General features: G+C 46.3%; 47 protein-coding genes and 3 tRNA genes (1 of these 50 cut by a window edge). 29 read left to right on the top strand and 21 right to left on the bottom strand.

The features are described from left to right. Nucleotides 1-509, top strand: partial view of a Ppx/GppA phosphatase family protein gene (locus AC3FZD_RS10460; protein ID WP_488740066.1) — the final stretch only. 1,129 nt of this gene lie to the left of the window's left edge; only the last 509 of its 1,638 coding nucleotides appear in the window; its start codon lies beyond the left edge, outside the window; the stop codon is at nucleotides 507-509. Here AC3FZD_RS10460 and AC3FZD_RS10455 read toward each other — a convergent pair. Next, the gene (locus tag AC3FZD_RS10455) at nucleotides 484-3,396 is read right to left on the bottom strand and encodes an EAL domain-containing protein (RefSeq protein ID WP_488740065.1); all 2,913 of its coding nucleotides are present in this window, start codon (nucleotides 3,394-3,396) and stop codon (nucleotides 484-486) included. The two genes, AC3FZD_RS10460 and AC3FZD_RS10455, sit on opposite strands and share 26 nt — an antisense overlap. Before the next feature lie 617 nt (nucleotides 3,397-4,013). Here AC3FZD_RS10455 and AC3FZD_RS10450 point away from each other — a divergent pair. After that, on the top strand, nucleotides 4,014-6,419 hold the full coding sequence (locus AC3FZD_RS10450) for a calcium-binding protein (protein ID WP_488740064.1): 2,406 nt from the start codon (nucleotides 4,014-4,016) through the stop codon (nucleotides 6,417-6,419). Between the two features lie 51 nt (nucleotides 6,420-6,470). Here AC3FZD_RS10450 and AC3FZD_RS10445 read toward each other — a convergent pair whose 3' ends face one another. Continuing rightward, nucleotides 6,471-7,706: a methionine gamma-lyase family protein gene (locus AC3FZD_RS10445; RefSeq protein ID WP_488740063.1), complete on the bottom strand. Its 1,236-nt coding sequence runs from the start codon at nucleotides 7,704-7,706 to the stop codon at nucleotides 6,471-6,473. A gap of 81 nt (nucleotides 7,707-7,787) precedes the next feature. On the opposite strand from AC3FZD_RS10445, the gene AC3FZD_RS10440 reads away from it, so the two are divergent. Further along, a complete protein-coding gene (locus AC3FZD_RS10440) occupies nucleotides 7,788-8,609 on the top strand; it encodes an acyl-CoA desaturase (protein ID WP_488740062.1) in 822 nt (273 codons plus the stop codon). A gap of 122 nt (nucleotides 8,610-8,731) precedes the next feature. Here the strand turns inward: AC3FZD_RS10440 and AC3FZD_RS10435 are convergent, their stop codons facing one another. From AC3FZD_RS10435 to AC3FZD_RS10425, 3 genes are all read right to left on the bottom strand, one after another. Further along, nucleotides 8,732-9,976, bottom strand: coding sequence for a glutamate-5-semialdehyde dehydrogenase (locus tag AC3FZD_RS10435; RefSeq protein ID WP_488740061.1), 1,245 nt, complete (start codon nucleotides 9,974-9,976; stop codon nucleotides 8,732-8,734). 20 nt (nucleotides 9,977-9,996) lie between these two features. Beyond that, on the bottom strand, nucleotides 9,997-10,416 hold the full coding sequence (locus tag AC3FZD_RS10430) for a hypothetical protein (RefSeq protein ID WP_488740060.1): 420 nt from the start codon (nucleotides 10,414-10,416) through the stop codon (nucleotides 9,997-9,999). A gap of 155 nt (nucleotides 10,417-10,571) precedes the next feature. Beyond that, a tRNA-Gly gene (locus tag AC3FZD_RS10425) sits at nucleotides 10,572-10,643 on the bottom strand. A 121-nt stretch (nucleotides 10,644-10,764) separates the two neighbouring features. Between AC3FZD_RS10425 and AC3FZD_RS10420 the strand changes: the two genes are divergently transcribed. Both AC3FZD_RS10420 and AC3FZD_RS10415 read left to right on the top strand, forming a co-directional pair. Beyond that, a complete protein-coding gene (locus tag AC3FZD_RS10420) occupies nucleotides 10,765-11,106 on the top strand; it encodes a nucleotidyltransferase domain-containing protein (protein ID WP_488740059.1) in 342 nt (113 codons plus the stop codon). Further along, nucleotides 11,103-11,645 (top strand): HEPN domain-containing protein, encoded by a 543-nt coding sequence (locus AC3FZD_RS10415; RefSeq protein ID WP_488740058.1) that lies wholly within the window; start codon nucleotides 11,103-11,105, stop codon nucleotides 11,643-11,645. Before AC3FZD_RS10420 ends, AC3FZD_RS10415 begins: the two co-directional genes overlap by 4 nt. A gap of 45 nt (nucleotides 11,646-11,690) precedes the next feature. On the opposite strand, the gene AC3FZD_RS10410 is transcribed toward AC3FZD_RS10415, so the two are convergent. Further along, nucleotides 11,691-13,538 (bottom strand): TolC family protein, encoded by a 1,848-nt coding sequence (locus tag AC3FZD_RS10410; protein WP_488740057.1) that lies wholly within the window; start codon nucleotides 13,536-13,538, stop codon nucleotides 11,691-11,693. A 218-nt stretch (nucleotides 13,539-13,756) separates the two neighbouring features. Here AC3FZD_RS10410 and AC3FZD_RS10405 point away from each other — a divergent pair, with 218 nt between their 5' ends. Continuing rightward, nucleotides 13,757-14,884 carry a DegT/DnrJ/EryC1/StrS family aminotransferase gene (locus tag AC3FZD_RS10405; protein ID WP_488740056.1) on the top strand — a complete coding sequence of 376 codons (1,128 nt, stop codon included), beginning with the start codon at nucleotides 13,757-13,759 and terminating at the stop codon, nucleotides 14,882-14,884. Here the strand turns inward: AC3FZD_RS10405 and AC3FZD_RS10400 are convergent. After that, nucleotides 14,879-15,091, bottom strand: coding sequence for a hypothetical protein (locus tag AC3FZD_RS10400; RefSeq protein ID WP_488740055.1), 213 nt, complete (start codon nucleotides 15,089-15,091; stop codon nucleotides 14,879-14,881). The genes AC3FZD_RS10405 and AC3FZD_RS10400 overlap by 6 nt on opposite strands. Before the next feature lie 80 nt (nucleotides 15,092-15,171). Here AC3FZD_RS10400 and AC3FZD_RS10395 point away from each other — a divergent pair, with 80 nt between their 5' ends. From AC3FZD_RS10395 to AC3FZD_RS10380, 4 genes are all read left to right on the top strand, one after another. Then, nucleotides 15,172-16,881 carry an ABC1 kinase family protein gene (locus AC3FZD_RS10395; protein WP_488740054.1) on the top strand — a complete coding sequence of 570 codons (1,710 nt, stop codon included), beginning with the start codon at nucleotides 15,172-15,174 and terminating at the stop codon, nucleotides 16,879-16,881. Between the two features lie 161 nt (nucleotides 16,882-17,042). Beyond that, nucleotides 17,043-17,414, top strand: a complete 372-nt coding sequence (locus tag AC3FZD_RS10390) for a hypothetical protein (protein ID WP_488740053.1) — start codon at nucleotides 17,043-17,045, stop codon at nucleotides 17,412-17,414. A 496-nt stretch (nucleotides 17,415-17,910) separates the two neighbouring features. Continuing rightward, nucleotides 17,911-18,681 (top strand): hypothetical protein, encoded by a 771-nt coding sequence (locus AC3FZD_RS10385; RefSeq protein WP_488740052.1) that lies wholly within the window; start codon nucleotides 17,911-17,913, stop codon nucleotides 18,679-18,681. A gap of 108 nt (nucleotides 18,682-18,789) precedes the next feature. Then, nucleotides 18,790-19,479 (top strand): polysaccharide deacetylase family protein, encoded by a 690-nt coding sequence (locus tag AC3FZD_RS10380; RefSeq protein ID WP_488740051.1) that lies wholly within the window; start codon nucleotides 18,790-18,792, stop codon nucleotides 19,477-19,479. Between the two features lie 13 nt (nucleotides 19,480-19,492). Here the strand turns inward: AC3FZD_RS10380 and AC3FZD_RS10375 are convergent. Then, nucleotides 19,493-19,580, bottom strand: a tRNA-Ser gene (locus AC3FZD_RS10375). Between the two features lie 151 nt (nucleotides 19,581-19,731). Between AC3FZD_RS10375 and AC3FZD_RS10370 the strand changes: the two genes are divergently transcribed. Continuing rightward, the gene (locus AC3FZD_RS10370) at nucleotides 19,732-20,073 is read left to right on the top strand and encodes a hypothetical protein (RefSeq protein ID WP_488740050.1); all 342 of its coding nucleotides are present in this window, start codon (nucleotides 19,732-19,734) and stop codon (nucleotides 20,071-20,073) included. A 218-nt stretch (nucleotides 20,074-20,291) separates the two neighbouring features. Here the strand turns inward: AC3FZD_RS10370 and AC3FZD_RS10365 are convergent, their stop codons facing one another. Further along, entirely contained in the window at nucleotides 20,292-23,030 is a 2,739-nt protein-coding gene (locus AC3FZD_RS10365) for an adenylate/guanylate cyclase domain-containing protein (protein ID WP_488740049.1), read from the bottom strand. 155 nt (nucleotides 23,031-23,185) lie between these two features. On the opposite strand from AC3FZD_RS10365, the gene purB reads away from it, so the two are divergent. Next, the gene (gene purB, locus AC3FZD_RS10360; RefSeq protein ID WP_488740048.1) at nucleotides 23,186-24,481 is read left to right on the top strand and encodes an adenylosuccinate lyase; all 1,296 of its coding nucleotides are present in this window, start codon (nucleotides 23,186-23,188) and stop codon (nucleotides 24,479-24,481) included. On the opposite strand, the gene AC3FZD_RS10355 is transcribed toward purB, so the two are convergent. Together AC3FZD_RS10355 and AC3FZD_RS10350 are read right to left on the bottom strand one after the other, a co-directional pair. After that, nucleotides 24,463-25,314 (bottom strand): SH3 domain-containing protein, encoded by an 852-nt coding sequence (locus AC3FZD_RS10355; RefSeq protein WP_488740047.1) that lies wholly within the window; start codon nucleotides 25,312-25,314, stop codon nucleotides 24,463-24,465. The genes purB and AC3FZD_RS10355 overlap by 19 nt on opposite strands. Before the next feature lie 328 nt (nucleotides 25,315-25,642). Continuing rightward, nucleotides 25,643-26,515, bottom strand: coding sequence for an S-layer homology domain-containing protein (locus AC3FZD_RS10350; protein ID WP_488740046.1), 873 nt, complete (start codon nucleotides 26,513-26,515; stop codon nucleotides 25,643-25,645). Nucleotides 26,516-26,579: 64 nt separating this feature from the next. Between AC3FZD_RS10350 and AC3FZD_RS10345 the strand changes: the two genes are divergently transcribed. The 6 genes from AC3FZD_RS10345 (at nucleotide 26,580) to AC3FZD_RS10320 (ending at nucleotide 35,733) form a co-directional block, all read left to right on the top strand. Continuing rightward, nucleotides 26,580-27,056, top strand: coding sequence for a hypothetical protein (locus AC3FZD_RS10345; protein WP_488740045.1), 477 nt, complete (start codon nucleotides 26,580-26,582; stop codon nucleotides 27,054-27,056). 89 nt (nucleotides 27,057-27,145) lie between these two features. Then, on the top strand, nucleotides 27,146-30,733 hold the full coding sequence (locus tag AC3FZD_RS10340) for a helicase-related protein (protein ID WP_488740044.1): 3,588 nt from the start codon (nucleotides 27,146-27,148) through the stop codon (nucleotides 30,731-30,733). 159 nt (nucleotides 30,734-30,892) lie between these two features. Continuing rightward, nucleotides 30,893-31,489, top strand: a complete 597-nt coding sequence (locus AC3FZD_RS10335; RefSeq protein ID WP_488740043.1) for a Uma2 family endonuclease — start codon at nucleotides 30,893-30,895, stop codon at nucleotides 31,487-31,489. Between the two features lie 9 nt (nucleotides 31,490-31,498). Further along, entirely contained in the window at nucleotides 31,499-31,738 is a 240-nt protein-coding gene (locus tag AC3FZD_RS10330; RefSeq protein WP_488740042.1) for a transcriptional regulator, read from the top strand. Next, nucleotides 31,735-32,139 (top strand): type II toxin-antitoxin system VapC family toxin, encoded by a 405-nt coding sequence (locus tag AC3FZD_RS10325; RefSeq protein ID WP_488740041.1) that lies wholly within the window; start codon nucleotides 31,735-31,737, stop codon nucleotides 32,137-32,139. Before AC3FZD_RS10330 ends, AC3FZD_RS10325 begins: the two co-directional genes overlap by 4 nt. A 12-nt stretch (nucleotides 32,140-32,151) precedes the next feature. After that, nucleotides 32,152-35,733: an Eco57I restriction-modification methylase domain-containing protein gene (locus tag AC3FZD_RS10320; protein ID WP_488740040.1), complete on the top strand. Its 3,582-nt coding sequence runs from the start codon at nucleotides 32,152-32,154 to the stop codon at nucleotides 35,731-35,733. A gap of 247 nt (nucleotides 35,734-35,980) precedes the next feature. Here AC3FZD_RS10320 and AC3FZD_RS10315 read toward each other — a convergent pair whose 3' ends face one another. Then, a complete protein-coding gene (locus tag AC3FZD_RS10315) occupies nucleotides 35,981-36,760 on the bottom strand; it encodes a TIGR01548 family HAD-type hydrolase (RefSeq protein WP_488740039.1) in 780 nt (259 codons plus the stop codon). Between the two features lie 116 nt (nucleotides 36,761-36,876). Here AC3FZD_RS10315 and AC3FZD_RS10310 point away from each other — a divergent pair, with 116 nt between their 5' ends. Further along, nucleotides 36,877-37,176 carry a 30S ribosomal protein PSRP-3 gene (locus AC3FZD_RS10310; protein ID WP_488740038.1) on the top strand — a complete coding sequence of 100 codons (300 nt, stop codon included), beginning with the start codon at nucleotides 36,877-36,879 and terminating at the stop codon, nucleotides 37,174-37,176. Between the two features lie 177 nt (nucleotides 37,177-37,353). On the opposite strand, the gene atpC is transcribed toward AC3FZD_RS10310, so the two are convergent. Together atpC and atpD are read right to left on the bottom strand one after the other, a co-directional pair. After that, nucleotides 37,354-37,773: an ATP synthase F1 subunit epsilon gene (gene atpC, locus AC3FZD_RS10305; RefSeq protein ID WP_488740037.1), complete on the bottom strand. Its 420-nt coding sequence runs from the start codon at nucleotides 37,771-37,773 to the stop codon at nucleotides 37,354-37,356. 212 nt (nucleotides 37,774-37,985) lie between these two features. Continuing rightward, nucleotides 37,986-39,440 carry a F0F1 ATP synthase subunit beta gene (gene atpD / locus AC3FZD_RS10300; RefSeq protein ID WP_488740036.1) on the bottom strand — a complete coding sequence of 485 codons (1,455 nt, stop codon included), beginning with the start codon at nucleotides 39,438-39,440 and terminating at the stop codon, nucleotides 37,986-37,988. Between the two features lie 398 nt (nucleotides 39,441-39,838). On the opposite strand from atpD, the gene groES reads away from it, so the two are divergent. The 6 genes from groES (at nucleotide 39,839) to AC3FZD_RS10270 (ending at nucleotide 46,792) form a co-directional block, all read left to right on the top strand. After that, nucleotides 39,839-40,150 carry a co-chaperone GroES gene (gene groES, locus AC3FZD_RS10295; protein ID WP_283762784.1) on the top strand — a complete coding sequence of 104 codons (312 nt, stop codon included), beginning with the start codon at nucleotides 39,839-39,841 and terminating at the stop codon, nucleotides 40,148-40,150. A gap of 65 nt (nucleotides 40,151-40,215) precedes the next feature. Further along, on the top strand, nucleotides 40,216-41,847 hold the full coding sequence (gene groL, locus AC3FZD_RS10290) for a chaperonin GroEL (RefSeq protein ID WP_488740035.1): 1,632 nt from the start codon (nucleotides 40,216-40,218) through the stop codon (nucleotides 41,845-41,847). A 141-nt stretch (nucleotides 41,848-41,988) separates the two neighbouring features. Further along, on the top strand, nucleotides 41,989-43,653 hold the full coding sequence (gene nadB / locus AC3FZD_RS10285) for an L-aspartate oxidase (RefSeq protein WP_488740034.1): 1,665 nt from the start codon (nucleotides 41,989-41,991) through the stop codon (nucleotides 43,651-43,653). A gap of 49 nt (nucleotides 43,654-43,702) precedes the next feature. Then, nucleotides 43,703-44,443: a Uma2 family endonuclease gene (locus AC3FZD_RS10280; protein ID WP_488740033.1), complete on the top strand. Its 741-nt coding sequence runs from the start codon at nucleotides 43,703-43,705 to the stop codon at nucleotides 44,441-44,443. A 1-nt stretch (nucleotide 44,444) separates the two neighbouring features. Further along, nucleotides 44,445-46,097, top strand: coding sequence for an ABC transporter permease (locus AC3FZD_RS10275; protein ID WP_488740032.1), 1,653 nt, complete (start codon nucleotides 44,445-44,447; stop codon nucleotides 46,095-46,097). Between the two features lie 47 nt (nucleotides 46,098-46,144). Next, nucleotides 46,145-46,792 carry a HepT-like ribonuclease domain-containing protein gene (locus tag AC3FZD_RS10270; RefSeq protein ID WP_488740031.1) on the top strand — a complete coding sequence of 216 codons (648 nt, stop codon included), beginning with the start codon at nucleotides 46,145-46,147 and terminating at the stop codon, nucleotides 46,790-46,792. On the opposite strand, the gene AC3FZD_RS10265 is transcribed toward AC3FZD_RS10270, so the two are convergent. The 3 genes from AC3FZD_RS10265 to AC3FZD_RS10255 all read right to left on the bottom strand — a co-directional run bounded on the left by AC3FZD_RS10265 (nucleotide 46,773) and on the right by AC3FZD_RS10255 (nucleotide 49,377). Continuing rightward, complete coding sequence (locus AC3FZD_RS10265; RefSeq protein ID WP_488740030.1) at nucleotides 46,773-47,630, bottom strand: Uma2 family endonuclease; 858 nt, start codon at nucleotides 47,628-47,630, stop codon at nucleotides 46,773-46,775. The genes AC3FZD_RS10270 and AC3FZD_RS10265 overlap by 20 nt on opposite strands. A gap of 173 nt (nucleotides 47,631-47,803) precedes the next feature. Beyond that, nucleotides 47,804-48,553, bottom strand: a complete 750-nt coding sequence (cobA, locus tag AC3FZD_RS10260; protein WP_488740029.1) for a uroporphyrinogen-III C-methyltransferase — start codon at nucleotides 48,551-48,553, stop codon at nucleotides 47,804-47,806. A 26-nt stretch (nucleotides 48,554-48,579) separates the two neighbouring features. Further along, nucleotides 48,580-49,377, bottom strand: a complete 798-nt coding sequence (locus tag AC3FZD_RS10255) for a sirohydrochlorin chelatase (RefSeq protein WP_488740028.1) — start codon at nucleotides 49,375-49,377, stop codon at nucleotides 48,580-48,582. A gap of 85 nt (nucleotides 49,378-49,462) precedes the next feature. On the opposite strand from AC3FZD_RS10255, the gene AC3FZD_RS10250 reads away from it, so the two are divergent. Further along, complete coding sequence (locus AC3FZD_RS10250; protein WP_488740027.1) at nucleotides 49,463-50,140, top strand: phosphoribosyltransferase; 678 nt, start codon at nucleotides 49,463-49,465, stop codon at nucleotides 50,138-50,140. Nucleotides 50,141-50,251: 111 nt separating this feature from the next. Here the strand turns inward: AC3FZD_RS10250 and AC3FZD_RS10245 are convergent, their stop codons facing one another. Continuing rightward, the gene (locus AC3FZD_RS10245; protein WP_488740026.1) at nucleotides 50,252-50,851 is read right to left on the bottom strand and encodes a superoxide dismutase; all 600 of its coding nucleotides are present in this window, start codon (nucleotides 50,849-50,851) and stop codon (nucleotides 50,252-50,254) included. A 432-nt stretch (nucleotides 50,852-51,283) separates the two neighbouring features. On the opposite strand from AC3FZD_RS10245, the gene AC3FZD_RS10240 reads away from it, so the two are divergent. After that, the gene (locus AC3FZD_RS10240; RefSeq protein ID WP_488740025.1) at nucleotides 51,284-51,694 is read left to right on the top strand and encodes an NINE protein; all 411 of its coding nucleotides are present in this window, start codon (nucleotides 51,284-51,286) and stop codon (nucleotides 51,692-51,694) included. Between the two features lie 66 nt (nucleotides 51,695-51,760). On the opposite strand, the gene AC3FZD_RS10235 is transcribed toward AC3FZD_RS10240, so the two are convergent. After that, nucleotides 51,761-55,015 carry an efflux RND transporter permease subunit gene (locus tag AC3FZD_RS10235; protein WP_488740024.1) on the bottom strand — a complete coding sequence of 1,085 codons (3,255 nt, stop codon included), beginning with the start codon at nucleotides 55,013-55,015 and terminating at the stop codon, nucleotides 51,761-51,763. Between the two features lie 148 nt (nucleotides 55,016-55,163). On the opposite strand from AC3FZD_RS10235, the gene AC3FZD_RS10230 reads away from it, so the two are divergent. Continuing rightward, nucleotides 55,164-55,730 carry a lasso peptide biosynthesis B2 protein gene (locus AC3FZD_RS10230; protein ID WP_488740023.1) on the top strand — a complete coding sequence of 189 codons (567 nt, stop codon included), beginning with the start codon at nucleotides 55,164-55,166 and terminating at the stop codon, nucleotides 55,728-55,730. A 3-nt stretch (nucleotides 55,731-55,733) separates the two neighbouring features. Here AC3FZD_RS10230 and mazG read toward each other — a convergent pair whose 3' ends face one another. Both mazG and AC3FZD_RS10220 read right to left on the bottom strand, forming a co-directional pair. Beyond that, a complete protein-coding gene (mazG, locus tag AC3FZD_RS10225) occupies nucleotides 55,734-56,549 on the bottom strand; it encodes a nucleoside triphosphate pyrophosphohydrolase (RefSeq protein WP_488740022.1) in 816 nt (271 codons plus the stop codon). Nucleotides 56,550-56,751: 202 nt separating this feature from the next. Then, nucleotides 56,752-57,354 (bottom strand): metal-binding protein, encoded by a 603-nt coding sequence (locus AC3FZD_RS10220; RefSeq protein WP_488740021.1) that lies wholly within the window; start codon nucleotides 57,352-57,354, stop codon nucleotides 56,752-56,754. 72 nt (nucleotides 57,355-57,426) lie between these two features. Between AC3FZD_RS10220 and AC3FZD_RS10215 the strand changes: the two genes are divergently transcribed. After that, nucleotides 57,427-57,499: transfer RNA gene (locus AC3FZD_RS10215), tRNA-Val, on the top strand. Nucleotides 57,500-57,671: the final 172 nt, after the last annotated feature.

Here is a 57,671-nt window from a genome sequence, read left to right as displayed (position 1 = left end):
ATCTGTTCGATCAAACCCAAGGAATTCTCCATTATTGGGGAAATTCAGAGCGAGAACTGCTCTATGTCGCCACCATTTTACATAACTGTGGGGTGTATGTGTCCCATGCAGCTCATCATAAACATTCCTATTATTTAATTCGCCATGGAGAATTACTGGGATATACGGAAAATGAAGTAGAGATTATTGCTAATATTGCCCGCTATCATCGCAAAAGTGCCCCCAAGAAAAAGCATGAAAATTATACCAACTTGATGCATAAGAGCGATCGCCAGTTAGTTAGTCAAGTCAGTCCCTTTTTACGATTAGCCGTCGCTTTAGATCGCAGACAAATTGGCGCTGTTCAGTCATTTACCTGTCATTACAACCCTTCCACCAAAGAATTATACTTGAAACTTAAGCCAGCCCATGAACAGGACAATTGTGAATTAGAACTTTGGAGTATTCAAGATAAAAAAGATGTCTTTGAGTCAGAATATGGGGTTAAAGTACGTGCAGGCTTGAGTTAATTGAAAAGCGCTTTTTTTCCTTTAAAAGTCGAGTGGCACTTTCAGAATCTAAGGGTTTAGAGAAAAAGAAACCTTGACCAAACGTGCAATTTAAACCTCGAAGTTGCTGCATCTGAGCCATGGTTTCAATCCCTTCAGCAATGGTTTCCATACCTAAACTATGAGCAAGAGCAATAATGGTATGGACAATTTCAGCATTTTCTCCCCATTGAGACATTTTTTGCACGAAAGAGCGATCGACTTTCAGGGTATCCACTGGGAAACGATGTAGGTACGCTAAAGAACAGTATCCCGTGCCAAAATCATCAATAGAAAGTTGAATTTTGCGTTTTTTTAGTTCGTGGAAAATGGCGATTGCACTTTCGGGATCTTCCATAATCGCGGTTTCTGTAATCTCTAGCTTCAAGTATTTACCTGGTAAGTCAGCTTGGGCTAAAATCCAATCAATGCGATCGCATAACCTCGGCGTTAACTGACGACTTGATAAATTCACACTAATCTTTAAACGGGAAAAATCAGGAAATTCTGTTTGCCACTGTTTTAATTGCCGACAACTTTCTAATAATACCCATTCCCCAATCGCTCCAATTAAACCTGACTCTTCAGCAACAGGGATAAATACCGCAGGCGAAACAAATCCTCTCTCCGGATGATACCATCGAATTAAGGATTCAAACCCAGCAATTTTACCCGTTCCTAACGCCACAATCGGTTGATAATAGACATAGAATTCTCCGGGATGCAAATGTTTCTTATTTTCTGGATAGAGTAATAAACGCAGATCCGTTTCAATTTGCATTCGCTCCATCGCTTCTTGGCGCATAGCCCAATCAAACACAACAGTACAATTTTTACCCTGTTTCTTAGCTCGATACATGGCAATATCAGCATTGCGGAGAACATCATCCACATCCTGGTTCTCAGGCAAGTTATAAGCAATACCAATACTCGCCTGCATAAACAAATCATGACCCCCTAACTTAAAGGGTTGTTGCAAGTTTTCGTGAATGCGATTAGCAATATTAATTACATTTGGGAGATAATCCTGGTTTTCCACCAAAATCGTAAATTCATCTCCCCCTAATCGGGCGATAGTGTCGTGTTCGCTGATACACTGTCTTAGAGTCCAGGCGATCGCAATTAACAGCAAATCTCCCACCCAATGACCCATGCTATCATTAATACTTTTGAACCCATCTAAATCAATAAATAAAACCGCAAATCGATAGTTGGGATTGTCATGATATCGAGCATTCGCCTTGGCTAAAGCCTTCAGAAAATAAGCCCGATTAATTAACCCCGTTAGCGAATCATGGGAAGCATAATAACGCAGTTTTTTTTCTTGCTGTTTTCGTTCTGTAATATCAACTACAGATCCCTCATAATACAATAACTTGCCGTGATTATCTTGAACAGCTCTAGCCCGTTCTGAAATCCAAATAACACTGCCATCTCGACGATGAATTTCTGCTTCAAACTGAGATAAAAATCCCTTCTCTTGTAATAACCGTCTAAATTCTTGCCGACTTTCTGGGTGAACATACAATTGATGCTCTACATCTGCCATATTTTCAATCAAATCTTCCGCCGATTCATAGCCATAAATTTTAGCCAAAGCGGGATTAGCACCAATCATTCTGCCTTCAGGAGTCGTTTGAAAAATCCCTTCCATAGAATTCTCAAAAATGCTCCGATATTTTGCTTCCGCTTGCTTTGACTCAAACACCGATCCCAGTTGCATCGCCACAGAAGCCACTAATTCCATCAGTTTTGGGTCTTTTTCTTGAGGTTTTCTTCTAAAGAAAACTAACACTGCTAAAACATGGTTGTTAGCTAAAATAGGTACGCCAAATCCCGCTTTTATTCCAGATTCTGAAGCTACCTTATTTCGCAGAAATAAATCACTAGATTCTTGCGAAACATCAAAAATCCATTCAGTTTGTTGTGAACTCCAAACTCGACCCGGCAAACCCACATTAGGAGCAAAGGTAAGTTGCTCGCTCACTCCTCTAAACTGTTGAATTTTTTTAGATATTTCTGGAGGAATTTGACTTTGTTGATACCAAACTGGACTACAGACTAGCTCTTGCTTTTGAGTCGAAGGTATCCACGCTTCAGCAATATCCCAACTTGTTGCTTCACAAATCAGTTCCATAGTAACTGCCAACGCGCAATCAAAATTTTTAGATTTACTAACTGCTTGCGTAAGTTGATAAAGAAGATGGATTTCTGTGTCTCGACGTTGACGATCGGTAATATCGATACCTAAGCCAAAGAAGTATTCTATTTTATGAGTTTCTGGATTAGCAATAGAACGGCCATGCCACTCTACTAAAATTTCTTCGCCTTGTTTCGTTAATATACGATTTTGGGTACAAGTGGGTTCTAGGGAATGGCAATGATGCTCGAATACTGGAGATAATGCAGCCCGATCTGCTTCAGGTACAAAGTAAGAGAGATAGTCTAAACCGATCGCTTCTTCTTCTTTATATCCTAAAATATCTAGCATTGCTTGGTTGCATTTCTTAACTTTTCCATCCATGCCAATCGCTACAAAAAAAGCTGGATTAGCTTCTAATAAAATATGATTAAAATCTTGAGAATCGGCTGGACTCGATGCCTCTTCAAAAGACTCAATGATACTCTTGCTTTGATTGTTCTTCAATGTTTTGGCGATCAAAATAAAACTGCTCAGTCCTAAACCCACAAGGAATATAGGAATGGTGCGATCGCTTCTATTGTCGAGTAAGGTTGATTGGGTTGATGGGTTCCCACCCTGAGTCACTCTCCTATCGATCTCTTGACTATTTGAAAAGCTAAATTGAGTGAGAATACTGATCGAGGAGGCGATCGCCGTAATCCCCAGTAACCGTAAAATATAACTCATAAACATTCCATGATTCAGCTTACTGTCTTTTATACCCACCACGATCTAACCACAGCCTCCCATTACCTATCCAGGTAGATTACTGATTAGCTCACCAAAATCCTTGAGTTTTAGACGATAAACTTTTATCTTAATCCATACAGACGATAATTTTTGTTACACATGATATGATTTTAGCCTAATTCACAAAATCTTCATATTTTATCAGGATAAATACTTAAATTTTATGGCTTTACATCAATTCAGATGAAGTTTTTTAGTAATTTCACTAAAAACATGCGAGTTTTCACTGACCGATTTTTTTAACTCACTATCCTCGAATTAAGAGCGATCTTTTAGATAGATCTCTTGCCCACAAAAAGCCTTGGTTTTTTACATCCTGTATATCTAACCTACCCAACTTCTATAAAATCTGCTACCATCGATCATTTAGCTTTGATGTCGATCCGTCTGATGGGCAAAAATAATCTGGAATGAATATAAATGAGTCTGTAGCTCTGGCAATGTAGAGGTAATATGAAAAGGCTAGATTGGCCTATTGCATGACCATCACTAGCCAACTTAGCATTTGTCTTCTAGAATCCGATCTTAAGTAAACTCTCTGGAGTACAGCAATTATGGCATTTATCCAAGGAACTAATAACGGCAATGACAACCTGCAAGGAACAGAGCAGAATGACATTATCACAGGCTTAGGTGGTAATGATGTCCTACAAGGATTAGGTGGTGTAGATTTCCTCAATGGTGGAGATGGCAACGACAATCTTCAAGGAGGCGCAGGCAACGATAATATCCTTGGAGGTACAGGCAATGACACGGGAACCGGAGGAGCCGGGAATGATTTCTTAGATGGAGAGTCCGGTGACGACCAACTTCTGGGAGATGAAGATAACGATACTCTGCTTGGTGGTGATGGCACAGACCAACTTCTAGGAGGAGCAGGTAATGATTTCCTTGATGGGGGTAATGGTAATGATACTCTTGTGGGTAATGATGGGGATGATTCCCTTGATGGGGGTATAGACAATGATTCCTTAGTGGGTGGCATTGGCAAAGACACTCTAATTGGTAATGACGGCAATGATACTCTCCAAGGGGATGCTGGAGAAGATTCCCTTATCTCAGGAGTAGGTAATGACACTATTTTAGGGGGAACTGAAGCCGATTATATGGATGGAAGAGAGGGTAACGACTTTCTCAATGGTGGTGATGGTAATGATACTGGCATTGGTGGTCAAGGCGTTGATACCCTAGAAGGTGAAGGAGGAGATGATAGCCTTACAGGTGGTACAGCAGACAGTATATTAAGGGGTGGTACTGGCAATGATACTCTGGTTGGACAGGGCAATAATGACCAACTTCTAGGAGGAGAAGGCAACGACTCTCTTAAGGGTGGGGCTGGCAATGACCAAGTCATGCAAGGAGGAGCCGGTGATGACACGATTATCGGTGATGAAGGCGCTGACAGACTCGAAGGAGAAGCCGGTAATGACAGCCTATTGGGAGGAACAGAAAATGACAACCTTTTTGGTGGAGAGGGTAATGACTACCTAGAGGGAGGTACTGGATCCAATTTTCTCTCAGGTGACGCTGGCAACGATACTTTAGCAATCAACGGAGATGATGCGAGTTCAACCTTTAATGGAGGCGCTGCTGATACAGACTGGATCTCCTTTGCCAAAGCTACAGTTGGCTTTACTGTTACTCTTGGAAGCACCGCAGGAGCAGGTACAGCCACCGGTGGTGGAACAACTTACACTTTCACTAATATTGAAGTAGTCCTCGGTTCTGCACAAGCTGATACGATTACTGGGGGAGCCACTGGGTCTTTAAACCTGCAAGCTGGACTTGAGAGTGATACTTATACTCTCAATGCGACGAATGCAAACAATAATGCAAAAGGCAGCAAGATTAATGATGCTGGGGGTACTGCCGATAAATTGACATTGACCCTGCCCACTAATACCACCCTAGAGATTAACAAGACCCCAGATACGGCTTTGGCTGCTGGTAAGGTGGGAGTTTTCCGTCAAACTAACACTACGAGCTTAATTGTTGACCTCAATAATGATGGTAAGTTTAATGCGGCTGACGATCTGGAGATTCAAAACTACTTCTCAACGACTGAAGGTACGGCTGGTGGTACGGGTGTAATTGAGACAATTGGCACTTTGACGAGTGCGGCTATTCTGGCTGCATTCCCAACGCCAGCTCCTGCTCCAAGTCCTAATCCTAATCCTGCTCCAAGTCCTAATCCTGCTCCAACACCCACTCCTGGAACGGGTGGTGGCGGAGATCCTGTGGCTCCTCCATCGAGCAGTCCCAGTCCTACGCCAACCCCAACCCCAACCCCAACTCCTGGACAGACTACGGGAACGGCTGGAAATGATGCTCTACAAGGCACAACTGGTAACGACCAGATTCAAGGATTAGGGGGTAATGACCAGATCCAGGGGTTAGATGGTGATGACTTTATCAATGGTAATACCGGTAATGATTTTATTAATGGCAATATCGGGAATGACCAGGTGTTTGGCGGCCAGGGTAATGATACTGCGTTTGGCGGTCAAGGAAATGATGCGGTCAACGGGGATGCTGGTGATGATTCGTTGATGGGCGATCGCGGCAATGATACCCTAACTGGTGGTACAGGTAACGATACCGGATTCGGCGGCCAGGGCGATGACTTGCTCAATGGGGGCGATGGTAATGATGTCCTGAGTGGCGATGCGGGTACAGATATCTTAATCGGTGGAGCAGGTAACGATCTGTTTGTCCTCCGTAGAGGTACGGCTGCTGCCACGGTTGCCCAAGCGGATATTATCAGTGATTACCAAGTTGGAGTTGATGCTATTGGCTTAACCGGTAACTTGACTCCGGCTGGTTTGACAGTGACGACTCAAGGGAATAGTACGGTGTTGAGTATTACCGGAACCAACCAAGTGCTGGGTGTTCTAACGGGTCAATTCACGTTGCAACAGTTGACATTTGTCTCGGTTGAACTGCCGAATGGATTGATTTAAGTTCTGATTCACCTGGGTAGGGGCAGAAAAATTTTTCGCCCCTACTCTTTTTTAGTCTTTGATAGACTCTACAGCCGCAATCGCCTCCTCCAGCGCAATAGCCACATGCGTCCAATGGGTTCCCCCCTGACAAAACACCACATAGGGTTCCCGCAACGGCCCATCGGCAGACAACTCGGAGGTACTGCCATCAATAAACGTCCCCCCAGCCATCACCAACTCGCTCTCATATCCCGGCATCTCCCCCGGAACCGGATCGAGATAGGAACCCACAGGAGAAAACTGTTGGATCGCCCGGCAAAACCTCTTTAACTTCTCCGGCGAACCCAAACGAATAGCCTGAATCAGATCCCGTCGCGCAGCCAAAGGAGCCGGATTGACCGCATATCCCAGGCGATCGAACACATACCCCACCAAATAATTCCCCTTCAAAGCTTCCCCCACCATCTGCGGAGCCAAGAATAAACCCTGATATAAGAGGCGATGCTGGTCAAACGTTGCCCCTCCCGTACTGCCAATTCCAGGGGCAGTCAAGCGGCAAGCAGCCCGCTCTACGAGGTCAGAACGACCCGCTAGATACCCCCCCGCCGTCATCAGGGTTCCCCCTGGATTCTTAATCAGCGACCCCGCCATCAAATCCGCACCCACTTCCGTCGGTTCCCGGTCTTCCACAAACTCCCCATAGCAGTTATCCACAAAACAGACCGTATTCGGATTTTGCCCCTTGACACTCTCCACAATCTGAGCAATATCCGCAATTGACAAACTCGATCGCCAAGAATAGCCGCAAGAGCGCTGAATCAACACCATCCGCGTCTGAGGTTTCACCCCTTGCCCTAAAGCATCCCAATCCATTTCACCAGTTGACGTTAACTCCAACTGCCGATAGGTAATCCCATACTCCATCAGCGATCCTGCCCCCTCACCCCGCAGTCCAATCACCTCCTCCAGGGTGTCATAGGGAGCGCCCGCAACCGAGAGTAGCTCATCCCCCGGACGCAATACCCCAAACAGCGCACAGGCGATCGCATGGGTTCCCGACACCAACTGCACGCGGGCGATCGCCCTTTCCGCTCCCATCACCTCAGCCAAAACTCGATCGAAGGTTTCCCGCCCTAAGTCATTATGACCATAACCCGTTACACTAGAAAAATGATGTACCCCCACCTTCTGCGATCGAAAAGCCTGCAAAACTTTTCGGAGATTATGCTTAATTTGAGCATCCACGCTAGAAAAAGTAGGGGCGAGTGCATGTTGTGCCTCTTGGATCTGTTCTATGGGATTCATCTGTCTCTACCAATGGATAAAGGGGCGCGATCGTTCCAAACGGCAGGATAACCTGCATTGTTTATAGATTGAGATTACTGCATGAGTGTTGCAACAACCAATAAATATCCCCTAGATTGGGTGAACATCAGCTACTTCCTATTAATTCACCTAGCAGCCTTATTTGCCTTCCTTCCTAGTAACTTTAGTTGGTCGGCCATCGGATTAGCTCTAGTCCTCCATTGGGTTACCGGTGGATTAGGAATTACCCTAGGATTTCACCGCTTAGTCAGCCATCGAAGCTTTCAAACTCCCAAATGGTTAGAATACTTCTTCATTTTTTGTGGGAGTTTAGCCTGTCAAGGAGGCGTACTCGATTGGGTTGGACTCCATCGGATGCACCATCTTTACTCAGACACTGAAGCCGATCCCCATGATTCTAATGCTGGGTTCTGGTGGAGTCATATGGGATGGCTTTTACATACTATCCCCAAACGCAGTGAAGTCCCCCGGTTTACCAAAGATATTGGAGATGACCCTGTATACCGGTTTTTACAAAAGAATTTTGTCCTCATCCAAGTTGCCTTTGGCCTCCTATTATATTTCCTCGGCGGTTGGCCCTTCGTTGTTTGGCCCATATTTGTCCGCTTGGCCGTTGTCTTCCATTGCACTTGGTTTGTCAATAGTGCCACCCATAAGTTTGGTTATGTGAGCCATGAAAGTCATGACCACTCCAAAAATTGCTGGTGGGTTGCCCTGGTTACCTATGGTGAAGGATGGCACAATAACCATCATGCCTATCAATATTCAGCCCGTCATGGTTTGCAATGGTGGGAATTCGATCTGACTTGGATGACTATCCGACTACTTGAGATTTTGGGATTAGCGACTAACATTAAGCTAGAGCCGAAATCGAGCCAATAGCTGATTAAGAAATTAATGGCTTTAAGGGTTGCTCACAAGCAACCCTGATTGGTTTTTAGTTTCAATCCCTAATAGGGATTTATGTTGTTTCCCATTGGATTTCCTTCCTCTCTTTAATTGAATCAAGCATTTCCCTGAATAATGTACTTAACCGTAGTTAAAGCCTCTAAATTAATCAAACCTCGGCGTACTCCTTTTTGATTAGACATCCCTAAAAATACCGTATTGCCCCTGCTGCGATAGCGATAAAATCGGGGGCTGGCATTAATGTAGAGTGAAGCACTGTTAATGCCTAGGGCAAATTTACGACTTTCGTTATAGGATTGGGTGACTAAACAATTGGCATGGCCGCTGCTATGTTCATTCATCCAGGCGATCGCCTCATCTAAATTATCCGCCAACTTAAATGTGACAATTTTTTCCAAGTAAGCCTGACTCCATTCCTCCGGTTCTGCCGGTTTCAACTCCTCATATTGAGCCGCTAATTGCGGATCGGCTCGCACTTCAAAGCCTTTTTCCTTCAAAGACTTCCACAAAGAAACCATCGCCGCAGAACTTTGGCCTTGTTCAATTAAGACTTTCTCAATAGCATTCACCGGATCAGGTTCGCTCCCATGGGAATCAACGATCAGATGACGAACCGTCTCTAGACTGCCTGACATTCCCCAATATAAATAACAATTACCCATCGCCGATCGCAACACCGGTACAGTCGCTTGTCGCACCACCTGTTCCACCAACGACGGCCGACCATAGGGTATCACCAAATTAATCTGCTGATCTTGGCGAATCACATCTCGAATGGGAGCGCCCTGTTCCGAGGGTAACAAGATTAAAGAATCTTTTGGCAAGCCCTCCTCCTCCAGCGCCGTTTGTAGGGCTTCAGCGATCGCATGATTGGTATGGGAAGATTCACTTCCTCCCCGTAAAATCAAGCTATTTCCAGTTTTTAAACACAAACCAGCCGCGATCGCCCCCAACTCCGGAAACGCCTCATACACCAAAGCCACCACCCCCAAAGGCATTCGCTGGCAATAGGTTTGCACTTCTTCCACCTGATAGGATGCATTCATCACTTCTTGCAGGGGATCGGGGAACTCCGACAAGCGTTTTAAGATTTGAACCGTATGTTGAATGCGCTCTGGTGTTAACTTGAGCCATTCTATAATTCGATCGGGAACCGCCATCTCGCGAGAGGTTTCTAAATCTAAAGTATTCGCTTCCAACACTTGATCGACAGAGCTATCTAAAATCTCTGCCATCATCTTTAGGGCGCGATCTCGAACCGTACTTGAAGTATTTGCCAGAATTAAAGACGCTTGATGGGAAGCGCCCACATCCTCTAAAAGGTCATTGGATGAAGTCATGGATCAGTCATCTACATCATTTAAGAAGAGCGTCGATACACCAGCCATTTCATCAGTGCCAGCAACAGGAGCAGCATCAAGGGAATGAATATCCACACCATGATACTCGACCCTGATGGGGCTAACAGAAAATATAAGGATAACCATACAATGGGTAAGACTAAAATGATCGACAAACCCACCGGTAAGTAATATTCCTTTAAATCTGAATGCACCGCTACCCATTGCGTTCCTGTCCAGTACCAAGCTTTCTTGTAGGGAGAACTGGTAGAAACCTGTTGCAAAGTATATCCATTGTCCTCAACAGCAAAAATTTTCTGACAGCGATCGCACCCAAACGCTTCCGTGAGCAAAATCGGCTGTAAGCGACCTTGACAACGACAAGGACAAGGATAATCATGGGTCGTCAAATCAATTTTTTGAGCTTTTTTGGACTGCACAAGTCACCCATAATCTAATTTCAGATGAATTGAGAACCTTCTCGATAAAAGAGAGCCTGATCGACTCTGAACCCTGTTGATTTTACCAAAGTTCGATCTTTATCTAGTTTAACTGCAAACACGCAACTAGACGACAACTTATTTTAAGCTTTAAAAGCGGGTAACGCGATTCGAACGCGCGACATTCACCTTGGCAAGGTGACGCTCTACCACTGAGCTATACCCGCATCACTTTACTAAGTTACACTAGACTCTGGCTCTTGTCAAGGGGTTAACCCAAAATTTTGCCTCTAGGTTTGCTATATAACTCAGTAATGTAAGATTGACACCTTAAGGTATTGAGGGGAGATGATTACTGGTGATGACATGAAACATAAAGATTTAGAAACCATTATTCTAATCGCTCAACAATGGTTTGATGAGCATTATCAAGATGCTTTAGATACCTTGGTTTTGTATGGATCTCAGGCTAGGGGAGACGCAAAGGAGGATTCTGATATTGATATTTTAGTTGTGTTAAACAGAACCTTTGATTATCGGGAAGAGATTAAGAAGACCAGTGAATTTATTGCCAACTTATCACTGGAATATGATACGGTCATTTCACGAGCATTTGTATCAGCAGAGCGTTACCAAAAAGAAAATAGCCCCTTCTTCCTTAATGTAAGGAGAGAGGGAAGAATATTATGACTCAGGAGCAAAGATTACTGTTAGAGAAGGCATGGCGGAGTATTGAGGGTGCGGAACTCCTAGCAGAAAATGGTTTGCCAGATTTAGCCGTATCACGGGCTTACTATGCAATGTTTTATATCGCTTCAGCGTTTATCTTAGCCAAAGACTTAACGTCATACCCAGAGCAGGTTAAGCTATTTGAATTCTTAAAAACATCTGTGTGGAGTGCCGGAACCTTGTCTGTAAAATACTTTTTCTTATCAGATGGATGGATTATTGGCCGAGTCTGGGAATTTGGCGGCATTTGGAATGAAGTCGTTTGGCGTAGAAAACCCGAAATTGAGCCTCTCAATATGGGAATTGTTGAACATAACCAAACCCTATGGCTCTATCGAGTAGAAGAGGCAGTTCTGATGGTGGAGGTTAAACCCATGGCCGATTCTCCCAGTAACCAAACTATCGGCCAAGTGGTTCTCAAGCGACTGATTGACTCAGAACAGGTCATTGAGCGGCTTTGTCAAGCAGAAAGCATTGTCCATCGCTTTTTGGAAGGATAGGGGAATGGGGGAATGGGGAATTGTCCCCACAGTCCCCACAGTCCACTAGGGTGTGGGAGCGGCGGGTAAATTACTAATGGCTCGTTGCAGACGAGCAACCGCCACGTTATACCCTAAAATCGCTTGCACTTGGTTAAATTGGGCTTGGGTGAGGTCAGTTTCCGAGTTAATGACATCGGTTTGTGTACCAACCCCAGCTTGAAACCGCAGCCGAGCCAGTCGCAGGGCTTCTTCTGCTTGGGCGAGACCGACAATGGAAGTTTGAATGTTATCAAAACTGGAGACTAACTGGAAGTAGGCATCTTCAACTTCTAAGCGGATACGATTCCGGTTATCGGCAAATTGTTGTTCAGCCAGTTCAATTTCCGTTTCTTCGATATCTGCTTGGGCCCGTATCCTTCCTCCATCATAGAGCGTCCAGTTTAGTTGCGCTCCTAGGGTATAGCCATCTCCAGTGCCTTGGGAGAGTAGGGGATCGTCGAAGGATAATTTGAGGGCGTTATAGTTGGCAAATAGACTCACTTGGGGCTTTAATCCAGCTAACCGAGCATCACGCTGGGCTTCATTGAGTTCTCGCTCCATTAAACGCTGTTCTAATTCGGCCCGATTTTTATAGGCGAGGATAATACTATCGTCGAGGGAGAGTTGCCAACGACCGACAATTTCGACGGGATCGGCGGCTGATACATCCAGGGTTTGGGGCATATTCAAAATCTGGGCTAGGGTACGCCGAGCGGTTCTTAAGTCGGCGATCGCCTCCGTGAGTCGTTGCTGTTCATTGGCGACTTGCACTTGAGCCTGCAACACGGCAAACCTTGTCCCCACCCCAGCATTCTCTAATGCCTGGGCATCTTTCAAACTGCGCTCGGCCTGTAGCAAGGCCTGTTGACGAATCCGTAATTGTTCGGCTGCCGCTTGCAGGCGATAATATTGTTCTGCCACATCAAGGCGGATTTGTTCTTCAATCACTTCGACCTGAAGGGCATTGATCTGAACTTGTTTTTCGGCGGCGGTAATGTTGGACGAGCGTAACCCTGATGTGAGCAAGTCATAGCGCAGTTCAACTGTCCCAGTTAAAGAGTTGCGAGGAGAATCGGGATCGCCCAAGGAAGTATCCGTATTTCTGGCGCTAATTTCGCTACTGCCACTTTGAGAGCGTTGGAGATCGCCTTGGAAGTTAAGAGTGGGTAACTTAGCGGCTACTGCTTGTCTGAGTTGGGCTTGCGATTGCTCTAACTGTAGCTTGCTTTGTTGTAGCTCAATATTATTGCGCCGTGCTAAATCGATCGCCTGTTTAAGCGTCAACGGTTGAGTCCCTTCAATGGCTACTTCTGAGGGATCAGTGGGAAATAATAGAGGGTTGGGACTCGGATCGAGATAGAGGGGAGCGAGTTCATCCGAAGCCGTTTGGGCAACATGGGGAGAAACCAAGGTTTCTGGGAGCCGACTTTGGCTGGGATCGGAGGTTAAGGCGGCTTGTAAACGACTCACCCAAGCCTTATCTTCTGCTGAAAGCGGTTGGGAGGGATCGTTGACTAGGGTATTCAGGGTTTGCTCGGTTTGGAGATCGCTCCTAGACCCTTCTGGCTGAGTCAACAGCGAAGCTGGAGAAGGTTCAGTTAAGGAGGTTGGATCTCCTCCCCTACCCCCTAGGGGATCGGAGGCTGTAGATTTTGCCTCTGGCTCTAGGGGGGGGGGTGATAAAAGCGGTTGTTGGTTCTCCAGAGAGGTCTGGGGTTCAAAAGATGGTTCGGGTTGGCTCGTTTCTAACAGGAGATCGCTGGCGAAAACCGCAGCATTGACGCTAGGATTTATCACGGAGATAATGTTCCCCATCGCTGACGCGATCGCCGCGCCCACACTCACACCAATAAATTTCTGCAAAGTTGGCATAGTTCCTCAGTTCAATCCACAATCCCAGATCATACAAGTCAGGGCTACAGCAGAGACTCCATAAGCAGGATACTGGCTTACCATGAACTTGGCAAACAGTTATTTGCTTCAGGGTTGGTCTTTTGTATCCTAACCAGAAAATCCTCGGACTTTGTTGGTAGGATAGACCGACATAGCCTTGAGTCTAAAGTAAAGATTACAAACTGTGGTGTAAGCGAGTGAACAACATTCCCCCTGTTGATTTAACCCAACAATACCAAGCGATCGCCTCGGAGGTGGAGGCAGCGGTACTGGAACTTTTGGCTTCGGGTCGCTACATTGGTGGGCCGGTGGTCGAGTCTTTTGAAGAAGGGTTTGCCCAAGCAGTGGGGGTTCATCACTGCTTGGCCTGCAATTCGGGGACGGATGCTTTATATTTAGCCTTGCGAGCGGTGGGGGTGGGGCTAGGGGATGAGGTGATTACAACCCCGTTTACGTTTATTGCTACCGCAGAAACGATCGCCTTGGTGGGGGCTACTCCGGTATTTGTGGATGTGGAGGAGGAATCATTTAATCTGGATCTGTCCCAGGTAGAAGCAGCTATTACTGAGAAAACTAAGGCCATTATTCCCGTACATTTGTTTGGGCGACCGATGGATATGACTCGGTTAATGGCGATCGCCCAATCCCATAATCTGAAGGTGATTGAAGATTGTGCCCAGGCGACGGGAGCGACTTGGGATGGTTCTCCTGTGGGGGGTTGGGGGGATGTGGGCTGTTTTAGTTTTTATCCGACTAAGAATTTGGCTGCCTGTGGGGATGGTGGTGCGATCTCGACTCAGGATGAGGCGATCGCCAATCGGGTGCGTCTGTTGCGCGATCATGGCCGACGTAGCGGCTATCTTTATGAGGTGACTGGGGTTAATTCCCGTTTGGATGCCCTGCAAGCGGCGATTTTAACCATTAAGCTCAAGTATTTAACCCAATGGAATCAGCAACGGCGAGAAGTTGCCTATCGTTATCATCAGCTCTTAGCCTCAGTTCCTGGTATTATTCTACCCCAAGACCTTGAGGGAGGGGAGCCGGTTTGGAATCAATACACGATTCGCATTAAGGGAATGCAGGGGCCAGATTCTGAGTATCGCGATCGCGTGCAATTGCGCCTGCGGGAGCAAGGGGTAATCGCGTCTGTCTATTATCCCCTGCCGTTACATCTACAACCGGTTTATGAGCATTTAGGCTATCAACCCCAGCAATTGCCCATTGCTGAACAACTGAGCCAAGAAGTTCTTTCTTTGCCCCTGTTCCCTGAATTAACCCCCCAGCAGCAAGAGCGGGTCGTAGATTGCCTAAAAAATGCCTTATAGTGCCAGGGGATCGCCGGTCAAGCCAACCAGAGACGAACTCAAATCTTTTACATTACTTAACAAAAACAGGAGAAAAGTTGAAGTTTTTTGTACTATAGTTAAGAAAAAGATAAAAAAACTCGTCCAACCTACCACAATAGAATCCAGGAGAAAGGCAAAACAACCGGCCCAGAATCCATAAGATTCTAATTCATCAATGGTGGACATTTAATAAAATCTATCTATTGCCGATAGAACGCTAAAATTTCCATGGTCAAAATTGTGATTATCAAGAGGCATCAGTGAGCGTGAAGCAACATCCACTTGAGCGGCTCAGGAGATACGACCCCCAGGCGATCGCCAGCTACTATAGATTCCGCCCTTGGCAAAGTCTCTATCGAATTGTGACTTTAGTCGGGGCTTTTTTAGGGTTTATCTTCTCCCTGAAATGGGATCAACTCAGGAAACAATCCGAACAAAATCGCCCCAAACGGGCTACCCAACTCCGGGAATTACTCACTCACCTCGGGCCAACTTATATTAAGGTCGGTCAAGCCCTCTCTACCCGCCCCGATCTAATTCGCAAAGACTTTCTGGAAGAATTAACCAAACTTCAAGATCGTTTACCTCCCTTTGCCAATCAAACCGCCTTTGAGATTATCGAGAGAGAGCTGGGGGCTTCCATCTCCCAAATCTATCTGGAAATTTCCCCCCATCCAGTTGCTGCCGCTAGTTTAGGACAAGTCTATCGAGGACGGCTCCATAGCGGGGAAGAAGTCGCCATTAAAGTTCAACGCCCCAGCTTGCTCCCCATCCTCACCCTCGATTTATACCTGATGCGCTGGGCGGCCCGTTGGCTCTCTCCATTTCTGCCCCTCAATTTGGGCCATGACCTGACCCTGATTGTGGATGAATTTGGCACAAAATTATTTGAAGAAACTGACTATATTAATGAAGGAAAAAATGCTGAAAAGTTTGCCGAAAACTTTCGCTATCATCCCCAAGTTAAAGTTCCCCTAATTTATTGGAATTACTGCGCCAAGAAAGTCTTGACCCTAGAATGGATTAATGGCTATAAACTCACCAATACCGCCGAAATTACTGAAGCGGGTTTAGATGCAGATAAAATTATCCGCATAGGGGTAACCACAGGACTGCAACAGTTGCTAGAGTTTGGTTTCTTCCATGCCGATCCCCATCCAGGTAATCTGTTCGCTCTATCGGGCCCATCAGGGATTGGGGCGCAAATGGGCTATATTGATTTTGGTATGATGGATCAGTTGGATCAAATCGCTAAAGAAACCTTAGTGGATGCGGTCGTTCATCTGATTAATAAGGATTATGCGGAGTTAGCAGAAGACTTTGTGAAGTTGGGTTTTCTGACTCCAGATACGGATATTCAACCGATTATTCCTGCCCTAGAAGCGGTGTTTGGGGATATTATTGGTGAAAGTGTTCGAGACTTTAATTTTAAGACGATTACGGATAAGTTCTCGGAAATTATGTATGAGTATCCCTTCCGAGTTCCGGCGAAATTTGCTTTAATTATCCGCTCGCTGGTGACTCAAGAAGGATTGGCTCTGAGCATTAATCCCGATTTTAGAATTGTGGAAATTGCCTATCCCTATGTGGCTCAACGGTTACTAACGGGTGAAACCCCAAGTCTAAGAAGGCGCTTGTTAGAGGTGCTGATTAAAGATGGGAAGTTCCGTTGGGATCGTTTAGAGAATATGCTGGCGATCGCCCGTTCCGATAGTGGCTTTGATATCATGCCCACAGCCCAGTTAGGTTTGCAATATCTGCTCTCAGAAGAGGGGCAATATCTGCGCCATCAGATTGTCTTAGCCCTTACGGAAAATGACCGCCTGCATACGGAGGAAGTGCAGCGCCTCTGGCATTTAATTCAGGATGATATCCAACCGAGTCGCTTGCTCGATGCAGCTTGGGGGGCGATCGCCGATTTTTCCAGAGAACGAGCGGCTTTGCTCTTGCCTTCTGTGGCAGCGTTCACCCAGTAACACCCAACGCTCATTTTCGGTCAGAGTTGAGTGGGTTGCGCCCCCCACTCCCCCATTCCCCCATTCCCCCACAGAGAGTGCGTGCCTGTCTGCAAAGCAGAAAGCGCTGTATACTCCCTAGGGAAACTCTATTATCTCAATTGCACCCAGGAGTAGTATTCGTGTACTATACTGCACAACCTCCCTATGCCTTATTAATTATTGGTTTGCTCGTCAGCTTGACATCAGGAGCCGCCTTTTATGCCACATTGACGGAAGCCGCCAAGCTCTGGTCATCCAAATCTAGCGACTATGACATCACTAGCCTTCAGGGGCCAAAACTGCTGTTCCCGTTTACGGGCATTTTTGTCGGTGCTTGTGTATTCTTGTCTTCAGGGTTGGCGGTGTTTGGCTTTCCGACGACGATCGCCTATTTCATTTCCCTCCCGGTTACCCTATTTGTCAGTGGCTTGGTTTGGTATCAACTCCGTCAAGTCTTAGTTCAACTGCAACAAGGTGGCTCGAAAGCTCTAGATCTAGACTCCTGGGGTTAATAAACAGTTAAATGGGAAGGCGATAGGCAATATGACGTAGTGCGAGCATCTTGCTCGCTAGAAGTAACGAGCGAGCAAGATCCTGGTTCTTTGTTAAGTTTAATCTCAATTGCTTGATTGGGATTAAACTATCCCCTATATTAAAACTATGGAGCTAAAGAAAAACTCCATTCGGCAGATTAAACAGTCTATTTCTATCCATTAGTTTGAGAGGTAAAACACTGTTTCACTATCATCTGTCTCTCCAAGTACAAACTGCACCCAATCGGTGGCTGGTCTTTCCTTAAGAAGTGAGTAAACTGGGAGTAAAAAAGCGGAGTTAAGTTAGAAATGAGTTAACCCGTTATCCTCCAAATAGACTTAACCTAAGCAAGGAAGATTTCAGGGAACTATTGAGGTGCAGTTGTGCTTTTAAAAGTAATCAAAGCAGAAAATCAGCAGGGAAATTCCTTAATCCGTTACAATCGATAAGTAGAATTCTCCCTCACGAAAGCTTATGGCCATTATTGCGCTGAAGGCTTGGTATCTCCAAGAATATGAGCCAATTCCAGAACTAGAAAAACGCCCCCCCGATATGCGCTTGAGTAAACAGAGTTTACTTAAGTCTGCTTTGCGTGCTGATTTCCTCGAAGATAGCGAAGAAGTCAAACAATCCACTTGGTTTCAGAGATATTTGCAGGGGGAAACCATTGAATTTTATATCGAAGGCAGTGGGGGTTATGCCATCTCCAATATTGACCTCACCAGCCATGAGATTTACTTTACCAAACAGGAAGTGATGGCCCATCTCGATCCGATGATCTTTTTCTGCTATCAGCAAGAATATGGAGCATCGAGTCAGATCTTACAGGAAACCTTAGAAGAAGCCATTACCGATCTGAATCGGCGATCGCGCCTAACCCTAACTTTAGAATCCTCCCATCGTCCCAATCAAGCCCCCATTCGTCTCCATAATCCCCTGATGCGTCGCATTCGCCAAAGCTTGCTCTTCATTGCCGATGGCACTCCCGTGACGCAACTGGAAACTTCAGAAGTAACCCATCTGATACCCAGTCCCTATGTCTGCGTAGAAATGGGATATGCTCTCTCTATCAAACGACCGGAACAAATCCTACTCGCGCAAATGGAGCGTTCCGAGTTTCCGGGACAATTTCCCTTTGATGTCTCTCCCCAAAACCGCCTCTCCTTTCAATCTGCACAAGAGTTAAAAGACATTCTTCCCCAAACTCTAGAAACCTTGCTAGAGCGCTATCGGTTATTTAAGTAAGTGGGGAATTACAGCGCTTTACTTAAATGGAGTACAAGGGAAAAAGATCCCCCTAACCCCTAACCCTTTTTAAGGTTTAATGTTTAATTTTTAATTGATCTAAGCGCCATGTCTCTCCAGTTCTATCCCCTATATCCCATCCTCTATCAAGGCTTAAAATCCCTGTTTCCAGCGTGTTTATGGCGGGGAAATCCGGATCAAAAGGCGATCGCCCTTACCTTTGATGATGGCCCCCATCCCCAATACACCCCTGAACTGTTAAAGGTTTTAGAAACCCATCAAATTAAAGCCAACTTTTTTTGGCTCGGAGAAAGGGTGAAACAGTATCCAGAAGTCGCTCAAGCCGTTTACCATCAGGGTCATTGGATTGGGTTACATGGCTATACCCATCAGAACTTTCCTGAACTCACCCCTGAGCAACTCTACGAAAGGTTATATCAAACCCAAACGGCTATTCTTGAGGCCTGTAATTTAGATCCACAAACCCATCGCTACCGGTTTCGAGATGTGCGGCCTCCCAATGGAGTGTTCACTCCTCAAACCCTAGAACTGTTGAAAGAATGGAACTATCGGCCGGTGATGTGGACGGTCGTTCCCGAAGATTGGGTTAATCCAGGCATTGCCATTGTAGTCAAGCGGGTGATGGAAACTGTTTGTCCGGGTTCCCTGGTTGTTCTCCATGATGGCTTGTATGGGGGTCAGAGCGTGGCTGAAACCACCGAGGAGATCCTACCCCTGCTTTTAGAACAGGAGTATCAGATTGTCAGCATCGATGAGCTTTGGCGCTCTATTGGGTAAAGGCTTTTGAGAACGGAGAGGGGGGGATTTGAACCCCCGAACAGCTATTAACTGTTAACACATTTCGAGTGTGCCGCATTCAACCACTCTGCCACCTCTCCGAGTGTTGGCTTTTATGGATCTTAACATAAAGTGGCAAGATTTATGCAAAATCCGTACAATCAGTTACTTAAAGCCAGGCGATCGCCCGCTATAGTCAAATTTATCTACTATTGAAGAGCGATCGCACCCTAAGATTCAGGAGGAAAGTCCATGAATTACACCTTTGACATTTTGGGGGTTTCACCCATTTTACATTTTTTCAACCATCAACAAGAGAGAGCTACAGAAGACCCTCGCCAAGGTGCTGAGTATGTTGCCACCTATGAATGCACCCTAGATGCATTTCTACAATCTGTTGAACCCGTTCCTCCCTCTAGGGGTTGGGAATTAGATCGAGTCGTCGATACCGTCATCCATTACTGGATGAACAATGCAGAAGGAATTCAGCATTGGAAAGAGCGCTTAGATCGGGCTGGCAATGATAACCTATTGGTGGCTAGACTCGCCGATGTCAAAGCCTTAAAAGCTGAATTTGATTCCTTACTCGGTTAGCACTTTGTCCTCGGCAATAGGCAAGAGGGGGATAGGCAATAGGCAAAGATCCCCCCAAGCCAGACCCATTTTTAATTTTTAATTTTTAATTTTTAATTGATACCATGTTCCTCAAAAATCGATATGTATTCAGTAGCATTCTACTGTTAGCCATGATCTCGCTCTTATTGGATCGACCTTTCAACGTTGTGGGAATGGCTGGACTCACTACTTTTTGTTTAGCCTATTTCACTAAGGGAATCAGACGATCTTCTTAAAGTCGGTTGGCGCGAAATCAACCAGTAGGTATCCATTTCTCCTTTCCCTTTCACAAAAATTTTACCCCGTTTTTCTAAAATATACTGCTCTTTTAAGGCTTCATAGACGGGTTCAGTCACTTGAATTTTACCGGGTTCTCCTGATGATTCCATACGGGAAGCCACATTCACCGTATCTCCCCATAAATCATAGATAAATTTCTTTTTACCAATCACTCCTGCAATCACAGATCCCGTATGCATCCCAATCCGGATTTGGAAATTATCCCCCATAGGAGTACGAAATTGACCCATATAAGCTTGCATAGCTAAGGCCATCCGCGCCATAATATCCAGGTGATTTGGCATCGGATCGGGGAGTCCTCCTGCTACCATATAGGCATCACCAATGGTTTTAATTTTTTCCAGTCCATAGGTTTCTGTCAGTTGGTCAAAAGTGGAAAAGATTTGATTGAGCATATCCACCAGTTGAATCGGTTGAACTTGAGCTGCTAGGGGGGTAAATCCGACAATATCAGCAAATAGAATCGTCACGGATTCAAAATCTTCCGCTAAAGAGCTTTGATCCTGTTTGAGCCGATTGGCGATCGCCTCTGGTAGAATATTCAATAACAGCTTTTCCGATCGCTCTTTTTCTTGTCTCAGAGCTTCTTCTGCTTGCTTGCGCTCCGTAATATCGCGAAATCCCCATACCCGTCCCACGATCTGATCGCCGACTTTCTGGGGACGAGAAAATTGTTCAAATACTCGACCATCCTTAAAGGGAATAATACCCGTTCCTTCTGCTTCTGGACTGTTCACCATTTCTTGTTGGCGTTTGAGAAAGGCTGCTGGATCTTCCACTTGTTGTGCTAGAAAATTTCGTTGATCTTGGATATTTTCAGAAGCTAAAACTGCTGGAGGAATTTTCCACATTTTGATAAATTGAGTATTGTAAGCGATCGCTTTTTCCGAGCGATCGACAGCAACAATTCCATCCGTAATAGATTCTAATACCGCTTTCTGCAAAGCTAGGGCATTTTCTAAGGCAATTTGCGCTTGTTTTTGGGGCGTAATATCTCGGACAACCCAAATAACCGATCGATCGGAGATGGGAGAAACATTAGCCGAAAACCAATGTTTTTCTCCTCGAATGATCATCTGATACTCGACTCGATGAGTCTGGGAAGTGTCCAGAACTTTAGCAATTTGTTCTAAATGCCAATTGACTAATTCTGGTTCTAGAAAATCTCTGATATTATGATGGAGTAAAAATTGTCTACTGTGACTTAAAAAATCATCACTTCCAGAAATGATTTTTTCATAGTCGCCCTGACGATTAAACACTAAAATTAGTTCAGTCATCGCTTCAAACAAGCCGCGCAATTCTGCCTCAGCCGCCGCCAGAGATGCAGTTCTTTCTTCTACACGCTGTTCTAAATCTTTGTTGCTTTGATCGAGAATAGAAAAGGTTTTAGTAAGCTGCTCGGCCATGCTATGAAAAGAGATCGCCAGTTGTCCTAACTCATCAGAGCGATCGGGCAATTCAGGCGCTTTCCAACTGCCAGCAGCTAGGGCTTGAGCAGAACGATTTAAGGTTAAAATGGGATAGGTCACCCAGCGAGCAGTTAATATGCCACTAATGACGGCTACAATTAAGGCGAAAAGACATAAAATAATTGTATTGTTGGTATTATCATAAATCTGAGACATAAAATCAGATTCTGGAACAACAATTACAATTAACCAATCTAATCCATAGGAATCTTTGAGGGGTGAAATCTGTAAAAAGTAGAGATTATTTTGTAATTCAAATTCTAGCTTTTGAGGTCGGTCTATATTGTAAAAGTCGCCAAATTCTTTTTCCAGGAAAATCGCGGTATTTTGGATGATGAAATCTTCACTTTTATCCGCTTTGATTTGAGTTTTGGAGCGATCGGTGAAAAGGGCTTGATTGGGGTTAGAGGAAGCAACCAATTCTCCATTGCGCTCTATGATAAAAATTTGCCCCGATCGCCCAAGGGTTAATTCTTGTAGAAAATCACTAATACTGCCTAAAGATAAATCAACGCCCAAAACGCCTTGGAAGTTTCCTTGATTATCATAAATGGGTTGACTGGCGGTTAATCCTAAACTTTGGGTTGAAACAAACAGATAAATATCACTCCAGATGGGCTTTTTTGCCTGTTGTGCCGCTTTAAACCAAGGGCGAACTCTGGCATCATAGGTTCTGGTCTCTAAGAGGTCTTGGCGGTTGCCTTCACTATCAACTGAGTATTTATAATAGTTACCGCTCACTAAGTTTTCGGTTACGCGGATAATGGACTGACCATCATCTCCTTTACCGGAAAGAATAATTCCACCTTCAGGAGTGCCAAAATAGATGAAAGTGACAAAATCATTGACTTGACTTTGTAGCCAAAATTGCTTTTCTAGGAGTTGGGGAAAATTGAGATCGAGCAGGTTTAAGCGAATGGATTCGGCATTGGTTTGATTGAGCCGATGGGGTTCTTTGAGATGCGATCGCAAATGACCATCGACGCGATCGCCAATTTCCGTCATTAATCGATCGGCCAAATCTTCTACTGCTCTTTGTCCAGTACGATAAGAGAGATAACCGACTAATCCCACAGTGGCACAGATTTGCACAACAAAAGGAACGACTAAAACTAGGCGTAAGGGGAGGCGCTTTAAGTATTGAGACGTTGCGTGCCAAACCATTTAGAGGATTGGGAAACAGTAGGGGAAGAGGAAGAGAGCCAAAAGGTTTACCAATGGAGCTATCTTGTCCTTAAAGTTAGCACATCCTTCAACTGGATCATCAGAAAGGGCCCTTCAAGGGTAAAATATGGGCGTGGTATTCTCCGACACAAGCTGTGATTGAGCGTTATACTCTGCCCGAAATGGGCGAAATTTGGACGGATGACTTTAAGCTAAAAACTTGGTTGCAAGTTGAAATTGCGGTCTGCGAAGCTCAAGCGGAATTAGGTTATATTCCAACTGAGGCCGTGGAAGAGATCAAAGCAAAAGCTAAGTTTGATCTCAAAAGAGTTCTAGAAATTGAAGCCGAAGTCCGTCATGATGTGATTGCTTTTTTGACCAATGTCAATGAGTATGTAGGGGATGCTGGGCGATATATCCATTTGGGATTAACCAGTTCAGATGTCCTAGATACGGCGTTGGCGCTGCAAATGGTGGCGAGTTTGGATTTGATCCAACATCAGGTTGAAGAACTGGTGCAAGCGATTCGCTATCAAGCGGGCCAACATCGGAATACGGTGATGGTGGGTAGATCCCATGGAATTCATGCGGAACCGATGACGTTTGGCTTTAAGTTGGCGGGATGGTTAGCAGAAGTGCTGCGTCATCGCGATCGCCTTTGTCATCTCCAGTCCCAAATTGCGGTGGGTAAAATTTCGGGTGCGGTGGGAACCTACGCCAATATTGACCCTAAAGTAGAAGAGTTAGCTTGTCAATACTTGGGATTACAACCCGATTGTGCCTCAACTCAAGTGATTTCCCGCGATCGCCATGCCGAATATCTGCAAACCTTCGCCCTGCTTGCGGCTTCCATTGAACGGTTTGCGGTGGAAATTCGCAATCTCCAGCGCACAGATGTTCTAGAAGTGGAAGAATACTTTGCTAAAGGGCAAAAAGGCTCTTCTGCTATGCCCCATAAACGCAACCCCATTCGCTCCGAACGACTAACGGGTTTAGCTCGCATTATCAGAGGTCATGCGATCGCTGCCTTAGAAAATGTGGCCCTGTGGCACGAGCGGGATATTTCCCATAGTTCAGTCGAGCGGGTGATTCTACCAGATGCCTGTATCCTGCTTCACTTCATGCTCCATGAAATCATCAACTTGGTGAAAAACCTGTTGGTCTACCCCGAAAACATGAAGCGCAACATGAACGTTTATGGTGGGGTAATCTTCTCCCAACGGGTTCTCTTAACCTTAGTGGAAAAAGGTTTACAGCGCGAAGAAGCCTATAAAATTGTCCAAGAAAGTGCCCACCAAGCCTGGAACAACCCCGATGGAGATTTTCGCAGGCTGATTAGCCAACATCCCCAGGTTACCCAATCTCTTTCCCCAGAAGAGATTAATGACTGCTTCGATCCCCATCAACATCTGAGACATCTAGATCGGGTATATCAACGATTGAGTATCTGAGCATATTCCTGAAGGGGGGTAACTTCCACCAAGAAGGAATATTCCAACCGGGAATCATGGGAGACCACTTCTAGTCTGTAGTCTCCCGACTCAATCAATTCCCCCGTCCATTCGGGGAGTCCCTCCTCAGTGGTGTGCCAATTTTGGGTCAGCTCCCCATGAGGATCGATGATTCTGGGTATAGTCCCTTCCACATTTTTCAGGGTTAAGGCTTTTCCGGGTGGCACATGAATTAAATAGCGGTGGACTCCCACACCCACCATGCGGTCTTTAACAGGGATTGAAGATCGGCGAGGCCCTAAATTTAATCGTTCTACCTTTTCATTGCAAGCACTATCGACCTCCGACCGCTTAATCCAGCCTTTGGTGGGGTCAATAATTTCAAACCATTGGTCAGTGCCATTTATAATGCCAATCCATCGGCCGCTTTCTAGTTCTCCCACGATCGCCCCATTATTTCTGGGAGTGGCTCGCACATATAAGGGAGACTTTTTTGTAGAGAGTTGGGCCATACTAATCACACAGTATTCCAAATCTCTGACTAGAGTCTCTTGGGAAGCCATTAATTCTACAGAAGTCCAATTTTTATTTAAATGGGGGGGGAGCAACGATCCCTTTTCTAGATCGGTCTTAGGGGCTACCCAATGGGCCGTTTGTTTAGAGATGGCTGGGTTGCTGGGAATGGGATCGGGCGGTTCTGAGCGATCGATGGATACATAAGTCAGATCCGTAGGGGGCGCTCCCCATCGATCTAAAGTTTCTACATTTAAACTAGCCAACAAACCGACTAAACCGACAGCAATAACTTTGGGAGACTTAAAAGAAATATACATATTACATCCTTTGATTTGAGTTGAAACTTATTCCCTAATCGGTCTAAGTCCCAGAGACTATCGCTAAATTTTGTTCCATTGTTGACACCATAACCGATTTTTTCCAGAACTGCCAACCCTATCCCAGCAATGATCCCCGGCTTTTTTAGATCTTTTATCCGTAAGATTTTCGTTATCACTGTTGGTAATAATACGGTTTATTGTGGCCACAAAAAAGGGTTTGAAAATCAAACCCTCACTTCAGCTTATTTTAAGGATTTATGGTCTGGGACTACTCACCACAAGCACTCAGTGAGTTTATTAACCCGCGTTTTCAAGCCATTTTCTCTTATTGCTCTCTAGAAATTTTGTCATAAAGTCGCTTCAGGATCACCACCATTTCCGCACGAGTGACCAGTTGGTTGGGTCGGAAGGTTCCATCTTGGTAACCACTAATCAGGTTTTCTTTTACCGCCCATTCCAGAGCGTCATAATACCATTGACTTCTACCATCGGGATATACATCTCTAAACATACGCTTCTTCTCCGTTGCAAACATATAGCCAGAATAATAAAACACGCCATTCTCTACGAGACGGCCAATATCGCCCACTCTGATACGATAGCTATTAAACCGTTGCACTCCATAATAATTATCGATCATCACCCTGGCGTAACTGGGATTTTGACGGTCTTGGGTCATGCGTACTGCATGGCCGTAGGCGCGATCGCCAAAAGAAGTTTGATCTAAGAACCCATCAGCATTAAAATCTGCATTATATTGGGCACTCCCCCGATAACCGGTGACCACACTATAGCCTTTACCCAGGACTGAGTTCAGTTGTACGCCAGCCATATCCACCCGATAGGAGGCAAGCTGTTCTCCACGGTTATTCCACCATCGGCGCAATAAATCCACTGCCTGATTAATATACCAGCCTTGACTATCAGAAAACCCGTAACCCCGAGCTTCTTGGATCAGTTGCCCAAACTCAGCCAGACTAAATCGATACCCGGTTAAATCCGAAATTGCCCCAGCAGCCGCAAACAGGGTACAGGACATGGGATGGAGTTCGAGTTGATTATATTGAATTTGGCGATCCCAAAAGGTCGAAGGGGCAACGGGCACATCTTCAAGGATACTTCCCAGTCGCCAGTCTGAGGTGCTATAGGCTTCCTTGGCAGCATAATAGCCATAAGGAACCGTTTGCTGTTCAGTCATAATTTGCTACATTTGAGCCAAACCAATTTTAACCTGAGTTTGGCCCAGGGCGATCATACTGGCCATGAGTGAGGGAGGAACTCAGAAAAGAGCGATCGCGCAACTGTTGGAGATACCCAGAGAAGATCCTCTGCGGCGAAATATTCTAGAGTTGGTTGGGATATGGCGGATTAATATAGCCTCTAAAATAGAGTTAGACACAGAAGAGAGGGAGTTACTGATGGAATTATCACCAGCTTATATAAAATGGAGAGAAGATACTATTCTTGAAGGGATTAGACAGGGACTAAACCAGGGGCTTCAACAGGGGCTTCAACAGGGACTAGACCAGGGGCTTCAACAGGGGCTTCAACAAGGGGTTGAACGACAGCGCTTGATGCTTGAAGCTCTGTTAAGGACTCGCTTTGGCGAGTTGGATGAGGCGCTTTTGGGTATCATTGATTCTTTGTTGGTGCTATCTCCGGATCGGTTTATGCCGTTGTGTTTGCAATTATCCCGTGAGGAGTTGTTGGAGCGATTTGGTCGCTCCAGGGATAGGTAGCCCGATCGCCCCCACTCTGTCATAAGTGTAACGGTATACTAAGGTAATCCGTTATAGATCGGTGGCCATGGCGATCGCCACCCCAACTCATGTCTGCTATTTATGATAATTGTGACTTTCCCTTACTGCCCGAACTGAAGCAGGGCTTGCAGCAAGCCTATCGGGCAGATTTTTGTGTGGGTTATTTTAACCTCAGAGGTTGGCGAGAATTAGAAGCAGAAGTAGAGCAATTTACCTCCAGTGCAGGCCAGAATTGTCGCTTATTGGTGGGAATGCAAAAACTGCCCAAAGACCACCTCAAAAGCTCTCGGACTATTGGTAAGGGCGAGCTGAGAATGTCCAATGAGCAGGCCAATCAGCTCGAAAAAGTCATGGCCCAAGAGTTTCGGGAGCAGTTGACCTATGGCGTGCCCACAGCCCAGGATGAAGCCAGTCTGAAGCGATTGCAGAGCCAGTTAGAAGCGGGCAAACTGAAGGTCAAATTATTTCTGCGCCATCTGCTCCATGCCAAACTCTATCTCATTTATCGCGACGATCGCATTACCCCGCGAATTGCTTATGTGGGCAGTAGTAACTTGACCTTTTCGGGTCTCAGTGGTCAGGGGGAACTCAATGTGGAAGTCACGGATCGAGATGATACCGAGAAGCTAGAAAAGTGGTTTAGCGAACGGTGGGAAGATAAGTTTTCCCTAGATATTTCCCAAGATCTGATTGAGGCGATTGATGAAAGTTGGGCCGGTAAACAGCGATCGCCCTTTTATATTTACCTGAAGATGGCCTATCACTTATCCCAGGAAGCGCGGGATGGTTTGAGTCGGTATCAAGCGCCCAAAAATTTCGGCTTATTGGAATTTCAGGAGCAAGCGGTGCGGGTGGCGATGCAGCACCTGGATAAGCGCCATGGGGTGATCATTGGAGATGTGGTGGGTTTGGGCAAAACCCTGGTGGGAACGGCGATCGCCCATGTGTGCGAACAGGAATATGGTACGAGTACGTTGGTGGTTTGTCCCAAGAATCTGGAATTGATGTGGCAAGAGTATATCGATCGCTATGGCTTACGGGGAAAAGTGGTTCCCGTTAGCCAGGTGGAAAAAACCTTACCGACAGTGCCCGCAAGATTTCGGTTGGTGCTGATTGATGAGAGCCATAACCTCCGCAACCGCGAGGGCAAACGGTATCAAGCGATTAAGGAGTATGTGGAGCAAAGTGGCAGCCGGTGTATTCTGCTGACGGCAACACCCTATAACAAGGGCTATTTAGATTTATCGGCTCAGTTGCGTCTATTTTTGCGCCCGGAAGCGGATTTAGGCATTAAGCCAGAAGCTTATATTCGGGAGATTGGGGGAGATGTGCAATTTATACGGCGACATCCGGCTACTCCAGTGCGATCGCTGATGGCTTTTGAACAGAGCCAGCAACCGGAAGATTGGCAACAGTTGATGAATCGCTATATGCTGCGACGAACCAGGGGATTTATTAAAAACACCTATGCTAAACGGGATGAACGGGGGTATTATTTAGAGTTTTCTAATGGCAATCGCTTCTATTTTCCTTTGCGTCGTCCTCGGACGGTAACCTTTAGCACGGATGCAGCTATCGATCCCTATGCCCGGCTGTATAGCGATCGCGTGGTGGATATCATCAATCGCTTGCATCTGCCTCGGTATGGTTTAGGTCATTATGTGATTATGCCTCCGAAGAGTAAGAAAACGACAGGGAAAACATCACCCGGTCAAATGAGTTTGGCCGCGGAATTTGAGCATTTGCAGCCCACGGAAGCAGAACGGAAAATCCTGGTCAATCTTTCCCATGCGGGGCAACGGTTAATGGGGTTTTGCCGCACCAATTTATTTAAGCGTCTCGAAAGTAGTGGCGCGGCTTTTCTTCAGTCGATTGAGCGTCATATTTTACGCAACTCGGTTTATTTGTATGCGATCGCCCAGAATTTGCCTATTCCCACCGGCACTCAGGATGCCGCCTTACTCGATGGAACCAGCGATGAGGATAGTGATAGTTTGCTCAGTCAGGATTGGGAAACTACTGACATGGGAGATACAGAACTTGATGCGAGATACAGTCGGAATGATCCCCCTAAATCCCCCTTAAAAAGGGGGACTTTGACTGCCCCCCTTTTTAAGGGGGGTTGGGGGGATCGAGATGCAGGGGATAGCGGAGTCAACTTCTGTAATAAAGACACTGAGGAACCGGGAGAGGATGCTGCTGGATTCAACACAGCCGAATGGGAAGCACGAGCCGCCAGCATTTACGATCTATACCGCGATCGCTATCTGAACCGCTTTAAGTGGATTCATCCCCGGTTCTTTACCCCCGAACTGGCGGCAGATTTACGCCAAGATGCCCAAGCATTGAGGGAAATTTTGGAGATTGCCGGATGTTGGGATGCTAATGAAGACAGAAAATTGCGATCGCTCATTCAACTCGTCAGCGCCGAACATTCCCAAGAGAAAGTCCTCATCTTCACCCAATTTGCCGATACCGCTCAATATCTCTCTGAAGCTCTAGAAACCCAAAGCATCACTCATATCGGTTTAGTTACCGGCAATTCTCAAACCGATCCGACTACCCTAGCCCACCGATTTAGTCCTAAAAGTAATCAGAAAACCGTCTCGCCAGAGCAAGAATTAAGAATATTAATCGCCACCGATGTTTTGAGTGAAGGGCAAAACTTACAAGATGCCCGAATTGTGGTCAATTATGATTTACCTTGGGCAATTATTCGCTTAATTCAGCGCGTGGGAAGAGTCGATCGCATTGGTCAAGAAGCCGATGAAATTTTATGTTATTCTTTTTTGCCTGCTGAAGGAGTGGAACAGTTAATTAATCTGCGGGGGCGTTTGCGCGATCGCCTCAAAGAAAATCAGGAAGTCGTAGGAACCGATGAAGCCTTTTTTGAAGACGACGAACAGCGAGAAGTCTTGTTAAATCTCTATCACGAAAAAGCCAATATTTTAGATGAAGATGAAGACTCTGGCGAAGTCGATTTAACCTCAGAAGCGCTACAAATTTGGCAAACCGCCATTGATGCCAATCCAGGCTTAAAACGGATTATTCAAGACTTACCTGATGTCGTCCTTTCTACCCGTCACCATCAACCCACAGTCTTAGATCCGGAGGGGGTTTTGCTCTATCTACGGACGGCTGAAGGAACCGATGCCCTAGCTTGGGTGGATGCCCAGGGAAATAGTGTCACCCAGTCCCAAACGCGGATTTTACGCATGGCAAGGTGTTCTATCGATACTCCCGCCCTAGAGCCTCATCCTCAACATTATGACTTAGTTCAAGAAGCTTCGATGCAAATTAGCAAGCAAACCAAAGGAGTGGCGGGGACTCTAGGCAGTTCCAGGGGGGCGAGGGCAAAAACCTACGATCGCCTAATGGCCTATTGCCAATATGTTAAGGAAAGCACACCGATTTTAGCCCAAGGTCAGGAATGGGATCATTTAAATCAGGCGATCGAGATGATCTATAAATATCCTCTCAAACAAGACGCGATCGCCTCTCTAAATCGGGAATTACGAGCAGGAATTGCCGATGAAAATTTAGCCCAAAAAGTCACCCATCTGATGGAGCATAATGCTTTATGTGTCGTCACCGCAGACGGAGAATTTGAAGGCGCGAGGGTGATTTGTTCTATGGGTTTATTTGAGGGAGAATAGGGGGATGGGGGGATGCCCTCTCCCTAAATCCCTCTCCCACAGGAGAGGGACTTTCCCCCTTCTCCTGTGGGAGAAGGGGGTAGGGGGATGAGGGCAATTGTTACATAACTCATTTAGGTTTGCTATATCATAATCTTAAGCCGATATAGGAGGTGAAATATGGTTGCTGCGATCGCAAAACAGAGCGCAATTGAAGAGTATCTAGAACAGGAGAATCAGAACATTGACAAAAGCGAGTTTATTCAAGGAGGGATCGTTAAAATGGCGGGTGCATCAGCGAATCATAATATTCTGACAGGCAAACTTCATGCTCTCTTGCTGTTTGCCTTAGAAGATCGGGGTTATTCTGTATTTATGAGCGATATGCGCCTGTGGTTGCCTGTATTCGAGAGTTATCTTTATCCCGATGTCATGGCGATCGCGGAAGATCCAATTTTTACCGACAGTAAACAGATCGCACTCACCAATCCTTGTTTCATTGCCGAAGTCTTATCCACCTCTACAGAAGGGTTTGATAAAAGCCAGAAATTTACCCTCTATCGCTCCATTCCCCAGCTACAGGAATATCTGTTAATCGATCAATTGGCTTATCGCGTCGAACTCTATCGTAAGGTGGGCGAGCATCAATGGTTGCTCACCGAGTTGATGGGCGAAGAGGCGATCGTAGAATTGCAGTCAGTTAATGTTACAATTAAATTGTCCGATCTGTATAAGCGAGTCCAATTTCAGCAATCCACGGAAAATACACAAGATTAGGAGAGAAACATGGCAACCCAAGATACTGAAAATGTAACAGAAATCGTTGAACTCTTGCGTCAGCTACCAGAACCAGCATTAGATGAAGTAAAAATCTTTTTGAATTCACTACTCGATCGCTATCAACAAACTTCAATAAACGATTGCTCTCAAAACCGAGGTGAGGCAATTATTGCAGCATTAGCAGGTAAAGCAACATCAAGTTTGACCACTGATGAAATTATGAGGATCACCAGAGGTGAGGAATGACATCAGTTTTAGTCGATAGTAATGTTCTCTTAGATGTGTTCTTACGAGATCCTCAATGGTTTGATTGGTCATCACAAATGTTGGCTCAATGTGCTAATGAGTCAGAACTAATTATCAATCCTCTTATTTATGCAGAAATATCAGTCGGGTTTCAAAGTGAAGAAGAACTTGAAACGCTGATGTTCTCGTTATTTTTTCATCGGGAACCATTGCCCTATGAAGCAGCATTTTTGGCAGGAAAGGCATTTTTAAGCTATCGACAAAATGGGGGCATTCGGCGATCGCCTTTGCCAGACTTTTATATTGGGGCCCATGCTCTGACGGCTGGATATCGGCTGTTGAGTCGTGACCGTCAACGGTATCGTACCTATTTTCCCGATCTGGATCTGATTGCACCATAAGGAGAAACCCTCATGAAACTCAATCGTAAACGCACCGAAAACTATCTCAAAACCTTCGATTTTGAATCCTTATTTATCGAAGAACTCGGTTGGGATACTATCAATCATCTCCAGATCCCGCTTGAAGTTCAGGAGCAAATTTTTCCAGTAGAAACCATTGCTCAAAAACGAGGGTTTACCGTTTATCAGTGTGTTAGTGAAACCCTTCCAGAGCGCAAATTACAAAAGCAATTAGATCGACAGTTAACCGAATATTCCCAATCCCATTTACTCATTTTTACCGACCAAGGGCAAACCAAACAGGTTTGGATGTGGGCGAAGCAGGAACCGGGGAAAACGCCAAAACCCACATTTCATACTTATACGGTGGGGAAATCAGCAGAAGCTTTAATTCAGAAGCTAGAAGCCTTAGTCGTTGATATTTCTGAAGAAGATAATTTAACCCTAGTGGATGTGGTGCAAAGGGTGAAATCGGGCTTTAATATTGAACAAGTTACTAAGCAGTTTTTCCAGGATTTTGAAGAGTTACATCAGAATTTTTGTCTAGAGATTGACGGGATAAAAGATGAGGGAGATCGCCGATGGTATGCTTCTGTGCTATTGAACCGGTTGATGTTTGTCTATTTCTTGCAAAGACGCTATTTTCTCGATGGAGGGAACAGCGAATATTTACAGCATAAATTAGCGAATTGCCAGGAAAGCCAGCAAAATTTTTATGAATTTCTCAAGGATTTATTTTTTGAAGGATTTGCTAAACCAGAATTCGATCGCCCGGAAGAGATTAGGCGAAAATTAGGCAAAATTTGCTATCTCAATGGTGGTTTATTCCTCCGTCATACCATTGAGCAGAAGTATCCCCAGATTGAGATTAAAAATCAGGCGTTTGAGCGAGTTTTAGATCTATTTAGTCGCTATTCCTGGCACTTAAACGATCGCCCCGACGCGGAAAAAGAAAGTAACGAAATTAACCCCGATGTCCTCGGCTATATTTTCGAGAAATATATCAACCAAAAGGAGTTTGGAGCCTATTACACCCGGCCGCAAATTACGGAATACTTATGCGATCGCACCATTAATAAGTTAATTTTAGACCGAGTAAACCGTCACGCTAACCAAGAATTTACAGATATAGAGCAGCTTTTAGGCAACCTAAACAACTCCCTCTGTCACCTGCTGTTAGAGGACATTTTACCCCAATTATCCCTACTCGATCCCGCTTGTGGTTCTGGGGCATTTTTAGTGGCAGCAATGAAGACATTAATCCCCATTTATCAGCAGATTATCAAGCGGGTAGCTCAGTCGAGCGATGAGCGGTTAAGTGTCGATCCCCCTAAATCCCCCTTAAAAAGGGGGACTTTCGCTAATGCCCCCTTTTTTAAGGGGGGTTGGGGGGATCAAAACATACCTCATAATAGCGAAAACGGCCATAACTCCCTAGAGTATTATATCAAAAAGCGGATTATTACCGATAATCTCTATGGGGTAGACATCATGGAGGAAGCCACAGAAATCGCTAAGTTGCGCTTATTTTTGGCTCTGGTGGCTTCTGTGGAGCGAGTCGAAGATCTCGAACCTTTGCCTAATGTAGATTTTAACATCATGGCGGGGAATTCTCTGATTGGTTTGATTCGGGTAGATGGGGATGCTTTTAATCGGTTGGGTGCGGATGAGCAGCAAAAAACAGCCATTGAACCCACCCAGCTTAATTTATTGGGCAAAACGTTTATTCAAGGCAATTTATTAAACGCCCTAGCTGCTTCTGAATATGAGAAGATTCTGGCGGAGAAAAACAAGAGTATTGAACTGTACAAAAAACATGCTTTTTTATCGGACGAGCAACGCCATCCGGAGGAGCGATCTAAGGATCAAAGTATTTTGGCGCTCAGAAATCATATTGATGGCATGAATCGGGAGGCTCAGGTTAAGCTGAATCAGCTTTTATTGGATGAATTTAGTCAAAAGTTAGGGATAAAATATGAACAAGCGCAACTGCAAGGGCAACCCAAGAAGCGCGTGTTGAATCTTGGAGATATGGAGGCGCTGGAGCCGTTCCATTGGGGCTATCATTTTGATAAAGTGTTTGCACGGGGTGGGTTTGATGCCATTATTGCTAATCCCCCTTGGGAGATTTTCAAGCCTCAAGCGAAAGAGTTTTTTGCTGGCTATAGCGATTTGGTGACGAAAAACAAGATGGATATCAAAACGTTTGAGAAGGAGCAGGAAAAACTGTTACAAAATCCGGAAGTTGCCGCAGCTTGGTGCGAGTATAAAAGCAGTTTTCCCCATGTGAGTTTGTATTATCGTTCGGCAGAACAATATAAAAATCAAATTTCAATGGTGAATGGACGCAAGCAGGGGACAGATATTAATCTTTATAAGTTGTTCCTAGAGCGCTGTTTTCATTTATTGCGCTCAGGGGGAGAATGTGGAATTGTGATTCCGAGCGGCATTTATACAGATTTGGGTACGAAACAATTGCGAGAATTGTTATTTTCCCAAACTCAGGTAACGGGGTTGTTTTGTTTTGAGAATCGCAAAGAAATTTTTGAAGGGGTTCACCGTAGTTTTAAGTTTGTGGTGTTGAGCTTTGAGAAAGGGGGAAAAACTGAATCCTTCCCAACTCGGTTTATGCGTCATGAGGTGGGGGAGTTATTGGAGTTTCCCGGCTCTGATGATATTTATTTAGATGTGGATCTGATTCGTCGGTTATCCCCGGATTCTCTGTCGGTGATGGAGTTTAAGAGCGAGATGGATGTGCAAATTGCCCAGAAGATGACGCGCTTTCCATTGTTGGGGGAAACTGTTGCAGGTAAATGGAATTTAAAGCTGTGCAATGAATTTCACATGACGAATGATAGCCATTTGTTCAAAACGGAGCCAGGGGAAGGGCGATTACCGCTCTATGAAGGTAAGATGATTCATCAATTTACCCATCAGTTTGATTTGTCAGTATTGAAATATTGGATAGAAGAAAAAGAAGGTAGAGAGTCAATTTTAGGAAAACGAGTCACTGATAATGGTCAAACTATGAATTATCAGGATTATCGTTTGGGTTTTCGTAAGATTGCAAGAAACACTGATATAAGAACTATGATTTCGGCAATAATTCCATCTAATTTTTGCTCGGAAAATTTCCAAGTAGCCTTGAGATTTGACGATCAGCAAAAAACCTTGATTCAATATTCAGAAATGATTTTCTTGTGTGCCTTATGGAATAGTTTTATGGTTGATTTTATGCTACGTCAGCGAGTATCAGCAAATATTAACTTTTTCTATGTGTATCAATTAACTATTCCCCGCCTACAAGAAGGAGATCCTTGGTTCAATCCCATTGTCCAGAGAGCCGCTAAACTCATCTGCACCACCCCCGAATTTGACGACTTAGCCGCAAAAGTGGGCTTAGGTTCCCACCACAACGGCGTTACCGATGAAACTGAACGGGGCAAACTGAGGGCAGAACTTGACGGCATCATTGCCCATTTATACAATCTCACCGCCACCGAATTTGCCCATATTTTAACCACCTTCCCCATCGTCCCCGACGCAGTTAAACAAGCTGCCCTCAATGCCTATCGGGATGTGCCCTCTCCCTAAATCCCTCTCCCACTCCGAGAGGGACTTTCTCTCCTTCTCCTGTGGGAGAAGGGCTTTTCTCCCCTTCTCCTCGTGGGGAGAAGGGGCTGGGGGAAGAGGGCGCAACCCAATCCCTCTCCCTAAATCCCTCTCCCACTCCGAGAGGGACTTTCTCTCCTTCTCCTGTGGGAGAAGGGCTTTTCTCCCCTTCTCCTCGTGGGGAGAAGGGGCTGGGGGAAGAGGGCGCAACCCAATCCCTCTCCCTAAATCAACTGTTTATCAACCCTTGAATCTCAGCCACCGTTAAATCTTCCACATGCTTAAACACCTTCTGCGCTCCCGCACCTTGCAGCCGTTGGGCATAGCTCTGGCTCCATTCGGGAGTCTCTTGCACATGGGGCGGTAAAATCCCAATCGCCACCCATAACCGCTCCGGTTGTTCCATCCTTGCTCGCTCCACCGTCTTCATATCTGCTACCGTATCCCCCACATAAAACACCGGTAGCGTCGGATTGGGATCTAACTGCTCAATCACCTGAAATAACCCCGTCGGATCAGGTTTCCCCGGCGCATCTTCCATTGCCACCAGCGCCAAATTAGACAACCCCAACCGATACTCTAGAGCATACAGGGCTTCCGCTCGCGTTGCCCCACTAAAAAAACCCCATCCCATACCCTGCTCAGTCAAACCTTGCAAATAATCAACCGTCACTAACAGAGGTTCACTGGTAATATAGCCATTAAAATTCTCTGGATCGGTTCCCTGATAGCGAGACTGGAAAAACGCCACCAGCTCATCATAATCGAGTCCCACACTCTCGCGCTCTCGACCTTGGCTACACCAATAGCGATAGACTAGCTCTTGGGAAGCCTCCCAATCATTATTCCAAATCCCCTCACTCTTCAACTCATCCATATCTGCTAAAGTGGGACGATATTGGTTATCCGTAAACTTCTCCACTGTATCGGCGATCGCCCGACGATAGGATTGACCCACATCTCGCAACACCCCATCAATATCAAATACCACCAGCACTTGCCGCTCCATCACTCCACCCTCCTTAAAATCAACCTTCTCTTCCCCTCACTTCAACAGAACGGCTCAAAGTGCGGTAAAATAAATGATCGCATCTGTTGAACGGATCTATGATGTTGGAGGTTTGATTGTCGAAATTTCAATTAAAAGTCCTCTGGTTAGAGGATAACGTTGCCATTGCAGTCGATCAAGTAGTTGGTAAAGGGAATAGTCCTCTCACCCGCTACTTTTTCTGGCCCCGTAATGACGCTTGGGAAGAACTCAAAACCGAACTTGAAGCCAAACACTGGATTGATGACTCAGACCGAGTTGGACTCCTAAACCAAGCGACTGAAGTGATTAACTACTGGCAAGAAGAAGGGAAAAAACGACCCATGACAGAAGCTCAAGGCAAATTTCCTGAAGTGGTCTTCACCGGTAGCAGTTGAAATGCACTGATAATGCGTCATGGGTTATAGGTTATGGGTTATGGGTAATAGGTAATAGGCAATAGGCTATATCCCTATCTCTGTATTTCTCCAGTTTTGCCACCCAACAAAACCCTCCTCAGAACCAGAGGAGGGTTTAGCTTACCAGCACCATCAAACATCGCTTGATGGCCATTTTTAACGCTGAACCATACCACCAGCCGCTTGGAACTTTGCCCTCGCTCGCTTTAAAGCTTGAGTGGCTTTGAATTGTTCTTCGCGGTCATCCGCACGCACTTTTCCTAAGCGCTCTTCCGCTTGTTTATAAGCGCTTTCAGCCTCTTCTCGGTTAATATTTGTACCCACTTCTCCCCCATTCACGAGGATAGTGACTTCATTATTATCCACCTCAGCAAACCCCCCCATGAGGGCAATGGGTAACCAGTCTTTCTGGGATTGGGGACGCACTTGCATCACGCCAATATCGAGAGCAGACAAGAGGGGAGCGTGACCACTGAGAATTCCCAGTTGCCCCGTCGTACTCGGTAAAATCACCTCATCCGCCACACTATCCCAGACGGTTTTATTAGAAGCAATAACACGAACTTTTAAGGTCATGAGTTGATTGAAATTCTAGTATTGAGAACTTAATTTTGAACAATTTGTGAACATTTTGGGCATTACAGCCGTTTTCTTTGCTATGTCGTACATTTCGATCCCCCTAAATCCCCCTTTTAAGGGGGACTTTTAGGATTCCCCCCTTTTAAGGGGGGCAAGGGGGGATCTTTATGTACCTCATCAGAGCGCCAAGGGCTGTAGTTTAGGCTGGATTAACCCTTAGCCGCTAATTTTTCCCCTTTAGCAATCACCTGGCTAATATCGCCCACCATATAGAAAGCCTGCTCAGGCAGATGATCCAACTCTCCAGACAGAATCATCTTGAAGCCTTTGATCGTATCCTCAAGCTTCACATACTGACCTGGAGAACCCGTGAATACCTCAGCCACAAAGAAAGGTTGAGACAAGAACCGCTCAATTTTACGGGCACGAGCTACAGTCAGACGGTCATCTTCAGACAACTCATCCAAGCCCAGAATTGCAATAATATCTTGCAGCTCTTTATACCGTTGCAGGGTAGACTGAACTGCACGAGCCGTCTGATAGTGGTCATCGCCCACAACGCTCGGTTGTAGCATCGTAGACGTAGAATCCAGGGGATCTACTGCCGGATAAATTCCTTTAGAAGCCAAACCACGAGACAATACGGTGGTGGCATCCAAGTGGGCAAATGTAGTAGCCGGAGCGGGGTCAGTCAAGTCATCCGCAGGCACATAAACCGCTTGAATCGAAGTAATCGAACCTTCACGAGTTGAAGTAATCCGCTCTTGCAGTTCTCCCATTTCCGTAGCCAAGGTGGGCTGATATCCTACAGCCGAAGGCATCCGACCGAGCAGTGCCGATACCTCAGAACCCGCTTGTACAAACCGGAAAATATTATCGATAAACAGCAGTACATCTTGCTTACTCACATCGCGGAAATATTCCGCCATCGTTAGAGCAGACAGACCTACGCGCATTCTCGCTCCAGGGGGTTCATTCATCTGACCGTAGACGAGGGCAATCTTAGACTTGGAAAGATCTTTGGTGTCGATTACGCCCGATTCAATCATTTCATTGTAAAGGTCGTTTCCTTCCCGAGTGCGTTCGCCCACGCCCCCGAACACGGAAACCCCACCGTGGTTGATGGCAATGTTGTTGATCAATTCCATCATGATCACCGTTTTGCCAACCCCGGCCCCACCGAACAGGCCAATCTTGCCTCCCCGACGATAGGGGGCTAACAAGTCTAATACTTTAATACCGGTTTCAAAGATAGAAGGTTTGGTTTCTAGTTCAGTGAATTTAGGTGCTTCCCGGTGAATGGGAGAGGTTTCTTCACTGCTAACCGGCCCTTTTTCATCCACTGGCTCACCCAGGACATTGAAGATCCGTCCTAGGGTAACATTTCCTACGGGGACGCTAATGGGCGCACCCAAGTCAACAATCTCCATGCCTCGTGTGAGTCCATCTGTAGCACTCATCGCCACAGCGCGGACTTGGTTTCCACCGAGGAGTTGTTGGACTTCGCAGGTGACAGAATATTCTTGTCCATCTGCGCTTTTTTTGATGACTCGGATTGCATTATAGATTTGGGGCAGTTTACCACTGGGAAATTCTGCATCAATAACCGGGCCAATGATTTGAACAATTTTACCGACGTTGGTTTTCTCTGATGTGGCTACCATATCTTCGCCTAATTGTGATTGCTGCTTAAGAATATGACTGGGGACAGTCGCTGGTAATTCTTAAAGGTTCTAAGTTTAAGAATGTCATCTTTCAGATTATCACGGGATGTTCACCCCACAATAGACTTGTTGGGGAATGAGTCATGAGTAATCCCTGTGTCTCTGCATCCCCCCATTTCCCCATCTCCCCATCCCCCCATCTCCCCATCCCCCCATCCCCCCATTTCCCCATCTCCCTACCCTAGGGTACGGTAACCCGTACTTTTAAGCCTGTTGCAAAGGTTGCTCAACTCGGATTACATTAGCACTCAGGAGTTGAGAGTGCTAACGACTAATACAGCCCCTCAGTTCCTTAAACCCTATTAACTTTTTACAGTCAAATCGGAGAAGATTTTCCTATGGCAGCAGTATCCCTGAGTGTTTCTACAGTTAAACCCCTAGGCGATCGCGTTTTTGTCAAAATTAGCGAAGCTGAAGAAAAAACCGCCGGTGGTATCATTCTGCCTGATAATGCCAAAGAAAAGCCCCAAGTGGGAGAAATTGTCCAAGTTGGCCCAGGCAAACGGAACGATGACGGTTCTCGTCAAGAGCCTGAAGTCAAAATTGGCGACAAGGTTCTCTACTCCAAATATGCTGGAACCGATATCAAACTGGGCAATGAAGACTATGTTCTGTTGTCTGAAAAAGACATTCTTGCTGTAGTAAGCTAACCCGCTAATCCCTCTCTACATAAGACTATCCATCTCTATACACTGAATCAAGGATTGAGAAGACTATGGCAAAGCGCATCATCTATAACGAAAACGCTCGTCGCGCCCTGGAAAAGGGAATGGACATCCTGGCTGAAGCCGTTGCTGTTACCCTGGGGCCCAAAGGCCGCAATGTGGTTCTAGAGAAAAAGTTTGGCGCTCCTCAAATCGTCAATGATGGCGTGACGATCGCCAAAGAAATCGAACTCGAAGACCATGTGGAAAATACGGGAGTTGCCTTGATCCGTCAAGCGGCTTCTAAGACTAATGATGCTGCTGGTGATGGAACCACCACGGCGACTGTATTGGCCCATGCGATGGTGAAAGCCGGTTTACGGAATGTGGCCGCTGGTGCTAACCCCATTTCTCTGAAGCGCGGTATTGATAAGGCTACCGGTTTCTTAGTCGATAAGATTGCGGGTCAGGCCCGTCAAATCGAAGACTCTAAGGCGATCGCCCAAGTTGGCTCTATCTCTGCCGGTAACGACGAAGAAGTAGGCAAAATGATTGCTGAAGCCATGGATAAGGTGGGTAAAGAAGGGGTCATTTCCTTGGAAGAAGGGAAATCTATGACTACCGAACTGGAAATCACTGAAGGGATGCGCTTCGATAAGGGTTATATTTCTCCCTACTTCGCTACCGATACCGAGCGAATGGAAGCCATTCTCGATGAGCCTTACATCCTGCTCACCGATAAGAAAATTACTCTGGTTCAAGACCTCGTACCAGTGCTAGAGCAAGTGGCTCGTGCGGGCAAACCTCTGCTGATCGTTGCTGAAGATATCGAGAAAGAAGCTCTAGCAACCCTCGTCGTTAACCGTCTGCGCGGTGTGCTGAATGTAGCTGCGGTTAAAGCTCCTGGTTTCGGCGATCGCCGTAAAGCCATGCTCGAAGACATCGCCGTACTGACTGGCGGTCAAGTGATCACGGAAGATGCGGGTCTGAAAATTGACAGCGCCAAACTCGACCAACTGGGTAAAGCACGCCGGATCACCCTCACCAAAGACAACACCACCATTGTTGCTGAAGGCAACGAAAAAGAAGTTAAAGCCCGTTGCGAGCAAATCCGCCGTCAAATGGATGAAACCGACTCTTCCTATGACAAGGAAAAACTGCAAGAGCGGTTAGCTAAACTCGCCGGTGGTGTAGCGGTTATCAAAGTGGGTGCAGCCACCGAAACCGAAATGAAAGACCGCAAACTGCGCCTCGAAGATGCCATCAACGCAACCAAAGCGGCTGTTGAAGAAGGGATCGTTCCCGGTGGTGGTACTACCCTGGCTCACCTCGCCCCTGGCTTAGAAGAATGGGCTAACGCTAACCTGAGCAACGAAGAACTCACGGGTGCGTTAATCGTCGGTAAAGCTCTGGTTGCTCCTCTGATGCGGATTGCTGAAAATGCCGGTCAAAATGGTGCAGTCATTGCTGAACGGGTGAAAGAGAAGAACTTCAATGTGGGCTACAATGCTGCGGATAATACCTTTGTGGATATGTTTGAAGCCGGTATTGTTGACCCTGCAAAAGTGACTCGTTCGGCTCTGCAAAATGCTGCTTCGATCGCCGGTATGGTGTTGACCACTGAATGTATCGTGGTTGATAAGCCCGAACCCAAGGATAATGCTCCTGCGGGCGCGGGTATGGGTGGTGATTTCGATTACTAAATCCCCTGTCTCCTGTATTGAATAGCTTCTAATCTTAATCCCCGGTTGCCACGACAACCGGGGATTTTTTATGGGAGTGGACTAAGGTAAGGGGATAGAATAGGGCAACTGCCCAACCTGATTTAAATCTGGGAGAAACGATTGAACAGCCCCCATTCAAAACCCCCTATTCCCTCTAGTGCTTTTGATGTTATTGTGGTGGGTTCCGGAGCGGCGGGACTCTATGCCACTCTCTGCTTACCGGCACAGTATCGGATTTTGCTGGTGACCAAAGATAAACTTCGCACGGGTTCGAGTAAATGGGCCCAAGGGGGGATCGCGGCGGCGATCGCTGAGGATGATTCGCCCGAACTGCATCGGGAAGATACATTACAGGCAGGGGCGGGTTTGTGCGATCGCCAGGCGGTAGAGTTTTTAGTCAATCATGCTCCAGAGGCGATTCACTCTTTACTGGAACTCGGTGTAGCCTTTGACCGCAAAAATAATCAACTAGCCACGACCCTAGAAGCCGCCCATTCTCGCTCTAGGGTTCTCCATTCCCAAGACACCACCGGCCGCGCCATTATTGATATCCTCACCGCGAGAGTCTCGGAACGACCCAATATTCAGGTTTTCTCCCAAGCCTTTGCCCTCAGTTTATGGCAAGATGCACCGGGGGCTGCCATTCAAGGGATTAGTTTGCTGTGGGAAAATCAAATCGTCTGGATTAGGGCTAATACCGTGATTTTAGCCACTGGAGGGGGCGGCCAAATCTTCGCCCAAACGACTAACCCCCCAGTAAGTACGGGGGATGGGGTGGCTCTAGCTTGGCGGGCAGGGGCGGTTTTACGGGATTTAGAGTTTGTTCAGTTCCATCCTACAGCCCTGAGCAAACCGGAAGCGCCCCATTTTTTGATTAGTGAAGCGGTGCGGGGAGAAGGGGCTTATTTGGTGGATAAAGAGGGGCGCAGGTTTGCTTTTGATTATGACCCCAGAGGGGAGTTAGCGCCCCGTGATGTGGTCAGTCGGGCGATTTTTAATCATTTGCAGAAAACAGCCCCCGATCCGGTGAGGGCGACGGTTTATCTAGATTTGCGGGCGATCGCCCCGGAAAAAGTGCGCTATCGTTTTCCCAATATTATCCAAAAGTGTCAGCAATGGGGCATTGATGTATTTGAGGAACCCATACCCGTTGCGCCAGCAGCCCATTATTGGATGGGAGGAGTGGCGGTAGATTTGATGGCGAAAACTTCTGTACCGGGATTATATGCGATCGGAGAAACAGCCAGTACAGGGGTTCATGGAGCCAATCGTTTGGCGAGTAATTCTTTATTAGAATGTATCGTCTTTGCTGCCCAGTTAGAGAAGTTACAGATTGAATCGGTTGCCGATGCTCCCCTTCCCACTCCGAGAACAGAAACCGTAGACTGGGAGTCCGATCGACTCTTTATTACTTCGATTCGCCAACAATTACCGGCTCTGATGTGGCATAGTGCAGGCATTTCTCGCCAACAGTCCATACTAGAGGAAGGGATAGGAACAGTGAGGGCTTGGCTCTCTGAGGTGAGGGAAAGTGCGATCGGTCAATATTTGCAGAATTTATCCCCCAATGACAACCTAAAATTGACCTCTGAACAAACAGAAACTCAATTAAAATTAGCAGCAGAAACCCTAAATTTATTAGATATTGGCTATTGGATTCTCAAAAGTGCCGCCTTTCGCACCGAAAGTCGAGGCGGTCATTATCGCAGCGATTATCCCCAACCTTCATCCGATTGGCAAGTGCATACTCTAATTGAAGGCGATCGACTTTATAATGAACAATGAACAATGAACAATGAACAATTATTTGAATTCTTAATAAGGTAATACGAATATGGTTAACCTTTCTCAACAACAGCAAACTACCCTACCAACAATGTATGATTTACCCAGTGAAGAAGTAGGAGAGTCCGGTTTGCCCGATCTATTCCATCCCCTACAATCTGAATTGTTGCGCTTAACTTTTCAACCGTTCACTTATCCCTCTGAACAGGTACTTGCGGCAATGGATCTCAATATCTATTATGACCCGAATAATACGCGGCGATACAAGCGTCCCGATTGGTTTGGAGTCGTGGGAGTCCCCTACTTTGAGGAAGAACAGGGTTTACGGCTTAGTTATGTGATCTGGCAAGAAGGCGTTAATCCTTTTATTGTTGTAGAACTGCTCTCTGCAAGTACCGAAAAAGAAGACTTGGGAGAAACTGAACCTGAACCCAATAAACCTCCAACCAAATGGCAAGTGTATGAAGAAATTCTGCAAGTGCCCTATTATGTGGTTTACAATCTCGACAATACTGCTTTCCGAGCCTTTCATCACCAAGGGAAGCGCTATCAAGAGTTACAAATAGCGGATAATCGCTTGTGGTTACCACACCTGGGAATAGGTTTAGGATTATGGCAAGGCTCGTATCAAAAGATCGATCGCCTCTGGTTACGATTCTATGATGCTTCAGGTAACTGGATTCCTACGCCCGAAGAACGGGAACGACAACGAGCGGACGAGCAACAACAACAGGCTGAACGGTATCGACGCTTGCTCCTGGAAAATGGCATTAACCCTGATGAGGTTTGAGATGAGTAAGGTTATTCGATTAATGACGATCGGGTTTTCTCAAGGATGGACGATCGCCGTCATACTGATCGCTCTGTTAATTGCAACTCCTATTCTCTGTGTTGTTGCCAGTAGTTTCACTAACACCCAAGAGATCTGGTTCCATCTGATGGAAACAGTCTTACCTCGCTATCTGCTCAATTCCTTTGCCCTTATGGTGGGAGTGGGAACAGGAGTATTATTCATCGGGGTAGGTTGTGCCTGGTTAGTGACGATGTGCGATTTTTGGGGAAAACGTTGGTTTGAGTGGGCGCTGTTACTGCCCTTAGCTGTGCCTGCCTATGTTTTAGCTTACACTTATACGGAATTCCTGGAATATTACGGCCCGGTGCAAACCACACTTCGGGGTTTATTCGGCTGGGAAACGGTGGAAGATTACTGGTTTCCTCCCGTGCGATCGCTCCTTGGCGCTATCATTCTCCTCAGTTTGGTTCTTTATCCCTATGTTTATTTATTAACCAGGGTTGCTTTCCTAGAACAAGCAACCTGTACCCTAGAAGCCAGCCGCTCCCTCGGTTGTAATCCCTGGCAAAGTTTCCGCCAAGTGGCACTACCTCTAGCTCGACCGGCAATTATGGCGGGATTGTCCTTAGCGCTGATGGAAACCTTAAGCGATTTTGGTACGGTGCAATATTTCGGTGTAGATACATTTACTACCGGTATCTATCGCGTCTGGTTTGGCATGGGGGAACATGCAGCCGCGTCCCAGCTCTCCTCCGTCCTATTGATGTTTGTTTTCATGCTCATTATCCTAGAGCGCTGGTCTCGTCAGCAAGCTAAATATTACCAAACGGGCGATCGCTTCCGAGCCATTCAACCCTACCGCTTCAGGGGAATACGAGGAATTTTAGCGGCGATCGCCTGTATGCTTCCGATTGGCTGTGGCTTTTTACTCCCAGCCGGACTGCTGCTGCAAATGGCGATCGCCAACCCCGACACCCTCCAAGGTCGGTTTTGGGAATATGCCCAAAATAGCCTCATTGTCGCCTCTATTACCGCCCTGTTGGGGGTGATTTTAGCAGTGGCGATCGCCTATGGGGTACGCTTAAACCCCACCGTCCCCATGAACAGCGCCGCTCGACTCTCCTCCATGGGATACGCCATCCCCGGCTCCGTGATTGCCGTCGGTATTCTCATCCCCCTGGGAATCTTTGATAACACGGTCGATGCCTGGATGCAAGCCACCTTCGGCATCTCCACCGGTCTGCTCCTCAGTGGCACAATTTTTGCCCTGATCTTCGCCTATCTGGTGCGCTTCTTAGCGGTCGCTTTTGGAACCGTAGAGTCCAGTCTGGGCAAAATTACCCCCAATTTAGACCATGCTTCCCGCAGCCTCGGCTACGGAGTCACCCAGACCCTCTGGAGTATCCATGTCCCCCTGATGCGCGGTAGCCTCTTAACGGCGGCGCTCCTGGTGTTTGTGGATGTGATGAAGGAACTCCCTGCAACCTTAATCATCCGTCCCTTTAACTTTGATACTCTAGCTATCCGCACCTATCAACTCGCTGCCGACGAGCGCCTCGCGGAAGCGGCCGGCCCTGCTTTGGCTCTGGTGCTGGTGGGGATTTTACCGGTGATTTTGCTGAGTCTGAGGATTCGCCGGTTTAGCTCGTAATTTCAACAACGACATCTGTAATAGAAGAATCATACAAGTGTAATCTTATGAAAATCGATTCTGTTGCTCCTCAAATCATCAATCAAGAAGTCGTTATTTCCACCCTTCAAAACCACCTCAACACCTTAAATAACCTCGGTGTAAAATCCCTAGCTTTGTTTGGTTCTGCTGCTCGTAACCAAGCCAGACCCGATAGCGATCTAGATTTTCTGGTAGAATTCCAAGGGCCAGCCACATTCGATGGTTATATGGATTTGAAATTTTTTCTCGAAGATTTATTTCAAAAATCTGTCGATCTCGTCACTCGACGCTCCCTCAAATCCCAAATTAGCGAATCCGTTGATGCAGTTCTCCACAATCTACAAATTATTGGTGAAGCAACTAAAAGTATCCCTGAAGACATCCGAAACCGATACACTTCAATTGATTGGCAGAAAATAATTGGACTCCGTAATATTATTGTTCACACCTATTTTTCAGTCGATTATGAAATTATTTGGGATATTATTCAAACTAAATTAGCTCCCCTAAAATCCAGTATTGAAACCATCTTTAGAACGGGAAAACCTATGATATTAACCCTTGACCTGTCACCAGAGCTAGAGCAGTTTAGTCACTTGCGATCGCAAAATTCTCAGCTATCCCCATGTACAAACCATCGCGATCGCCTCTATTTTACAACTCCTCTGGGTTAATTCCTTGAGATCTAAGCAATTCAGCCAGTCGTTCCGCCCGTTGGCGTTCCTGCTCCAACTCCAATTCAGCCCTTTCCGCTCGCTGGCACTCAGTTTCCGCTCGCTGGCGCTCAGTTTCCGCTCGTTGGCGCTCAGTTTCCGCTCGCTGCTGTTCAATTCTGGCTCGTTCATCTCCGGTTAACAGCAAATTCCCCTCACTATCCCACCATCGCAGCCAAGGCAAGTCTAGATTTCCATATCGTCCTTGCCAAATTCCTAACTCTACACCCATGGGTTGAATTGGATAATGACCTCGTTCATTTTTCACCACTAACTCATAATGATTTTCGATTAAATGATAAACCTCTACACTCTTTTTCTCCACTTCATAGATCCCATAAAACGCCGGACGAATAATTTGTTCGTATACCCAAAATTTACCCGGTTTTTCACCCTTTTTCCGCACTTTCGATAGGGGCGTAGTATCCCGTTCTTCTGTACCATCTCCTGAGACAAATTCGATCGCAATCAAAGGAGGAATAAATTCCTGCCATAACACATAGGAACGCCTCGCTTTATCCTCCAGAGTGGGGGGCACATTAGGAACATAAAACCAGTCTGGACATTCCGCCCCTTTTTCTGGCGGTTCCGTTAGTCTCCAATAAATGCCACAATCTTGACCAATGGCATACTGTCGGTCGGGGTGCAGGCGATCGAGTGTCGATTGAATAGAATCTGTCAGTAAAATACTTTGGGGATGCTCCTGAAAGTTTTTCACGAAAGTACCATCGGAGTCAGGCAGTTGGTTATGGTCAGGAAGACTGAGATTTTTGAGTTCTGATGATTGGGCGATGGTCATGGGTCAGGGTTTCTCATCGCAGGGGATGGAGCATAGTATAGCATGTGAAGATGGTATCAAATCCTTTGAAAATCGATTCTGTTGCTCCTCAAATCATGAATCAAGAAGTCGTTATTTCTACCCTTCAAAAGGATCAATAACATTCAGAGCAGTATCTTTGAGCGATCGCTAACTCATCTTCGATCGGCTAAATTAACCACATTACCAATAACGGCGATCGCCGGTGCAGTAAATCCCGTTGCTTCCACTTTCTCGATCGCCGTCTCCAACGTCGCGATTAGGGTTTCTTGCTCCGGACAGGTTCCCCAACGGATCAGAGCGAGGGGCGTTTGGGGGGATAACTGGGCTTCGAGCAGTTGGGGAATAATCTGGGATAAATTATGAATACCCATGTAAATCACAATCGTTTCTGAACCTTGGGCGATCGCCTGCCAATTCACTTGCGGCCGATATTTCCCCACGGACTCATGACCTGTCACAAAAGTTACTGAAGAACTATAGCCTCGATGGGTTAAGGGAATACCTGCATAGGCTGGGGCCGCAATGCCAGAAGTAATCCCCGGCACAACTTCCACCGGAATTCCCGCAGCCATCAGATCCCCCATTTCTTCCCCACCGCGCCCAAAGATAAAAGGATCGCCCCCCTTCAGACGCACCACAATCGCCTGAGTTTGAGCTTCCTCAATTAAAGTTTGGGTAATCTCATTCTGTTCTAGAGAATGTCTTCCCCGTCGTTTTCCCCCATGGATTTTTTTCGCCTTTGGGTTAATCATCTTCAAAATGGGAGGACTCACCAAGGCATCATAGACCACCACATCAGCCATCTGAAGCAGATCTTTTCCTTTGAGAGTCATTAATCCTGGATCGCCAGGCCCAGCACCGACAAGATAGACTTTACCGACGGGAGAGGAGGAAGAGGTCATAGAGATTGAGATCAGTGATGTAGACTTTAGATTAAAGTGGAAGCTTTTGAAGAGACTGTTAAATCCAGTACCATTTGCACTAAATGGAGATTGTGATTTAGGGGAGGGAGCAGGGTATACTCCAATTGAGGATAAGCCGCTTGTTTAGTAGCTAGGGTTTTGGCGATCGTATCGGTAATATAGCCGGGAAAGAGGAAATAGGGCAATACCCCAATCCGACGATATCCTAAATCCATTAATTGGTCGATTCTCCAATCTAAGGATGGCATGACTAACCAATAAGCATCCAGCATCCCCCATTGATGGGCAAGGGTTTCTACGGGTTGATTGCCACCGGGCCGGCGGCTCCCATGGGCTATGATGATCCAAACTTCTCGATCGCTGCTGTTCATTTCCTCTGCTAATCGGCTGTGCAGTTGGGGATGGCTGCCTAAATAGGGACAGATTTCTATATGCAGATCTTCACCGATTGTGTTTTGTGCTTCCTGGACTTGAGCTGGAATGTCTTCCATCACATGCATTCCCGGCAGTAGAAACAGGGGAATGATTTGCAGATGAGTGATATTTTGACGCAAGAGGCGATCGCCAAAGTGTTGGATTTGTTCGGATAACGTATATTCTCCCAATTCTAGAGTTGCTGTTTCTACTAGATCGGTAAAACTCTGTTGCCGCTCTAAACAGCTACGCACCTTTTGGGCCAAGTCTAGAAGTCCCTGATGAGTGCGAGGGTCTCGGCTACCATGAATGACTAATAATTTACCACTACAATGAATCAAGGTGAGACAGTTAGTTTTGAGATTATGGATAATAGAGTAATCGATCATTGAAGTTTATGCCAATCTTCCATACTCCCTAAACGAGTTGGATGGTTTACGATCATGGCTAGTTGCAGTTAGGCAATTTATGCAGATGAGCAACATCATCCTACCGCTCGGCGATCGCCAATATGCAGGCGAACAATTGGCGATCGCCCTTAAACCCGAAATTGAACAGTGGCAAGGGAATCTTACTCAGTCAGGGAGGGTAATTGTTTATGCTCTTCCTAGGGGAGGACTACCGGTAGCCCAACCGATTGCTCAGGCTCTTCGCTGTCCCTTAGATGTCATTGTTGCTAAAAAAATCACTAGCGCCCAAAACCAAGAATTGGCCCTAGGTGCAGTCACTGCCTGTGGCCAGGTGGTTTGGTCTGCCCTCTCCCAGGAACAATTTTCACAGAGCAAATGGCAAAGTCGTCAAGCGGTTGCCCAGCAACGGGCCCAAGAACAGTTAGCCACCTTAGCCCCCTACTGCCCTAGAGTTGAGCCACAAGGGGCGATCGCCCTTTTAGTCGATGATGGGATTGCCACCGGTATGACCATGGCAGTCGCCATTTTAGCCGCTCGTGCCCGTTGTCCTGCCCAAGTTTGGGTGGCCACCCCCGTTGCCCCCGTTGGCTTAGAGCAACAGTTAGGGGCTTTGTGCGATCGCATGATTATTTTAGCCACCCCTGACCCCTTTTTAAGTGTGAGTCGGTTTTATACCCAATTTGAACAAGTCGAAATGTCCGAGGCAGTGGACTGTTTGAGCCGCCAATCTCAATGGCTATAAGGTAAGATATTAATTATTGTCAGTTTATGGCTATCATTGGTATTCTAATTAAATAGTGTAGGGGCATTTCATTGAACATGAAACACCCCTACCACCGGCATTTTTGATCGATTAAGCTTTAGCTAAATTTTCAGCCACAAAATCCCAATTCACCAGACTATCTAAGAAAGTCGTCATGTAATCAGGACGACGGTTTTGAAAGTCCAGATAATAAGCATGTTCCCAAACATCCATGGTTAACAGAGGAATTTGTCCTTGAGTCATGGGATTTTCAGCATTCGGAGTTTTGGTCACTTTCAAAGTACCATTGTCGAGTACCAGCCAAGCCCAACCGCTACCAAATTGGGTTCCACCAGCCGTTTTAAACTCTTCCTTAAACTTGTCAAAACTGCCAAAATCTGCATTAATCTTATCAGCCAAAGCACCAGTCGGCGCACCACCACCACCGGGTTTCATACAATTCCAGTAGAAGGAATGATTCCAAGCTTGAGCTGCATTATTGAAAATACCAGCTTTCGATGGATCGCCAGCCGTCGCTTTAATCGCCTCTTCAATGGATTTGCTTGCATATTCTGTACCGGCGGTCAACTCATTATACTTGTTGACATAAGCCGCATGGTGCTTTCCATAATGAAATTCCAGCGTATTGGCTGAGATATGGGGCGCTAGAGCATCCTTTGCATAAGGTAATGCGGGTTGTTCGTATCCCATGGTGTCTTTTTTCTCCAAGTAGGTATTCTCAATGGTTGAGTTGGGGTTTCACTTTAGAGCCATATTCAGTGTAAGTCTCTAAATCCATGAGCAATAGGTAGTGAGATCTACTTATTGCAGAGGGAAACCCTTACAGACATAAATCTTTACATCTTTTTCTAAGTCTAACGCAAAACGGTAATCGAGTACAGGGGTATGGGCAGATGGGGAATGAGATGAGTCCTTACTCATTACTGATCACGCATTACTTAATATTTGGTGTAAATCCTTAAAGTATTCTCCTTAGACAAACTTTAGAGGGAAGGCTATTGATCGGCTTATTTTTCTAGGAATATAGAGGGATCTCTTTATCTAAGTCGTCTGCGTAATCTTCCCTTTTTGGTAGGAATTATGTGTTAACTTATAACAGTAAGCATAGGGTTGCAATTTTTTATGCGTAACAAAATTCTTGCTATTCTCCTTGCCTTCTTTTTTGGCTGGTTCGGTGTCCACAAGTTTTACCTCGGCCAAACTTTTCTTGCAGTTCTCTACCTTGTCTTCTGCTGGACTTTTATTCCAGCTTTCCTCTCTATTTTTGACTTTATAGGTCTTCTGTTAACCTCCGATGAAGATTTCGATCGCCGCTTCAACGGTAGCAAACCGGGACTGCCCAGCCGCAAGCTTCAACAACGCATCCTCAAAATTTGCAAAGAATACCGAGGTGCAACCCTCAGCGATTGTGTCATGGAAACTGGAGCCGACATAGAAGAAGTTAGAGAAATCCTCAATCGCTTGGCCAAGCACGGACTGGTTAATGTTGAAAACCGTAACCATGACGGAGCTGTGATCTACAAAAACATATAGTGCTGATGTGCCGGTAATGGGTAAAACGGTTTTCCCATGACCCATTACCGCACCAAGCGCTGTCATCTACTTTTTCGGCAATCTCAACAGTTTTTCGCCAATGTCTTCATGGAGCAGCACATAGAAACAAGGAATCATAAATAAAGTTAACAGAGTTGCCAAAGATAAACCCGAAAAGACCACTACACCCAAAGGTTGCAAAAATTCTCCCCCTTCTCCTGAACCGACAGCCAAGGGAAATAAGCCTAAAACGGTGGTAATAGTGGTCATTAAAATGGGGCGCAATCGTTGGGGGGCTGCTCTTAAAATAGCGCTGCGATAATCTAGCCCGGATTCAGTGCGGATTTGATTCGCCAATTCCACCATAAGAATAGCATTATTAACGACAATGCCCACCAATAAAACACCACCGACTAACACCGTGGCCCCGATCGCCGTTTCCGTAAGATACAATCCTAAAATGCCCCCCGCCAGAGCCAGAGGAACCGTAAGCATAATCACTAAAGGATCGATTAAAGAATTATACTGAACTGCCATCACCACAAACACCAGGAATGCGGCTAAACCCCCTAAAACGGCGATCGCCTCTTGCAGTTGTTGATTCGACTCAGCCGCCACCGAAGGCAAAACCCGCGCCCCTGGGGGTAACTCCAGGTTCTCTAAGGCCGCTTCCACTTGCGCGAGAGCCTCACTTAAACTCGCCCCCTGATTCAAACTCCCTGTAATTAAAAAAATCGATCGCCCATTAATGCGCTGAATCTCTGCTGGCGCGGTTCCCTTCTCCAAACGAGCTATATCTTGTAGACGAATGGGGCGGGGGTTGGTGAGTGTAGTCGAACCACTGTTTTGTGAAAATAAAGGCATTTGTCGCAGCTCATCCACACTCTGGAGAGCCTGTCGATCCAACTGTACCCGGATATCCACCAACCGATTCCCCCGTTGCAGCTTCGTGGGAATCGTTCCCGATATGGCCGTTTCTAATGTTTCCCCTAACTCTTGTGCCGTCACCCCAAAATCCGCCATTCTTTCCCAATCAGGACGGATTTGCACCTCCAGTTGGGAAGGGTCAGCATCCGGTCGAAATAGGGCTAGGGTTACCTTTTCATCCAAAGCTTTCAGGACTTGGCGACCCGCTTGATTGAGGATTTCTGGATCTTCAATACCATCGGGGCCAAGGGCCGCAGAAATGGCTAAGTCAATATCGCCCTGAACAGGGGAATTATTTAAGATTAAACCGCGCACCGCGTCGGGAAATAAGCGCAGACGAATATTCACCAAATTGAGATCGTCGAGTTGACGTTGCACATTGGCGATAAACGCCTCGATATTGCTCCCCGGTTTCAGAGTAATATTACTACTCGATCGCAGCAAATTTTCAATGGTGAGGTTGGCGAACAAAAATCCACCCGTGGTGGTAAAGGCATATTCAGTTTCCGGTTGATCGATCAAAATTTGATCCACCGCTTTCATCACTTTCTGGTTGGTTTCTAGGTTCGTTCCCGGCGGAAACTGGGCAAATAATTGGGCTTGACCGGTGTTAATTTGGGGGAGCAGTTCCTGGGGAATTTCTGAAGCGAGGCGAATACTACCATAACCGAGAATCAGCACCGCCAAGGCGATCGCCACAATTCGCAGCCGAATCACCCCTCTTAAAATCCTTCCATAGCCCCCTGTAATCAGCAGGAACTGCTGGTTAAACCAACGTAAGGGCCCCACCCTATCTAACCCGCTAGAGTGCCGCACGCGCAATAATCGGGAGGTGAGCATGGGAACGACAGTTAAGGCCACAATCAGGGATGCAGCCACGGAAAAGCTGATGGTGAGGATGAGTTCATTGAAGAGCAGGGAGAAGAAGCCACCAATTAGCACAAAGGGTAAGACGGCAACTAGGTTAGTGGAAGTAGAGGCTAAGAGGGCAGATTCGAGTTGACTGGCGGCTTTTTGCGCTTCTAGATAGGGGGAAATGGGGGGATCTATGTCCCCTTCGACTCCGCTCAAGGGACGCTCTGAGTGCAGTCGAGTGCTGGTCTCTGAGCGGAGTCGAAGAGCCTGATGTTGGGTCACCATATTTTCCAGCATCACAATCGAGTTATCGACCACAATTCCCACCCCTAAAGCCAGTCCTCCCAAACTAAAGACATTGAGGGAGAGACCAAAGGCGAACATGAGGATCATGGCTGTGAGGGTTGCCAGGGGAATAGCGAGGACGACGATTAGGGTTTGCCGCAGGGAACCGAGGAAGAGCAAAACGGCGATCGCCGCTAGACCCGATCCGGTTAATCCGGAGATCGCCACATTGCGAATCGATTGGCGAATAAACCGGGATTCATCTAAGGTCGGCGTAAGAATCATATCATCGGGAATAATGCCCCCAGAGCGCATCTCCTCAATCCTGGCTTTAACCGCATCAACCACTTGTATTGTGTTGGCTTCCGGCTGTTTTTGAATGCTCACTTTAACGGCTGGCATACCATTGAGGGAGACTAAGACCTGCTGCCGTTCTGTGCCATCAATCACTTGGGCAAAGTCCCGTAAATAGACTTGGCGAGAGGAAAGGGAACCCTCTAAGTCAAAGGAGAGATCGAGGATATCTTCGGCATTTTCAAAGCGACCGATGGTACGGGTGAGGCTTTCCGTGGGGATGTTTCTGAGTCGTCCTCCAGAGCTGTCTAAGTTGCGATCGCGTAAATTATCCAACACATCGTTAATCGTTATGCCTAAACTGGTCATCCGTTTCAAGTCCAGATTCACCTGCACTTCCTCTTGCAGTCCTCCCGACACATCCACAGAAGCGACACCAGGGACTACCGTCAGCTCCCGCGCCAACTCCTGATCGCCAAACACCCGTAAATCCACCCCTTGCAATCGCGGTGAAGTGAGGGCAAATTCATACACTGGTAGTTGAGATGGGTCAAACTTAAAGATGCGCGGTGGTTCCAGATCGTCCGGCAGTTGGTTAATCGTGCGGTTTAAGGTGGCTGTGGCATCATTGAGCGCTTGGTCAATATCGCTACCGGGTTCAAAATAGAGATTGAGGGAAACTCGACCTTCGCGGGTTTCTGAAAATACTTGTACTACGCCTTCAGTGGCAGAAAGTCCCTCTTCTAGAGGGCGAGTTACTTCGTCTATGGCCACTTGCGGAGCTAGTCCCGGAGTATCAACGCGCACCCCAATCCGGGGATAGGTGATGGCGGGGAGAAGGTCAACCGGAAGCTGGCTGAGGGCGAAGAACCCAACAACCATAACAGCTATGGTTAACATTAGGGTTCCAATATGCCGACGAATGGCGATCGCACTTAAGCTTAAGGGAGTTTGACTCATAACAAGGCGGGTAATGGAGTAATGAGTTTCTTGATTGTATCGGGTTTGCCTATAATGGGAGAATCGTCAGGGATTAAGAGGCGATCGCAGTTGCCCGGTTATAGATGATAAAAAAGTATACGCATTTAGCTGAGAGCGTTACACCACTATGACATCATCATGGCGAGTACGGATACAAGATATTCTAGATGCGATCGCCATCGTTGTAGGCTCTGTTCTAGGTGTTAGAAAGATGAATGGGTTGAAGTTAGGGATGCGGAAATTATCCAGTTTCTGGAGTCTAGATGGCTTGGTAAAATCGCAAGTCTTGCAGACTCTATTCTGGTTACCGGTGGTGACTCTCTCGCTGAAATGGTGGGGGTTTAAGTCTACTCGAGCTTTTTTATCCCAATTGTTCCCGTTACGAGAAAATGTGGAAACTGAGGAAAATTTACCCTATCGCGTGCTACAAGTGAATCAAGCTGTACGACTCGCGGCTAAGTATTGCCAGCCTTGGGCAAAATGTTTACAGCAGTCCCTTGTTCTCTGGAGTTTGTTACGTCACCAGGGAATTGAGAGCCAACTCCGCATTGGAGTACAGCAGAAGCAGGGAGAATTTGCCGCCCATGCTTGGGTAGAATGGCAAGATTGGGCAATCAATGATACTCAAGATGTGCGCGATCGCTATGGAGTATTCGAGCAGTTAATAAAAACCCCTCTTTCTGCTTCAGAATAGCCATTAGCCAGTAGTTTTGAGTTGATCCTTGGCTTTTTGCCAAAGTTGATCGAGTTCTTCTAAGGTATATTCCGATAGGGGGCGATCGCTCATTCGATCGACAATTTTTAAGCGGTTCAGGAACTTGCGATGGGTATCATGCAAAGCTTCCGACGGATCTAACTTGAGCCAGCGAGCCACATTAATCAGGGTAAATAAAACATCTCCGAGTTCCCCTTGTTGAGCGGCTTTATCTTCATATTCGACAGCCTGTTTAAACTCTGCCAACTCTTCCTCAAATTTGCCCCATACCCCTTCCATATCATCCCATTCAAAGCCAGCCTCCGCCGCTTTTTCAGAGATTTTCATGCCAGCCGTGAGGGGGGGCAAAGTAGCCGCGTATCGCTCCAATTTACTCAAAAGGTTGGGCGCTTCACCTTTTTCTGCTGCTTTGATCTCTTCCCAGTTTTGTTTGACTTCTTCTACGCTTTCCACATTCACATCGGCAAAGACATGGGGATGGCGACGGATCAGTTTCTCACTAATACCATCAGCAACTTCTTTGAGGCTAAAATCTCCATTTTCTTGGGCAATTTGGGCTTGCAAAACCACTTGCATAAGTAAATCCCCCAATTCTTCGGCGATCGCCTTTTGATCCCCTCCACGAATAGCATCTACCGTTTCATAGGCTTCTTCAATGATATGGGGAATCAGGGATGGGGGCGTTTGTGCCAAGTCCCAAGGACAACCCCCAGAGGGCGATCTCAACTGGGCAATCACTTCAATCAGCCGTTGCATGGCTTCTAAGCTAGAGGCGATCGAGGGTTCAGAATGACTCATATTTAGGGAATAGGAATAGGGAATAGGGAATAGCCACTCCTAACTACCATAAACGATAAACGGGGTAAGTCTTTTATTCAGATAGGGACTCTAATTAAAAATCCAGAGAGCAAGATGCTCCCACTCCAGTAATATCAAACAATTGGAGGAGTGCAGGCAAGAAGTCTGCTTTTCTTTTCCCATTAACCGGATTTGATATGACTTACTTACTCCTCTTTCTTCTCGTGGGTTTGCCAGCAGTCCCACGACGACGAGGGGCAGGTTTACGGGGGGAGTGTTTTTGCCATAGGGCTGACCAGCCATATTTTTGATACCGTTTGTAAGTAGAACCGATATGATCCCCTAAGATATGGCTAATGGAACCTAATTCTAGCCCCACAAATAGGGCTAATCCAGACCAGCGATGCTCTTTGAGCGTAGTCCCAAGCCATTGCCCCAACTCAGTCCAACCCCAAGCTACCACAGAAAATTGAATGGCGATCGCTGCTACGATCGATCCTAACACCGCGATCCATAAGAGCAAATAGATCGCCCGAACAACTGTACCAATAATCAAGCCATGGGAGAGAAACGAGCGATGATGCAAGCTCTTTTGATAGGGTATCCACAGCCAGCGAAACCATCCCCAACGCTGAAAGGGACGAGATCGCAAATCTAGATCCGGACTGAGCATCAAACCCCCAAACAGAAATCCCCCCGCGATCAACAGGGTTAACTCACTGCTGCGAGTAATCCCTAAAGCCCCTCCAGTGACTAGGGGGAGTGTCCAAAGGGTAATGCGATCGTGGGTAGCGCCAGAGGGCATAAAAATTAATTGAAAAAAAAGCTTGCGTTATCTCATTCAGTTTGCTACAATGATATCTTGTGAGTCAAATGGGGGCGGTTAGCTCAGTTGGTAGAGCGCCTGCCTTACAAGCAGGATGTCACTGGTTCGAGTCCAGTACCGCCCATTCAATAGAGTTCAAGAGCTATAAGGCATCTCGCCAATAGCATCCGATCAGATGCCTTGCGCTCGTACAGATTTCACACAAACACGATAGCACCCCTGAAAATGAGGGTCAAGGAATAGGTTGGGGCCATCAGAGTAGCCCTTGAGTGTCCCTTCCCAATCTGTGGTGGGGT

It is taken from the genome of Roseofilum sp. KMC-1 (assembly GCF_057802075.1).
Note: the sequence above shows the minus strand (reverse complement) of the source record. Positions and strands in the feature narration are given on the sequence as shown.

Bases quoted from the DNA above. Each gene is read 5' to 3' on its own strand.
- AC3FZD_RS10400 (WP_488740055.1), bottom strand. From the start codon at position 15,091: ATGTCCACCATTGATGAATTAGAATCTTATGGATTCTGGGCCGGTTGT.
- groL (WP_488740035.1), top strand. From the start codon at position 40,216: ATGGCAAAGCGCATCATCTATAACGAAAACGCTCGTCGCGCCCTGGAA.
- AC3FZD_RS10250 (WP_488740027.1), top strand. From the start codon at position 49,463: ATGAGCAACATCATCCTACCGCTCGGCGATCGCCAATATGCAGGCGAA.
- AC3FZD_RS10330 (WP_488740042.1), top strand. From the start codon at position 31,499: ATGGCAACCCAAGATACTGAAAATGTAACAGAAATCGTTGAACTCTTG.
- AC3FZD_RS10385 (WP_488740052.1), top strand. From the start codon at position 17,911: ATGGCCATTATTGCGCTGAAGGCTTGGTATCTCCAAGAATATGAGCCA.
- AC3FZD_RS10440 (WP_488740062.1), top strand. From the start codon at position 7,788: ATGAGTGTTGCAACAACCAATAAATATCCCCTAGATTGGGTGAACATC.
- mazG (WP_488740022.1), bottom strand. From the start codon at position 56,549: ATGAGTCATTCTGAACCCTCGATCGCCTCTAGCTTAGAAGCCATGCAA.
- AC3FZD_RS10380 (WP_488740051.1), top strand. From the start codon at position 18,790: ATGTCTCTCCAGTTCTATCCCCTATATCCCATCCTCTATCAAGGCTTA.
- AC3FZD_RS10230 (WP_488740023.1), top strand. From the start codon at position 55,164: ATGACATCATCATGGCGAGTACGGATACAAGATATTCTAGATGCGATC.
- AC3FZD_RS10265 (WP_488740030.1), bottom strand. From the start codon at position 47,630: ATGACCATCGCCCAATCATCAGAACTCAAAAATCTCAGTCTTCCTGAC.
- AC3FZD_RS10335 (WP_488740043.1), top strand. From the start codon at position 30,893: ATGGTTGCTGCGATCGCAAAACAGAGCGCAATTGAAGAGTATCTAGAA.
- AC3FZD_RS10435 (WP_488740061.1), bottom strand. From the start codon at position 9,976: ATGACTTCATCCAATGACCTTTTAGAGGATGTGGGCGCTTCCCATCAA.
- groES (WP_283762784.1), top strand. From the start codon at position 39,839: ATGGCAGCAGTATCCCTGAGTGTTTCTACAGTTAAACCCCTAGGCGAT.
- AC3FZD_RS10350 (WP_488740046.1), bottom strand. From the start codon at position 26,515: ATGACTGAACAGCAAACGGTTCCTTATGGCTATTATGCTGCCAAGGAA.
- AC3FZD_RS10320 (WP_488740040.1), top strand. From the start codon at position 32,152: ATGAAACTCAATCGTAAACGCACCGAAAACTATCTCAAAACCTTCGAT.
- AC3FZD_RS10220 (WP_488740021.1), bottom strand. From the start codon at position 57,354: ATGCCCTCTGGCGCTACCCACGATCGCATTACCCTTTGGACACTCCCC.
- AC3FZD_RS10270 (WP_488740031.1), top strand. From the start codon at position 46,145: ATGAAAATCGATTCTGTTGCTCCTCAAATCATCAATCAAGAAGTCGTT.
- AC3FZD_RS10325 (WP_488740041.1), top strand. From the start codon at position 31,735: ATGACATCAGTTTTAGTCGATAGTAATGTTCTCTTAGATGTGTTCTTA.
- AC3FZD_RS10280 (WP_488740033.1), top strand. From the start codon at position 43,703: ATGGTTAACCTTTCTCAACAACAGCAAACTACCCTACCAACAATGTAT.
- AC3FZD_RS10235 (WP_488740024.1), bottom strand. From the start codon at position 55,015: ATGAGTCAAACTCCCTTAAGCTTAAGTGCGATCGCCATTCGTCGGCAT.
- AC3FZD_RS10245 (WP_488740026.1), bottom strand. From the start codon at position 50,851: ATGGGATACGAACAACCCGCATTACCTTATGCAAAGGATGCTCTAGCG.
- AC3FZD_RS10410 (WP_488740057.1), bottom strand. From the start codon at position 13,538: ATGCCAACTTTGCAGAAATTTATTGGTGTGAGTGTGGGCGCGGCGATC.
- AC3FZD_RS10370 (WP_488740050.1), top strand. From the start codon at position 19,732: ATGAATTACACCTTTGACATTTTGGGGGTTTCACCCATTTTACATTTT.
- AC3FZD_RS10355 (WP_488740047.1), bottom strand. From the start codon at position 25,314: ATGTATATTTCTTTTAAGTCTCCCAAAGTTATTGCTGTCGGTTTAGTC.
- AC3FZD_RS10450 (WP_488740064.1), top strand. From the start codon at position 4,014: ATGGCATTTATCCAAGGAACTAATAACGGCAATGACAACCTGCAAGGA.
- cobA (WP_488740029.1), bottom strand. From the start codon at position 48,553: ATGACCTCTTCCTCCTCTCCCGTCGGTAAAGTCTATCTTGTCGGTGCT.
- AC3FZD_RS10340 (WP_488740044.1), top strand. From the start codon at position 27,146: ATGTCTGCTATTTATGATAATTGTGACTTTCCCTTACTGCCCGAACTG.
- AC3FZD_RS10415 (WP_488740058.1), top strand. From the start codon at position 11,103: ATGACTCAGGAGCAAAGATTACTGTTAGAGAAGGCATGGCGGAGTATT.
- AC3FZD_RS10445 (WP_488740063.1), bottom strand. From the start codon at position 7,706: ATGAATCCCATAGAACAGATCCAAGAGGCACAACATGCACTCGCCCCT.
- AC3FZD_RS10275 (WP_488740032.1), top strand. From the start codon at position 44,445: ATGAGTAAGGTTATTCGATTAATGACGATCGGGTTTTCTCAAGGATGG.
- AC3FZD_RS10255 (WP_488740028.1), bottom strand. From the start codon at position 49,377: ATGATCGATTACTCTATTATCCATAATCTCAAAACTAACTGTCTCACC.
- AC3FZD_RS10315 (WP_488740039.1), bottom strand. From the start codon at position 36,760: ATGGAGCGGCAAGTGCTGGTGGTATTTGATATTGATGGGGTGTTGCGA.
- atpC (WP_488740037.1), bottom strand. From the start codon at position 37,773: ATGACCTTAAAAGTTCGTGTTATTGCTTCTAATAAAACCGTCTGGGAT.
- AC3FZD_RS10365 (WP_488740049.1), bottom strand. From the start codon at position 23,030: ATGGTTTGGCACGCAACGTCTCAATACTTAAAGCGCCTCCCCTTACGC.
- AC3FZD_RS10420 (WP_488740059.1), top strand. From the start codon at position 10,765: ATGATTACTGGTGATGACATGAAACATAAAGATTTAGAAACCATTATT.
- AC3FZD_RS10455 (WP_488740065.1), bottom strand. From the start codon at position 3,396: ATGAGTTATATTTTACGGTTACTGGGGATTACGGCGATCGCCTCCTCG.
- AC3FZD_RS10240 (WP_488740025.1), top strand. From the start codon at position 51,284: ATGCGTAACAAAATTCTTGCTATTCTCCTTGCCTTCTTTTTTGGCTGG.
- AC3FZD_RS10345 (WP_488740045.1), top strand. From the start codon at position 26,580: ATGAGTGAGGGAGGAACTCAGAAAAGAGCGATCGCGCAACTGTTGGAG.
- atpD (WP_488740036.1), bottom strand. From the start codon at position 39,440: ATGGTAGCCACATCAGAGAAAACCAACGTCGGTAAAATTGTTCAAATC.